Source organism: Novosphingobium sp. MBES04, assembly GCF_000813185.1.
GTDB lineage: Bacteria > Pseudomonadota > Alphaproteobacteria > Sphingomonadales > Sphingomonadaceae > Novosphingobium > Novosphingobium decolorationis.
This window is the reverse complement of the sequence record NZ_DF850488.1, coordinates 947050-1002990: the sequence shown is the minus strand read 5'-3', so window position 1 is coordinate 1002990 and position 55941 is coordinate 947050. Positions and strand designations below refer to the sequence as shown.

The following is a 55941-nucleotide window of genomic DNA, read 5'->3' as shown; positions in this document are numbered from 1 at the left end:
GCCCGCTCTTCAAGAACGCCGACAAGCTGGAAGGCCGCGCGCGCGAGATCGGGATCACCGACTATACCTATGCCGACAATCCGGCGGTGTTCTGGGACATCTATGGCAAGCAGGGGCACCCGATCCGCACCACCATCTCGGAGATGGGACCGCTGCTGCTCTCCCGGCTGATGGACCTCAACGACACGCAGGAGGGCGTCCTCCAGATCGTTTTCCGCTTTGCTGATGAGGAGGGGCTACTGCTGCTCGATCTCCCCGACCTGCAGGCGATGCTGGCCTATACGGCGCAGAACGCATCGGAGTTGTCCGCGCGCTATGGCAACGTCACGAAGGCCAGCGTCGGGGCGATCCAGCGCCAGCTCCTCGCGCTGGAGGCGCAGGGGGCGGGCCAGTTCTTTGGCGAACCTGCGCTGGAGATCGAGGATTTCCTGCGGTGTGACGACAAGGGGCGCGGCTTTGTCAATGTACTTGCCGCCGATCAGCTGATGCGCAGCCCCAAGCTCTACGCGACGTTTCTCCTCTGGCTGCTGTCCGAACTGTTCGAGGCGCTGCCCGAGGTGGGCGACCCTGAGAAACCGCGCCTCGTCTTCTTCTTCGACGAGGCGCATCTCCTTTTCGACGATGCCCCCAAGGCGCTGCTCGATACGGTCGAGACGGTGGTGCGCCTGATCCGCTCCAAAGGCGTGGGCGTGTTCTTCGTGACGCAGAACCCGGTGGACATCCCCGAGGACATTGCAGGCCAGCTGGGCAACCGCGTCCAGCACGCGCTGCGCGCCTTCACGGTGCGCGACAAGCGCGCGATCCGGGCAGCGGCAGAAACTTTCCGCATCAACCCCGACCTCGATGTCGAAGCGGCCATCACCGAGCTCAAGGTGGGCGAGGCGCTGGTCTCGACATTGGACGAGGATGGCGCGCCCGGCGTCGTGCAGCGCACGCTCATCGCGCCGCCCCGCTCAAGGCTGGGCCCACTTGAGGCCCGCGAGCGCGCGATCATCCAGTCGGTCAGCCCCTTTGCCGGCAAGTACGACGAGGCGGTGGACCGCGACAGCGCCGAGGAAGTGCTCGCGGCCAAGGCCGCCGATGCGGCGGTGACGGCGCAGGAAGTTGCCGAGAAGGGCGAAGAAGAAGTGCGACGCCGCGAACGCCGCAGTCCCAGCCTGTGGGAGGGCCTTGGCGGCAAGGCCGCGAAGGCGGCGGCGGGAGCCGCGGCGGCGAGCGCGGGCGCGATCCTGGCCCAGAAGCTGCAGGGCAAGACCAGCCGTGCCAACCCCGGTGCCTCGGCGGCGAGCGCGGCGGCTGGGACCTTCGGATCGGCGGTGGAAAAGGCCATCGGCATCCCGGGCATCGGCCGTTTCGCTCGCAACCTCATTGGCGGGCTGATGCGCTAGGTTTCGTAGTTTCGGGAGAAGGCGATGCGGATGTGGATCAGTCGTGCAGGCACCTTGGCAGGGGGTGCACTCCTGGCGCTCGCGCTTTGTGCGTGCAGTCCCGATGCGCCGGAGCCTGCGCCAACGCCGACCACCTACGCAATCGACAAGGCGGACCTCTCCGCGCCTGAGCCTGCCGATATCTGCCGGACCCGCAACGCCGCCTTCCTGCGCGACGTGCTCTTGCAGATCAGCGCGGTCTTGCCTCCCGGCAGTCGCGGCCTCGATTTCCGGCAGTTCCGGGTCGATGAGGCGGACGACAAGGGGACGTGGACGGCCACGGTCGGATTCCAGGTCGCCTTGCCCGGCGAACCTGCGCAGGCGATGCGCGCCGTGGCTTCGTTCGATCCGGAAGACTGCACGACGGGGGGAATGGTCGGTCTCTGAAGCGGGGGAGGCCTTGAAAAGATGAGCCGAAAGATAGGTCCGAGGGCCATCGCCCTCGGGCTCCCCGAACTGTCGACCTCACCTTTCGCGCGCCGTGGTGGCGGATAAAGGTGAGGTTGCCGAGTCTGGGGTCCAAGGGGTGATGACCCCTTGAAGATACCCTTCCTTCTTTACCCCATCGGGATGGTCAGACGCGCGGTCAGGCCTTCGACGCGGCCTTCAGCACCGTACCGGTTGGCGAGGGTCAGCGATCCGCCGTGCTGGTCTGCAATCGCGCGGGCAAGCGCGAGGCCCAGTCCCGCGCCGCCGGTGGCCGAATTGCGCGAGGGGTCGCCGCGGGTGAAGGGGTTCATCATGCTTTCGATGGAATCGTCCGGGATGCCCGGCCCGTCGTCCTCGATCACGATCACGGCCTGCCCGCCGTCCTTGCCGAGCGAGACACGCGCCGTGTGGCCATAGCGCAGGGCGTTGCCGATGAGGTTGCGCAGCGCGCGCCGCAGCCAGGTAGGGCGCAGTTCGAGCGCCATCCGGCAGGTTTCGCCCAGCTCTACCGGCTCGCCCATGTCCTCGTACTCCTCGACCACCGAGACGACGAGGGCGGAGAGTTCGGTGCGTTCGAGCGGGTCGCTCGGGCGTCCGACGCGGGCGAGCGACAGGATGTCGTCGAGGGTGCGCACGATGTCCTCGATGGTGGTCGCCATGCGCGCACGTTCGATGTCGTCCTCGACGCTCTCGATGCGCACACGCAGGGCGGCTAGCGGGGTCTTGAGGTCGTGGCCGATGGCGCCCAGCATCACGTCCTTTTCATCGAGCAGGTCGACGATGCGGGTTTCCATCGCGTTGTGGGCGAGGATCAGGCGCTGCATGTCCTCGGGGCCCGACACGGGGATCTGTCCATCCAGATCACGGGCCACGGCGAAGTCCTCGACCCGGCGGGTGAGGGCTGCGAGTGGTCGGGTCATGCGCCGCAGGATGAAGGTCACCGCCGCCATCAGCACGGCGTAGATGCCCAGCGTCTGGAAGATCAGGGGGTAGAGCAGCAGGTTCATCGCGCGCGGCGAGAGCACGCGGGTGACGAGCCATTGGTCCTGCCCCTCGAGCTGGACGCCGACGACGATCAGGTGATTGCCCAGGATCTCATTCATCTGCTCGCGCGGCATCTCGTGGTGGCGGGCATGGCGCAGGAAGCGTTCGCTGGCGCGCCTGTCGTCGCCGAGACGGCGGTGGACAATGACGATCCGGGCCACCTTGAGCGATTGCTCGCCCAGGATCTGTCCCAGCTTGGCCTCGGCATGGCCGTCGCGCACTTCCTTGCTCAGGTTCGGTGCCGTGCTCGTGGTTTCGAGCGGGAACCCACGTGGGCGCGGGCCACCGAATGGAGCGCTTTCGGGGCGCTCGGCACCGCGCAGCGCTTCGCGTCCGCGGGTCTCCATGACGATGCGGAAGGCCGCCACGTTGAGCATGCCGGTTTCGTAGCTGTCGCGCTGGGCGCTGTAGACGAGGAAAGCGCTCAAGGATTGGACGAAGAGCAGGGCAACCGCCACGGCGAGCAGCATCTGCCCCATCAGGCTGCGGGGAAGGAGGGCTTTCATTCGTCTTCCAGCGCCACCCGCTTGACGTCGGCGGCGAGCATGTAGCCGCCGCCCCAGACGGTCTGGATCAGCTGCGGATTGCGGCTGTCGACCTCGATCTTGCGGCGCAGGCGGCTGACCTGGTTGTCGACCGCACGGTCGAAGAGGTGGGCCTCGCGGCCCTGCACCATGTCGAGCAGGCGATCACGGTCGAGGACCTGGCGGGGATGCTCCAGGAAGGCCATGAGCAGGCGGAACTCGACAGAGGAAATCGCGACGACCGCCCCGTCCGCGTCGGTCAGACGGCGCTTGAGGGGATCGAGCGTCCAGCCTTCGAAGAGGAAAGCCTCGTTCTCGGGGGCGGCAGGCACGCCGCGGGCCGCGCGGCGCAGGACCGAGCGGATGCGGGCGACCAATTCGCGCGGTTCGAAGGGTTTGACGACATAATCGTCCGCGCCGATCTCGAGCCCGACGATGCGGTCGGTCGCCTCGCCGCGCGCGGTGAGGAAGATCACGGGCAGATCTTGCGCCTCGACGAGGTGGCGGCAGAACGAAAGCCCGTCCTCGCCCGGCATCATGATGTCGAGGAGGACGAGATCCGCCTTGTGGTCGCGCAGGAAAGTGCGCGCCTCGGCGGCGCTGCTGGCCTGGGTGACGGTGAACCCCTGGCGCGAGAGGTACTCACCCAGGGGTTCACGCAGGGCCGCTTCGTCGTCGACGAGAAGCAGGCGGACAGGCGCGGTGTCGTTCATATCCATCCTTCGTTCCGCGCCCGCTCGTTACTTGGCCGAGCCTTCGGCCTTACGGGCCTTGAACTGGGCGCGCATCTTTTCGTGCGCCGCCTTGCGCTCTTCGGGGGTGATCTGTCCATCCTTGTTGGCATCGACCATGTCGAAGTGCGTGAGGGCTGCGGCCACCGCTTCCTCGCGGGTGATCGCGCCGTCCTTGTTGGTGTCGGCCATGCGCATCATCATCATGCCGCCGCCGTGGCGCGGGCCATGGTGACCGCGGCGAATGTGGTGCTTGCCGTGACGACCTTCGCCGTCGGCGCGCGGGCCGCGATCTCCACGATCACCCCGGTGGCCACGTTCGGCGCTCATGAATTCGTCCTTCGAGATCGAACCGTCGCCGTTGGTGTCGAGCTTCTCGAACATGGCGGTGCGGCGTGCAGTCTGGCGCGCCTCACGGTCGGCGGCGTCGATCTTGCCGTCCTTGTTGACGTCCATGCGGGTGAACATCGCCTCGGCCGCGGCCTGCGCCTCGGCGCGGGTGACGATGCCGTCCTTGTCGGCGTCCATCATCGCGTGACGGGGGCCGCGCGGCGCATCGCCCTGCTGCGCGTAGGCTGCGCCGCCAAGGGCGAGGCTCGCGGCGGTCAGGCCAAGGGCGATAGTCTTGAAGCGGGTGGTCTTGAACGTGGGGGTCATGTCCGGTCTCTCTTTCCTTTGGTTTCCCAAATGCGAATGGATCGAAAGTCGCGGCGGGTCTGGAAGGGAGGGGGCAACCGCCCTGCCGCGACTTTCTGATAACCGTTCTAGAGGCCGCTTGTCGCGCAAGTTTGCCAGTCAGCCTGTCTTTTGTCGCCAATTGTCTCGGTCTGACAGACCCGTTCACGCAGGCGCAAGAGAGGGAAGGTTCAGGGACGGGGGCGGTGCTGCGTGCCATGCCCCGTGGTGATGAAAAGGGCGGTGGCGAGGCGTGCGATATCGGCGGTGTGCCAGACCCCGGAGGGGATAATGACATAGTCCCCGGCGCAAAGGTCCTCGCAGATATGGGAGCCTTCGGCGCTCTCCCGGATCAACGTCAGTTCTCCGGCAAGGCAGACCACGACCTCATCGCCGCACGGGTGCATCTCCCAGCTGTCCCAGTCGGCATCGAGACAGTGGAGGGCGACGAGCCGGCCGTCCGGCCCATCGGCCTTGGTGCGCCGTGCATAGGCCGCGTACCAGTCCATGGTGCCTGTATAGGCAGGCAGGGCCTCGGCATGGCCTCCCGGCCCCAGGTGAACGGGCGTGCGGCCAAGTTCACGGACAAGCCGGGTCATGACGAGGTCCCTTTCCCAATGCTCACCTGCCGGGAGGGAGGGGCAGGCCGCTCAGAGCGGCGCGCACTGCTCCTCCAGCCAGGTCTTCGCCGCGCCATCCAGTTGCGGGCCGATCAGCTCATTGACGCGGGCGTGGTAGGCATTCCACCAGGCCTTTTCCTCCTCGGTCAGCAAGGCCGTATCGACCAGGCGTTTCTCGATCGGGGCGAAGGTCAGGGTTTCGAAGCCGTAGAACTCGCCTTCCGCGCCCGGGATCGCGCGCGGGACGACGAGCACCAGGTTCTCGATGCGGATGCCGTATTCGCCTGCCTTGTAGTAGCCCGGCTCGTTGGAGAGGATCATTCCCGGCATCAGCGCCTGCTCGGTGCCCGGTTGGCCGCCGCCCGACTTGGCGATGCGCTGGGGGCCTTCATGGACGCCCAGGAAGCTGCCTACCCCGTGCCCGGTGCCATGGGCATAGTCGAGCCCGGCCTGCCACAGCGCGTGGCGCGCGAGGATATCGAGCTGGCTCCCGGCCGTGCCCTTGGGAAAGAGCACGCGGTCAAGCGCGATATGGCCCTTGAGAACGCGGGTGAAGCGCGCCTTCACCTCCGCGCCCGGTTCGCCCGGACCAATCCACACAGTGCGGGTGATGTCGGTGGTGCCTGCCGGGTACTGCCCACCCGAATCGCACAGGAAGACCGAGTTCGGCTCCAGCGTCAGGTTGCTCTCATCCGTCACGGCATAGTGGGGCAGCGCGGCGTGGGGGCCTGCACCCGAGATCGTGTTGAACGAGGTGTCGCGCAGATCACCGCATTCCTGGCGGAATTCCAGCAGTCTGGCCGCGGCCGACAGTTCGGTGACCTCGCCCTTGGGACCTTCGAGCGAGAGCCAGTGGAGGAAGCGCGAGACCGCGGCACCGTCACGCTCCTGCGCGTCGCGGTGGCCTGCTGCTCGACCGGGTTCTTGATCGCCTTGGGCAGGACGACCGGGTCGCGCGCCTCGATCACCGTGGCGCCTGCGTGGTTCAGGGTATGGGCAATCGCGACCACCGCGTTGTCGGGATCGAGCGCGACGCGCTTGCCGGCAAGGCATTCCAAGCCCGCCACAAAGCCGTCGCGCGGGAGGATCGAGACGGCGTTGCCCAGGTGCTGGCGCAGCTGGGGCGTCACCTTCTCCTCGGCAATGAAGAGGTCGGCCGTGCCATCGGCGTGGGCGATGACGTAGGATAGCGCGACAGGGGTGTGCTCGACGTCCGAGCCGCGGATGTTGAGCAGCCAGGCAATCGAATCGAGCGCGGTGACGACGGTCGCATCGAGCCCGCGCTTTACCAGCCCTTCAGCGAGTGTGGCGCGCTTGGCCTCGCTCGACTGTCCGGCAAATTCCTCGGCGTGGACGAGTGCAGGCGCAGGGGAGGGCACGGGCTGGTCTTCCCACACCGCGTCGATGGGATTGCCCTCGACGGCGACGAGCTTGCCGCCTTTCGCGGCGATGGCCGTATCGACGCTGCGCGTCCAGTGTGCGGTGTGCAGCCAGGCGTCGTAGCCGATCACGGCGCCCTCGGGCATGTGCTCGGCGAGCCACTGCGCGTGGCTGGTCTGGGGCACGCTCTCGTAGGCGTAGAAGCGGGCATCGACCTGTTCACGCACCTGGATGGTGTAGCGCCCATCGGTGAACATGGCGGCCGCAGGCGTGCGGGTGGGATCGGTGAGCACGATGGCCGAGCCCGCCGATCCGGCAAAGCCGGTCAGCCAGGGCAGGCGCTGGGCATAGGCGCCCACGTACTCGCTCATGTGCTCATCGCAGATGGGCACGACAAAGCCGTCGAGGCCGCGGCGCTTCAGTTCCTGGCGCAGCGCGTCGAGGCGCGATTCATGGGTGTTCATCAGCATTGTTTTCAAGTCCGGCTTGCGGGAGTCATGGGGCACACATAGATGCAGGGGATGGCAGATTCCACCCAGGCACCCGTTTCGGCCCCCGTCGCGGCCAAGAAGCCCCACTCCTTCACCCACCACGGCATCACGGTCCAGGACGATTACGCCTGGCTGCGCGATCCCGGTTATCCCGAGGTGACCGACGCCGAAGTGCTCGCCCATCTCGAAGCGGAGAACCGCTGGTTCGAGGCGCGCATGGCCCCGCACCAGGCGCGCATCGACGCGCTGTTCAAGGAGATGCGCGCGCGCATCAAGGAAGCCGACACGTCGGTGCCGCAGAAGGACGGCGACTACCTGTACTGGATCGAGTTCGAGGACGGCGCGGAGTACAAGAAGTGGTGGCGCAAGCCCGTCTCGGGCGGCGCGGACGAACTGATCCTCGACGAAGTGGCACTGGCCGAGGGCAAGGAATACTTCCGCCTCGGCGCGCTTTCGGTGAGCGCCAACGGCAAGCTTCTTGCCTACTCGGTCGATGACAACGGTTCGGAGCGCTTCACCGTGCGCATCAAGGACCTTGCGACTGGCGAACTGCTGGCCGACGAGATCCCGGGTACGCTCTCCGCGCTGGTCTGGGTGGCGAAGGACACCGGCCTTGTCTACTCGCTGGCGAACGAGCAGTGGCGCACCGACAACGCGCGCCTGCACTGGCTGGGCACGCCGCTCTCGGACGATGTCGAGATCTACCACGAGGACGACGAGGGCTTCCGCGTCGGCTCCTCGCTCTCGGCCAACGAGAAGTGGCTCATCATCGGCACCAGCGACCACGAGACGAGCGAGGCGCGGCTGGTGCGCGCCGATGATCCGCTGGGCCCGCAGATCCTCGTCAAGGCGCGCGAGAAGGGCGTGGAGTACGACGTTGACGAGCGCAACGACGTCCTCTTCATCCACACCAACGACACGCACGAGAACTTCCGCCTCGCCACCGCCTCGATCGATGCGCCCTCGGCCTGGAACACGCTCATCGAAGGCTCGGACGACTTCTACCTTACCGGCGTTGACCTGTTCCGTGATTTCTTCGTCGTCGAGGGGCGCGAGCGCGGGCTCGACCGTATCGCGGTCCACTATTACGACGATCCGAACCGGATCGAGGCCATCGACTTCCCCGAGGCGAGCTACTCGGCAGGGCTTGGCACCAATCCCGAATGGCACGTCGAGACGCTGCGCCTCTCCTACGAATCGATGGTGAAGCCCGCCTCGGTAATGGACTACGACGTGAAGGCGAAGACGCTCGAAACGCTCAAGGTCCAGGAGATCCCCTCGGGCTACGACGAGGATCTCTACGCCACCGAGCGCCTCGAGATCGCGGCGCGTGACGGCACCCTGATCCCCGTCTCCATCGTCTACCGCAAGGATCGCGAAGGGGCAGGCCCGCTCCATCTCTATGGCTACGGCGCTTACGGCATCTCGATCGATCCGGGCTTCTCGACCTCGCGCCTCAGCCTTGTCGATCGCGGCTTTGCCTTTGCCATCGCGCACATCCGGGGCGGCGATGACATGGGCCGCGCCTGGTACAAGGCGGGCAAGCTGGAGCGGCGCACCAACACCTTCACCGACTTTGTCGACTGCGCGAAGGGCCTGATCGAACGCGGCTACACGCAGGCGGGCAGGATCAGCATCTCGGGCGGCTCGGCGGGCGGCGAACTGATGGGCGCGGTCATCAACTCCGATCCCGATCTGTGGGGCGCGGTCGTCGCGCACGTTCCCTTCGTCGACGTGCTGGCGACGATGCTGGACGAGACGCTGCCGCTCACTCCGGGCGAGTGGCCCGAATGGGGCAATCCCATCACCGACAAGGCGGCTTTCGAGCATATCGCAAGCTACAGCCCCTACGACCGCGTCGCGGCGCAGGCCTATCCGCCGCTGATGGTGACGGCCGGGCTCAACGACCCGCGCGTGACCTATTGGGAACCGGCCAAGTGGGTGGCGCGCCTGCGCGAACTCAAGACCGACACCAACGAATTGATCCTCAAGACCAACATGGGGGCTGGCCACGGCGGCAAGTCGGGCCGCTTCGAGAGCCTGAAGGAAACCGCCGAGGAGTTCGCCTTCATCCTGTGGCAACTGGGCATCGAGGGCTGAGTACGGTGGCCGAGCCGTTCACGCGCAGCTTCGAGGCCACTTCGGAGCACATCGACCAGCTCGGCCACGTCAACAATGTGGTCTGGGTGCAGTGGATGGAGGAGGTCTCCGTCGCTCACTGGGAGACGGTCGCTCCGCCCGAACACCAGGCGGCCTATGTCTGGGTCGTGACCCGGCACGAGATCGACTACCGCGGCAACATCCGCGAGGGCGAACGCGTGACCGCCACGACCTGGATCCCCGATGCGCCCAAGCGCGCGACCTTCGACCGCTGCGTCGCGTTTCGCCGTGAGGGGGACGAGGAGACGGGAAAGGTTCTCGTGCGCGCCCGCACGACCTGGGCCGTGATCGAAGTCGCTTCGGGGCGGCTGGTGCGCATCCCCGAGGATGTGGCCGCGCCTTTCTGGAACGGCTCGCCAACTAGCTGATCAGCCGACCAGTTCCAGGCGCGTGGTCGGGAGGGGCTCGATGCAGACGTTGCTGCGCACGCAGTCGCGCCCATCCGCCTTGGCCGCGTAGAGCAGCTCGTCACAGGCCGTGTAGGCTTCGGTGAACGAAGGGACGTGCCCGCAGGTCGTGTCCAGGCGATAGACCCCCATGCTGGCGGTGACCAGCTTGCGCAGCCCTGGGTGCTCCTTGGCGACCCGGCTGGGAATGGCCTGGCGCAGGCGTTCGGCGCGTTCCAGCGCGCCCTCGCCGCGCAGGAGGAGCAGGAACTCCTCGCCGCCCAGGCGGACCGTCAGGATGTCCTTGTCGCCTGCCAGTGCCTGCCCCACGGCTCTCAGAACCTCGTCCCCGGCGGCGTGGCCGTGGGTGTCGTTGATCGCCTTGAAGTGGTCGATGTCGAGCGCGGCCATGGTGTGGAAACCGGTGCGCAAGAGCGTGTCGAACTTTTCCTCGATCGCGCGGCGGTTGAAGAGGCCGGTGAGCGGATCGTGCAGCGCAAGGTTGGCCTGGAAGCGCGCTTCGGCCAGGGCATGGTCGCGCTGCAGGCGGATGGTCATGATCCGTTCGGCGACGCCGAGTGTCGTGACCGCGACCTCGAAGGCAATCGCGAAGTGCTGCTCGACCATCATGCCCAGCGGTGCGTCGGTCAGCCCCAGGATCGAGAGATTGCGCGCGATGCCCAGCAGCATGAGCGGGGTCCAGCCCACGATCTGGAACCAGACGAGGCGGCTGCCGCGCAGCGCCGAGAGAACGATCGTGGCCAGCAGGGTGGCGATGATCGGCAGGAACGACATGTAGTAGAGCGGCGCGACCGAGGGCAGCAGCACCCCATCGGCGAGGAAGTAGTACGCGCTCCAGAACAGGAACCACGGGCACAGCAGTTCGACGGCAAGGCGCTGGCGCGCGGTCAGCGTCTCGGGCTCGATCAGGTCGATGAAGAAGCGCAGCGTGGCGATGACCATGAACGCCCAGCTCAAGGTCGAGAGCAGGCACAGTTCCGTGACCGAGAGACGCACGAAGCGGTTGATGAGGCCGCTGCTGACAAGCGTCTGGGTGAGCATCGCCAGGACGGCCGCCGCGTGCCAGAGGATGAAGCGCTGGCGCAGGATCCGGAAGAACACGAAGTTCAGGATCAGCGGCATCAGCATCAAACCGCAGAGCGCGGCCAGGATCAGTTGCCGGTTGCCAACCGCCATGGGCGAGGCGCGCGCGCCGACTTCGGCGTCCGAGAGAAGCCCGATGTGGCGCGGCCCCGTCACCTTGAGAACGTAGGCATCCACCGGACCATCAAGGCGCGGCAGTGCGGTGTACATCCGCCAGCGCGTGGTGGAGAAGCGCAGGTCATCCGACCGGATGTCGCGCGTGACGGATCGACCGTCGGAGCCGATCGCGGTGATCGTCATGCTGCGGTAGCGCGTGAGGCGGGTGGTCAGGACGGCATCTGCTGGCAGGTCGCGCCCCCGTACGTCGATGCGTACGTAGCTTGCCTTGGTTCCGCTGACCTTCCAGTCCGAAGGGCCGCAGGTCCAGGCCTCGCGGGTGCGGGCAAGATTCGCGGAGGACGTTTCGGACGGCGCCAGCGTATGGCACCGTGATCCGACAGGGAAGTCATTGGCAGCCTTGGCGAATCCCGGAATCAGTCCCGCCAGCGCGATCAGAAGACAGAACAGGAAAGGCCGGGCCCACGGAAACATGCGATGTTTCCTGGACCCGGCCTCTTCAAGATAAGGTTAATATGGTTAGAATTGAACGCTAGGCGAGAAGCTCCGAGACGGGCGTGTAATCGTAGCCCAGTTCGGTGGCGACGGCCTTGTAGGTGACCTTGCCGGCATGGACGTTGAGGCCCTCGGCAAGGTGCGGATCGCGGGCCAGCGCGCCCTTCCAGCCCAGGTTCGCGATAGCCAGCGCATGGGGCAGGGTCACGTTGTTGAGCGCGTAGGTGCTGGTGCGCGAGACAGCGCCGGGCATGTTGGCAACGCAGTAGTGGACGATGCCGTCGACCATGTAGGTCGGATCGTCATGCGTGGTCGCGTGGCTGGTCTCGAAGCAGCCGCCCTGGTCGATGGCGACATCGACGAGGACCGCGCCCTTCTTCATCGTGCCCAGCATTTCGCGGGTGACGAGCTTGGGCGCGGCGGCGCCCGGGATCAGCACCGCGCCAATGACGAGGTCGGCATCGGCCACGCTCTCGGCCAGGTTGGCAAGGCTCGAGAAGCGCGTCTTGGCGCGCGCCTCGAAGTAGTTGCCGAGGCGTTCGAGCACTTCGGGGTTGCGGTCGAGGATGGTCACGTCCGCGCCAAGCCCCGCGGCCATCTGCGCGGCGTTGAAGCCGACCACGCCGCCGCCGATGACGGCAACCTTGCCCGGCATCACGCCCGGAACGCCGCCCAGCAGCACGCCGCGGCCACCCTGGGCCTTCTGGAGCGCGGTGGCCCCCGCCTGAATCGACATGCGGCCGGCAACCTGGCTCATCGGCTTCAGGAGCGGCAGCGCGCCGTTCGGGCCGGTGACGGTCTCGTAGGCAATGGCCGTGACGCCCGACTTCAGCAGGTCTTCGGTCTGGGCGGGATCGGGCGCGAGGTGGAGGTAGGTGTAGAGGATCTGGCCCTCACGCAGCATGGCGCGTTCCGGGGCGAGCGGCTCCTTCACCTTCACGATCATGTCGCATCCCGCGAACACCTCTTCGGCGGTCGCGATGACCTTGGCGCCGAGCGCGCTGTACTGCTCGTCGCTCGCGCCGATGCCGAGGCCCGCACCGCTCTGGACCCAGACCTCGTGGCCGTTGGCGACGAGTTCGCTGGCGCTCTCGGGGGTCAGGCCGACCCGGTATTCGTGGTTCTTGATTTCCGTGACGGTACCGACGCGCATGCGCAAACTCCCTGATCCGTGCCTGGAGAAGGTCCAGACGCCTGATGGAATCAGCCTACAGGTGGGCCGCCGCAAAGTTTTACCTCATTTGCCCTTGCGATGGGCTGAAGTTCGAATAATTTCGCTTTCAAATATCAATGTGTGGGAAAAATTTTCATGGATCGAACCGACCGAGCCTTGTTGAAGGCGCTGCAGGCCGATTCCTCGCGTTCGATTGCCCAGCTGGCCGAGGAAGTTCACCTTTCCGCCTCGGCCTGCCACCGCCGCATTCGCGCGCTGGAGGAACAGGGACTGATCGCGGGCTACGTGGCGCGGCTCGATGCGCGCCGGATCGGGCTGCCGGTCGAGGTCTTCGTCGAGATCGCGCTCACCAGCCAGAGCAGCGAGGCGATGGACCGCTTCGAGCGTTCGGTGCGCGATTTTGACGACATCCTCGAATGCCACCTGATGAGCGGGGGCGCGGACTACCAGCTGCGCGTCGCGGCGGCCGATCTCGACCACTACGAGACGATCCACCGCGATTGCCTGTCGCGCCTGCCGGGGGTATCCTCGATGAAGACCAGTTTCTCGCTGCGCCGGGTGAAGCGCTTTGCCGGCTACTCGGTGCCCTGAGGTGCCTCGCCGCCGCGCCCGAGGTGGAGCGGCTCAGTGATGATGCGGTCGTGCGCCACACGCAGGTCACGCGCCTCGTGCTGGAGCGAGAGGCGCTCCTTGTCCATCCTGCGGTAGGTGCCCTCGGCGCGGTCGATGTCGTCGACCGAAAGGCCCAGGCCATCGAGGATCGCGCGCGAAAGCGTGACGGCCGATCCCAGGACCTCGCGCACGATGAAGCGCGCGGGGCTGTCCTTGAGCTTGAGAAGCGAGCGGCGGTCATACACGCGTGCGTAGATCGCGGCTTGCGGGAAGGCGGTCTGGACCGCGCGCAGGAACCCATCGTCGAGCTGCTCGCCGTCGATGCAGAAGGCGATGATCTGGGCGTCCGAACAGCCCGCCTGGCGCAGGAGGTCAAGCCGGCGCCCATCGCCGAAGTAGACCTTGGCGCCGAAGCGCTGGGCGACGTCGATCATATCGATGTCGGTGTCGATGAGGGTGACGGCGATGTCGGCGGCATTCAGGATCTGCGCGACGGTCTGACCAAAGCGCCCGTAGCCCACGATGATTGCGCTTGCCCCGTCCGCGCGCGGGCCTTCGCGCTCTTCTCCAGCGCGCCCTTGCGGGGCCTCGCGGAAGCGGCGGGTGGCCATCATCAGGAACGGGGTGGCGACCATCGAGAGGGTGACAATGGCGCCGAACAGGCTGGCCGCTTGGCCTTCGATCAGCATGGCCTCGCTGGCCTGTGCGAAGAGGACAAAGCCGAATTCGCCGCCCTGGCTGAGCAGGAATCCCAGCGCGAGCGCGCTGCGCCACTTCATCTTGAAGGCAAGGCCAAGGGCAAAGATGATGGCGGCCTTCGCGGCAATGAGGGCCAGCGCCATCGAGACCACGAAGAGCGGACGCTCGGCAATGGCCGAAAGGTCGAGCATCATGCCGACCGCCATGAAGAACAGGCCCAGAAGGAGCGAGCGGAACGGCTCGACGTCGGCTTCGAGTTCGTGGCGGTAGGGCGAGTCGGCGAGCATGACACCCGCGATGAAGGCGCCGAGCGCGGTCGAGAGGCCAAGCGCCTGCATCAGCGCGGCCGAGGCGATGACCGTGAAGAGCGCGGCAAAGACGAACATCTCGCGCTCGCCCAGGTTGCCGATGAGGCGGAACAGGGGACGGATCACGAAGCGCCCGGCGGCAACGAGGCCGACGATGGCCAGGACGGTCATGACCGCAAGCTGCCAACCAGGAGGGCCTTCGGGCAGGTCCGGGTTGCGGTTCATCGCCGCAATGATCGTGATGAGGGGGATGATCGAGAGATCCTGGAAGAGCAGGATCGCGAAGGCACGCTCGCCGAAGGGGCTGTTGAGGCGGCCTGCGCTTTGCAGCATGGGCAGGACCTGCGCGGTCGAGGACAGGCCGAGCGGCAGGCCCAGCGCGAGCGAGGCCTGAACGGTGAACGGCGTGAAGCTGTAGATGATCGCCGAGATGGCAAGCCCGCACAGCGCGACTTGCAGGAAGCCCAGCCCGAAGATCTCGCTGCGCATGCGCCACAGGCGGCGCGGCGCCAGTTCGAGGCCGACGATGAAGAGCAGAAGCGTGATGCCCAGTTCGGCAAAGTCGATCTTGCCTTGCGCGTCCCCGATCAGGCCGAGTGCATAGGGCCCCAGGATTGCACCTGCGAGCAGATAGCCCAGTGTCGCGCCCAGCCCCAGGCGGCGGAACAGCAGCACGAAGACAAGGGCGGTTCCCAGGAGGAAGAACCCTTCCTGGAGCAGGAACGCCTGGCCATGCTCTTCCATTGGATCTTTCCTCGTCGTGTCGGCCAGAGCCGGTCAGGTTGCAGCTTGGCCGAGGCCGGGGGCGCGTAACCTAGGGATTGTCCTTGGCGTAACCAAGGGTTCAGCGCGGAAGAATGCCCCGACACACGTAGCCCAGCACCTTGCCCTGCGCGGTGTCCCATTGCAGCGCACCGCTTTGCGGCGAAGAATTCGTGCCGCTGCTGATCGTGCGGCCATCGGGTGCGACGATCGACCAGCTCACGATACGGTGGCGACCGCCCGCGCAATTGACGGCGCGCCTGTAGTAGAGCGTGGTGCCCTTGGAGTAGGCCCCGCGCCGCGACTGGAGCACGTTCGCCTCGATGTAGGTGCGGGTGTTTCCGGCGATCCGGATCGATGCCGTGTCGACGAGAACCGCGCGGCCCAACGTGCGCTCGACATCGCGGGCGAAGAGGCGCTGCCACTGGCCCGGGGGCAGCAGGGCTGCGGCCAAGTTCGCGGGCAGGGTGAGGGCGGCGAGCGCCAGCGCGAGAGACACAGTCTTCACAGCGGGTTGCCGTTCTCGTCGCGGTAGATGTCGCGGCGGCCGACGTGGTTGGCCGGGCCGACGTAGCCATCGTTCTCCATGCGCTCCACCCACTTGGCCGCGGTGTTGTAGCCGACGCCCATCTGGCGCTGGAGCCAGGAGACCGAGACCTTCTGGTTCTCGAAGACGAGCTGGCAGACCTGGCGGTACTTGCGCTCCTCGGGCTGGTCGGAGGCGGTCGCGTCCAGGTCGTCGAAGCCGAAGCTGCCTTCCTCGGGCTCCTCGGTCACGGCCTCGATGTATTCGGGCTTGCCCTGGCCTCGCCAGTGGTCGGCGACGTGCTCGACTTCCTCGTCCGAGACAAACGGCCCGTGGACGCGCTTGATGGGGTCGGTGCTGGGCTTGTAGAGCATGTCGCCCTTGCCCAGCAGCTGCTCGGCGCCCTGTTCGCCCAGGATCGTGCGGCTGTCGATGCGGCTGGTGACGGCGAACGAGATACGGGTCGGCAGGTTGGCCTTGATGACGCCGGTGATGACGTCGACCGAGGGGCGCTGCGTCGCCATGATGAGATGGATGCCCGCCGCGCGGCTCTTTTGCGAGAGGCGCTGGATGAGCACTTCGATTTCCTTGCCCACGGTCACCATGAGGTCGGCGAGCTCGTCGACGATGAGGACGATCTGGGGCAGGACTTCGTAGTCGAGCTGGTTTTCCTCGTAGAGTGCTTCGCCCGTCTCGGCATCGAAGCCGGTCTGGACCCGGCGGCCGAGCGGCTCGCCCTTGGCCGCGGCCTTGCGCACCTTTTCGTTGAAACCGGCAAGGTTGCGCACCGAGACCTCGCTCATCATGCGGTAGCGCCGTTCCATCTCCTCGACCGCCCACTTGAGCGCGCGCACCGCCTTGGGCGGCTCGGTCACCACCGGCGAGAGCAGGTGGGGGATATCGTCGTAGCTCTTGAGTTCGAGGACCTTGGGGTCGACCAGGATCAGGCGGCACTGCGCGGGCGTCAGACGGTAGAGCAGCGAGAGCAGGATGGCGTTGAGGCCGACCGACTTACCCGAGCCGGTCGTACCTGCGACCAGCAGGTGGGGCATGGTGGCGAGGTCTGCCACGACGGGTTCACCCGCGATGTCCTTGCCCAGGATGATCGGCAGCATGCCCTTGTGGTGGGCGAAGGCCTCCGAGGCGACCATCTCCTTGAAGGAGACCATCTGGCGGTCCGCGTTGGGCAGTTCGATGCCCATGACGGTGCGGCCCGGGATCGAGGAAACGCGCGCCGAGATCGCGGACATGTTGCGCGCGATGTCGTCAGCGAGACCGATGACGCGGCTCGACTTGATGCCGGGCGCGGGTTCCAGTTCGTACATGGTGACGACCGGGCCGGTGCGTACCGCGGTGATCTCGCCCTTGACGTTGAAGTCGTCGAGCACGGTTTCGAGAAGACGCGCGTTGCGCTCGAGGCTGAGCTTGTCGATCACCTTGTCCGAGCCTTCGGGCGGATCGGCAAGGATGTCGAGCGAGGGCAGCTTGTATTCGTCGAACAGGTCGGTCTGGCTCGATCCTACGCCGATCTGTGCAGGCTTGGCCGCGCGCTGGCTGTCGACGATGGCGGGCGAACGGCGCGGCGCGGTGTCGGAAAGGCCCACGGCCGCGCCGCTGCGGGCGTCCTCGCGCGCGGCCTTGGCCGGAGCGTCGGGCTCGAAGGAAAGGGCGTCCTCCTCGTCCTCGCTGGTTGCACGGCCCTTGCGCCGGGCCTTGGGCGCGCGGGGTTCCTTGCCTTCGCGGGAGAAGCGCGAGGGGGAGGGAAGCGCTTGGGGCAGGCGACCGATGCGGCCGGGAAGCGAGAGCAGGCGCGCCCAGTCGAGCGCGAAGACACGGCCCACAAGCGTGAGCCCCACGACGAAGAACACGAGCGCGACGCCGATCTTGATCCAGACCACGGCGGCGGCCGGGGCCAGGCTGGCGAGGGCGTCAATGAGGAAGGCCCCCAGGAGCCCGGACATGCCCCCCATCGAAGCGGGCAACGTGCCGCCGGGCTCCGAGAACCACAAGGAGAGCACCGTCGTGATCAGCATCATCGCGAGCACCAGCATGGCAACCGGCTTCCACCAGCGCTGGTCGGATGGCTCGGCCTCGGCGTCCTCTTCCTCGACCAGCAGCCAGAGCTTGCGGGCAAAGACATAGAGGAGCGGGACGAAGAGCCAGGCGACGGGCCCGAAGTAGAACAGGAACTGGTCGGCCACCCAGGCCCCGACCGGGCCCATCCAGTTCTGCACATCGCCGCCCGCGGCGGTCGAAGCGGACGGGTCGGTCTGGCTGTAGGTGGCAAGCGCCGTGATCAGGAACAGCATGGCGGCAAAGAGCACCACCGCCCCGCCCAGTTCGCCCGCGCGGCGCACCGAGCGGCGAAGCACGGCGCGCCAGTCCGGCTTGCCCGCGCGCTGTCCGGAGCCGATTGCCCGAGATGCCATGATCGAATTCCCGCGTACGTTAAAAGTGGCCGTGAAGGCGCCAATCATGCGCAGGCGCGCCCGTTTACGTCAAGAACAGAGGGGGAATCAGGCTGTGGGCGGATGGCGCGAATCGCGGGAAAGTCCGTCGATTGCGGCCCAGCGTGCGATGCCCCGGGCCCGGGCGCGGTGGGTATTCATTCCCCCAAGGGCGATGACAGGGACCTGCGCGCGCGCCGCGATGGCGCGAAAGCGCACGGGGCCCAGCACCTGCCCGCCCGGGTGCGAGCGCGTGGCGAAGACGGGCGAGAGCAGCACTGCATCGGCGCGCGCGGCGTGGGCGGCGCGCAATTCGGTGAGCGAGTGGACGGTGACGAGCCGCAGGCTCTGCGCCCCCGGTGCCAGCAGGCGCGCGCGGCCATAGGCACCATCCGCGCCCCACTGCCGGGCCTTTGCAACATTTCCGGCAAGGATCACGGTGTGGCCGTGGGCCCGCGCCGTCCGGGCAAGCCGGGTGAAGCGGGCGCGCCGGTCCGCCTCGCCCAAGTGGTAGTGGCGATAGATGAAGCCCGATCCCCGTGGCAGGCGGGCGAGGGCGCGCTCCAGTCCCGCCTCGTTGCGCGCATCGCTGATGAGCCAGAGCCGGGGAAGGGGCCTTGCTTGTGGCTTGCGCGGATTCGATGGGTGGCAGTTCGGCACGGGGACGCTATAGCAGCGCGCCATGAATGAGCCAGTCACTCCCCTTCGCGAGGTGCGCGAAAGCATCGATCACGCGGCCCGTATTGCCCAGCGCGAGACTTCGGGCATCGAACTCATCGCCATTTCCAAGACTCACGACGCGGAGGCGATCCGACCTCTGATCGAGGAAGGTCAGCGCGTGTTTGGCGAGAACCGCGTCCAGGAAGCCCAGGAAAAGTGGCCGGCGCTGCGCGAGGAATACCCCGATCTGGTGCTGCACCTCGTCGGCCAGCTTCAGTCGAACAAGGCCGAGGACGCGGTCGCGCTGTTCGATTGCATCCACTCGCTCGATCGCCCCTCGCTGGTGAGCGCGCTGGGCAAGGCGATGGCCAAGGCCGGGCGCCAGGTGCCCTGCTTCGTGCAGGTCAACATCGGCGACGAGGACCAGAAGGGCGGATGCGCGATTGCCGATGTGCCGGCATTGCTGGAGGCCGCGCGCGAGGCGGACATTCCGGTGATCGGCCTGATGTGCGTGCCGCCGCTCGGCATCGAGGCGGCACCCTTCTTCGCGCTTCTCGCCAAGATTGCGCAGGAGAACGGCCTCGACCAGCTCTCGATGGGGATGAGCGGCGACTTCGAGACGGCGATCATGCTGGGCGCGACCCACGTGCGCGTCGGCTCGGCGCTGTTCGGCGCGCGCGACTGAGCCGGAGCGGGCTCCCTGGCTGCGCGCCGGTTTATCCGCGCGCGGTCAGGAGCGCGATCCCGAAGGCCACGAACAGGCCGCCGGTCAGCTTGTTGAAGAGGTTTTTCACGCTGGGGCGTTCCAGTGCGCGCCCCATCGAACGTCCGCCCAGCGCATAGGTCATGTACCAGAAGCTCTCGATCACGGCGAACGTGGCGAGCAGCACCGCGAACTGCGGGCCGGTGGGCTGGGCAGGGTCGATGAACTGGGGCAGCAGGGCGGCGGCAAAGAGGATCGCCTTGGGGTTGCTCAGCGAAATCGCGAGTCCACCACGGTAGAGTGCCCCTGCACCGAGCCGTGCCGGGGGCAAGTTCTTCTCGGCCACATCCAGCAGGCCCGCCCGGGTGCGCCAGGCCTTGATTCCGAGATATACAAGGTAAGCCGCGCCTGCATAGCGCAGCGCCGTGAACAATCCGGGCACCGCCACCAGCAGGGTCGAGAGACCCGCGACCGACGCGGTCAGCAGGATCATCAGCCCTGAAAGGCAACCCGCCATAGCTGCGAATGTGCGCGCCAGGCCGAAATCGACACTGCGCGTCAGGATATGCAGCATGTTCGGGCCGGGCGTGGCGCTGATCGCAAAGACGGTCAGGGCAAAGAGCCACCAGGTCTGGAGGGTCATGGGGGTGTCCGTGAAAGCGACTAAGCCGCGCGGGAGAGCGAAGCTCCGGCGCGGCGTAGCTGCGTGTGATGGGCGATCAGTTGGGCGTGTCGAGCTCGTTGCCCGTGAGCGTGACGATGTGCAGCAGGTTGGTCGAACCCTTGGTGCCGAAAGGCACGCCCGCCAGCACCACCAGCTTGGTTCCGGCCGCGCCGAAGCCGTGGCGCAGCGCCATGCGCTTGCCCTTGGCGATCATCTCTTCAAAGCTGCCGATGTCGCGCGTCATGACCGTGTGCGCGCCCCACAGAAGTGCGCCGCGCCGGGCGGTCTCCTGGCTGGGGGTGAGCACCAGCATGGGGGCTGCCGGACGTTCGCGCGCCACGCGGCGGGCCGAAATGCCCGAACTGGTGAAGACGATGATGCCCTCGATCGGCAGCGTGTCGGCGATCTGGGTGCACGAACCGGCGAGCGCGTCCGCCGTGGTCGCATCGAGCGGCGCCTTGGCGAGGTGGATACGCTCGCGGTAGGTGACGTCGCTTTCCACCTTCACCGCGATGCGGTCCATGATCGTGACCGCTTCGACCGGCCAGTCGCCCGCCGCCGTTTCGGCCGAGAGCATGACCGCATCGGCACCGTCGTAGACCGCGTTGGCAACGTCAGAGACCTCGGCGCGGGTGGGCGAGGGGCTCTTGATCATCGATTCGAGCATTTGCGTGGCGACCACCACCGGCTTGCCCCAGGCGCGGGTCTTTTCCACGATGTGCTTCTGGATCGGGGGCACTTCCTCGGGGAGGAGTTCGACGCCCAGGTCCCCGCGCGCGACCATGATGCCATCGGAGATCTCGATGATCTCGTCGAGGCTCTCCACGGCGGCGGGCTTCTCGATCTTGGCCATGAGCGAGCCCTTGGGGCCCATCAGGCGGCGCGCCTCGGCCACGTCCTCGGGACGCTGCACGAAGGAGAGGCCGATCCAGTCCGCGCCCTGATCCATCGCGAAGTCGAGGTCCCGGCGGTCCTTTTCGGTAAGCGCGGGGATCGGGACGAGCGCATCGGGCACGTTCACGCCCTTGCGGTCCGAGATCGGCCCGCCGACTTCGGCGCTGCACAGGATCTCGTCCGTTTCGGCGCGGATCACGCGCAGCTGCAGCTTGCCATCGTCGATGAGAAGGCGCTGCCCCTTGGTCAGGATGCCGAAGAGTTCGGGGTGGGGCAGGCACACGCGTTCATCGTTGCCCGGCGCCGGATCACGGTCGAGCGTGAAGTGGGCGCCGTGCTTGATGAAGGCCTTGCCGCCCTCGAAGGTGCCGACGCGCAGCTTGGGCCCTTGCAGATCGCACAGGATCGCGATCGGGCGCATCAGGTCCTTCTCAACCGCACGCACGTTGGCGATGGTCTCGCGGTGGGTGTCATGGTCGCCATGGCTCATGTTGACGCGGAAGGCGTCGGCCCCGCGCTGGATCAGCTTGGCGATGGTCTCCTTGTCGCGGCTGGCCGGGCCCAGCGTAGCCAGAATCTTGACCTTGCGCTGGCGCTTGATGCCACGGTGATGCGGAGAACGGCGGTAGGGGATGCTTGCCAAGTTTTTTCTGCCTCTTTCGAAACCCGCCGCCCATATGGCAAAGGGTGGCTCCTAAACCAAGATCGAACGGCAGGAATATGGACGAGAAAGCAACGATAGACACGCTTGATGATGCAATTGCGGCAGCCGCGTTCCGCCGACTGGTGCATCATCTGCAACAGCGCCACGATGCCCAGAACATCGAGCTGATGGGCCTCGCGGGCTTTTGCCGCAACTGCCTTGCCGACTGGATCCGCGATGCCGGCTTCGAGGGTGACAAGGCCGAGGCGCGCGCGGTGATCCACGGGATGCCGTTTGCCGAATGGAAGGATAAGTACCAGTCCGAGGCCACGCCCGAGCAGCTTGCGCGCATGGAAGAGAGCCTCAAGAAGAACGCACCGGGCCACTGAACCCGCCGCGCGGCCGACCCGGCGCTCAAGCGTCTTCGGGCCCGATCTGCACGTCCTTGCCCCAGCAGCGTCTTCACGTAGATGCGCTGGACAAGGACGAAGGCGGTGATCGTGAGCGGGGAGGCGAGAAGAACGCCGAGGAAGCCGAACAGCATGCCCGCCGCCAGCACCGCGAAGAGCAGGATCGCGGGCGGGATGTTGACCGCCTGCTTCTGGATCATCGGCTGGAGCACGTTGCCCTGCAACTGCTGCACCAGAAGATAGAGCAGGAGCGTCCACAGCGCCGTCATCGGGGAGACGGTGAAGGCGAGCAGGACGGCCGGGAAGCCTGCGATGACGGGGCCGAGCATGGGAATGACGTCGAGCAGGCCCGCCATGACGCCCAGGCCCGCCGCAGACGGGACGCCCAGAAGTTCCAGCCCGATCCAGCTGAGGAGGGCGACGACGATCGAAGAGACGACCTGCCCCTTCATCCAGCCATTGAGGCCCATGCCGACATCGTCCAGCGCCTCTGCGGCCGTGGGTTCCGCGACCTTGGGAATGAGCTTCAGGAACCCGCGCCGGTAGAGGTCGGGGTTGGCGGCCAGGAACACTGCACCCGCCACCACGAGGACGAGATTTGTAAGCGTACTGCCCACGGTGAGCACGTAGCCGCCCGCCTGCGAGAACACGCCGGAAATCTGTTCACGCCCCTGTTCAAGCGCGTTGCGCACCGTCTCGCCCACGCCCAGGCTGTCGAGCAGGTCCTCGACGCGGGCGATGGCGCCCGGAATGCTGTCGCGGATCATGTCGAACTGGGCGGCCAGTTGCGCGCCGAAGAGGTAGAAGGCTCCGGCAAAGACACCCAGCAGAAGCAGCACGGCCAGGGTCAGGCATATGCCCCGGTTCAGCGGGGTGTGGCGGCAGATCACCCGAGTGATCGCATCGAAGACGACGCCCAGGACGATCGCGGCGAAGACCAGCAGGAGGAAGCTGACCATGCGCACCAGCAGCAGTGCAACGCCGATGATGGCCAGCGCGGTGACGATGGCCATGGCAACCCGCGCCGGTGTCCAGTGTGGAGCGCTGTCGTGCGCGGTGGGGCCTTCCATGGCCGCTTCCCTTTCGTATTTCCGTGGAGGTTCGAGGGGCAAACCACGGGGCCTTCGAGATGTTCCGGCCAGTGCGCGTCAGGCAAGCCGCGGACGGGCCTTGGCAAGATGGGCGACGAGGACGGAGCGCGCCGCTTCGAGAGCGACAGCGAGCAGAACCGTCTGGACCAGCAACGAGGCGAGGATGAGGAGCGAGTGGCGTCCAGCGTAGATCCATTCCTGCGCAAGGTAGGTGCACAGGAAAGGGTGGATCAGCCAGAGGGGAAGCGAACGCTGGCCCAGCCATGCAAGGGACGCGCGGGCCGCAGGCGTACGCCCGCACGCGATGAGGGACGGGAGCGCCAAGGGGCAGGCGACGATCAGGAAGGGGGCAAGCACCTTGGGGGCCGTGGTCTCGATCAGAACGAAGCCTGCGCCAAGAGCGAGCGAAGCGCCCCCCGCAAGGCGCGCCGAGCCAAATTCCTCCTGCCAGCGGGGGCGTCTTTCCAGGTGGGCGAAGGCGAGGCCGTAGGTGAACGGCAATTGCCAGATCAGCAGATTCGTGACCGAGAACAGCGCCGGGTTGAGCTGGCGTCCATCAAGCAGTGCGCCGGTGAGGAAAGCCATCAGCCCCAGGCCGATCAGCCATGGCACCCGATTGGCCGACCGCGCCAGAACGGGGAAGAGCAGGATAAGCGCCAGATAGGTCTGGGCAAACCACCATTCGTAGACGAGTGGCTTTCCCAGCGTGAGGAGCCCCTGCACGCCAAGGTTTCGAGCGATGCGGGCAGGGATTTCATCGCTGGGTGAAAGAAGCGACACGGTCAGGACCACGAGGCCCGCTACGGTGAAATAGAAGGCATAGGTGCCGAGAAAACGGCCCGCCTTGTCCAGGTGCCTTCGCCAGATATCGGGCCGGGCCGTCCCTTGCGCGAAGCCATAGCCGGAGAGGAAGAGGAAGATCGCGACGCAGATCTTGCCAAGCCGGCCCAGGTACACCTCCAGCGGCAGGGCCGCGAGGAGAGGCTCGAACGAACTGGGCGGGCGGATCAGCGTGGGCAGGGCGAACAGGTGATGCGTGAACATCAGGAGGATGGCGATCCCCTTGATCGCGTTCGCGTCAGCACGGGAAATGAGGGGCTGGTGCCCTCCGGCCAAGCCCTGGCCCTGCGCTGGCTCCAGCGCGAAGCCGCAAGGATGCGTGCGAGCCCTTGTGTCCGTCATCGCCATCCCCTGAAGCGCGCATGTGATGGGGCAGGGTATGTCGGAAAGGGCGGTGCGCGGTATGCGAACTGCATCCGTTTTCGCGCACGGTGGGTCTCGAACAGGCTTTCCACAGGATCACCTTTTGCGCAAAGGCCCCGCAGCGGCTATCAGCCTGCGCCCGATCGCCTTGGCGACACCCGATTCTCAAAACTTCTTTCGGAGCTGAAATTCCATGGCCGAAACCGCCGACGACCGCCTTCGCCTGCTGATCGAGCGCATCGAGCGTCTCGAAGAGGAAAAGAAGGGCATCTCGGACGACATCCGCGACGTCTACAACGAGGCCAAGGCCGTGGGCTACGACGTCAAGATCATGCGCCAGATCGTGCGCCTGCGTAAGATGAAGCCCGACGACCGTCGCGAGATGGACATGGTGCTCGAGACCTACCGCAGCGCGCTCGGCCTCGACTGATCCATTCGGGAACGCCGGGGCCACAGGTCCCGGCCGTTCCTCACATCCCGGCGAGAAGAGCCAGCGCCATGGTCGCCGCGTTGGCGCCCGCGTGCTGGAGCATCCCTGCGCCCACGCCCAGTCTCTGACGGGTATAGCCCAGCATGATCCCGGCCCACAGCTGGGGCAGCACCAGCAGTGCGGTCAGCGCCGTGGCGTTGCCGTAGTTGAAGATGTGGATCCCTGCAAAGACCAGCGCGGCCAACCAGTAGATCGCCGGGTATGCGCGCTGGAACCAGGTGGGCGCAGGTCGGCGACGCAGCGCGAACCAGCCCAGTCCCGCCACGACACCCAGCGCCAGCAGTAGCCCTGCAATCCACAAGGGGCCAAGCCCATGGGCCTGGCCCGCGATGACGACGGCCCCCAGAAGTCCGCAGCCCAGCAGCCACAGCGCGCGCGGGCGCCCGCTCTGCCACCCGCGAAACAGCATTTCCTCGATGATCGGCGCGGCAATCACCGTGACGGGCAGCAGCCATCCGGCCGGCAACTGGTCGAAAGCGTCGGGCGGCGTCAGCCCAAGCTGGCTCTGCAGGAGCGCGGTCAGCGGCAGGGTGATCAGCAGCAGAACCGCGACGTGGAGTATATAGAGGACGCCCAGCACCTTCCAGCTGGAAAGTCGGCGCAAACCCCCCGGGGAGAGCACGCGCGGGCGGCGCACGAAGCGGGCAAGGTCGGCCAGAATGGCGACGATGCCGGGCGAGGCGGCGGATGCCAGGGGAACCGTTGGGCGTGTCATGGGCTATCTCCTGACCGATAGATTCTTGCCAAAGCGTTGTGTTCCCGCTGCATTTCGGGAATGGCCTGGATCACGCACTTACATGGGAGCCTTGCCGATGATTGTCACCACCACTCCACTGATCGAGGGGCAGCCTGTCCAGAAGTACTTCGGGGTCGTGACCGGGGAGGTCATCGTGGGGGCCAACATCTTCCGCGATCTCTTCGCCTCGATCACCGATATCGTGGGCGGCCGCTCGGGCAAGTACGAGCAGGTGCTCCAGCGCGCCCGCAAGGAGGCGCTCGCCGAAATGGAAGCCGAGGCCGCGCGGCTTGGCGGCAATGCCGTCATCGGGGTCGACATCGATTACGAGACGATGGGCAAGACCGGCTCGATGCTGATGGTCAGCTGTTCGGGGACGGCCGTACGGATCTGATCCGCGCGCGTCCCCGGGCCTCGCTCGGGCGTCAGGCGCTGACCCGGGCCTCCTCCTGGCGCAGGTCGAAGTCCGTACGCGCAGCATCGACTTGCGCCATGTTGTCGATCGTCCAGAGATAGAGCGCCTTGAAGGGCGGCAGGAGCGATTGGCCGAGCGGGGTCAGGCCGTACTCCACCGCGACCGGCGAGGCCGGGATGACCTGGCGCTCGACGAGGCCATTGCGCTCCAGCTTGCGCAGGCATTGCGTCAGGGATTTCTGGGTCACGCCTTCCAGATGCCGCTTGATGGCGTTGAAGCGCACGGGCCCGTGTTCGAGGACGGTGAGGACCATCATCGACCACTTGTCCGCGATCTGTTCAAACAGCTTGCGGCTGGGGCAGTCGACCGAGAAATGCTGGCACAGGGGCATCGTGAAACTCGCAGGAGGGCGGTTGGTCGAGGGGCGGTATCCTTGAGGATACCTGGCGAATTGAAGGTGCGTTCTTGAACCCAGGTATCAGATATATACCTAGGCGGGCATTCAATCAATCTCTCCCCCATTCCTCGTTCCGATGGAGCCCTTCCCATGAGCACATCTGCCACCGACATCCTGTTCCAGCCCTTCCAGCGCGGCGGCCTCGACCTTGCCAACCGCATTGTCATGGCGCCGATGACCCGCTCGTTTGCCGAAAACGGCATCGTCGGCCCCGAGCAGGCCGCCTACTACGCCCGCCGGGCCGAGGGCGGGGTGGGCCTGATCCTCTCGGAAGGCACGGTGATCGACCGACCCAACTCGCGCAACGAGCCGGGCATTCCCTTCTTCCATGGTGAGGAGGCGCTCACGGGCTGGAAGGGCGTGGTCGATGCGGTTCACGCCGCAGGTGGCCGGATGGGCCCGCAGATCTGGCACACCGGCTCCACGCGCGGCATGAGCGGCTGGGAACCCGAGACCCCGGTCGAGAGCCCCTCGGGCCTCGTCGGCCCCGGCGATCCGCGCGGCAAGGCCATGAGCGAGGAGGACATCGCCGACACCGTTGCCGCCTTTGCGCGGGCCGCGGCCGACGCAAAGCGCCTGGGCTTCGACACGGTCGAACTGCACGGCGCGCACGGCTACCTGATCGACCAGTTCTTCTGGGACGGCACCAACCAGCGTGAGGACCGCTACGGCGGGGCGACGATTGCCGAGCGTTCGCGCATGGCCGCCGAAGTGGTCGCGGCCGTGCGCGAAGCGATCGGCCCGGACTTCCCGCTCATCTTGCGTCTCAGCCAGTGGAAGCAGCAGGATTACTCGGTGAAGCTTGCCACCACGCCTGCGGAAATGACGTCCTGGCTGGCCCCGCTCGTCGATGCGGGCGCGAATGTCCTGCACTGCTCGCAGCGCCGCTTCTGGGAGCCCGAGTTCCCCGAGATCGATGGCGAGCAGGGCCTGAACTTCGCCGGCTGGGCCAAGAAACTCACCGGCGCGACCACGATCAGCGTCGGCTCGGTCGGCCTCTCGGGTGAGTTCCTGGCCGCGTTCGGGGGCGAGACGTCCAAGGCAACGGGCCTTGAGCAGCTGACCGCGCGCATGGAGCGCGACGAGTTCGACCTTATCGCCATTGGCCGTGCGCTGATTTCCAACCCCGACTGGGTCGCCAAGGTGCGCGGTGGCGAGGCGGACGGGCTCAAGGGCTTCGATCCGGCCGCGCTTGCCGAACTGGTCTGAGCAGAGAAGACGAGGACTTCTTTCAAGGGGCCATCGCCCCTTGACCCCGGACCAGGCAACCTCACATCCCTCCGCCAGGTCGGGGCAGGGAGGTGAGGCTGACAGTTTGGGGAGCCCGAGGGCGATGGCCCCCGGAAGCATCTTCCTGACCTGGCCTGCCGGTCCCGGCGTTTGCGCGAGCTTCGCCGGGATCGCGTTTCCCCACGCGGGCCGTGTCGCCCTGCGCGAGGCGATGGGGCTCGCGCAGGTGGGCATTTACCGCGAGGTCGGCTGGAAGATGGGCGCCTGGCGCGACGTGGGATGGTGGCAAGTGTTGCTCTAGGTGGCAGGCTTGTTGTAAGGGCGCCCAACTCGAATTTCCAACGGACTCGCCCCGTACCGCCGCGCGCTGGCCTTCTTGGCCTGGCAAGAGCCTCGGTTACATGCGGCGGGCACAAGACAAGAGCGGACCCGATGGCAGGCCATTCCAAATTCAAGAACATCATGCACCGCAAGGGTGCGCAGGATAAGAAGCGCTCGGCGCAGTTCAGCAAGCTGAGCCGCGAAATTACCGTGGCCGCCAAGATGGGCATGCCCGATCCGGACATGAACCCGCGCCTGCGCGCCGCGGTCAACGCCGCCAAGGCGCAGTCGATGCCCAAGGACAACATCCAGCGCGCGATCGACAAGGCCTCCAAGGGTGATGCCGAGAACTACGAGGAAGTGCGCTACGAGGGCTATGGCCCGGGCGGCGTCGCGATCATCGTCGAGGCGCTGACCGACAACCGCAACCGCACCGCGACCAACGTGCGCACCGCCTTTGCCAAGAACGGCGGCAACCTGGGGGCAAGCGGTGCAGTCTCGCACGGCTTCGAACGCCTCGGCCTGATCGAGTACCCGGCAAGCGTCGGCGATGAGGAAAAGGTCCTCGAAGCCGCCATCGAGGCGGGCGCCGACGATGTCGAGAGCGAGATGGGCGATGGCGACGAGAACCCGGGCAGCCACGCGATCTGGTGCGCGCCTGAAGCGCTCCACGAAGTTGCAGGTGAACTCGAGAAGGTGCTGGGCGAAGCTGAAGGCGTGAAGCTGGCCTGGCGTCCCAACCTCAAGGTCGATGCCGACGAGAACACCGCGGGCACGCTTCTCAAGCTGATCGACACGCTCGACGACGACGACGATGTCCAGACCGTCTGGGGGAACTACGAGATCTCCGACGAAGTTATGGAAAAGCTGGGTTAATTCGGCTGATGCCGGGCTGCGAGCGGCCCTGTTCTGCGCGTCCGGTGCTCACGTACCCTAAGGTACGCTGCGCGCCGGTTCTTGAACAGCACCGCTCTCGCTCCGGCCTGAGCCGAACTGGACGTGGTCTGAAATGATCATCATCGGGCTCGATCCCGGGCTTACCTGCACGGGCTGGGGAATTGTCGCCAAGAGCGGCAGCCGTCTCAGCCACGTGGCCAACGGGCAGATCCGTACCAACGCCAAGGCCTCGATGGCCGAGCGTCTGGTCGAGCTCGACAGCGCGCTGCTCGACGTCATCCTCCACCACCGGCCCGATACCGGCGCGGTGGAGGAGGTCTTCGTCAACGTGAACCCGCAATCGACGCTGAAGCTGGGCCAGGCGCGCGGCGTTGCCATGCTCGCCATCGCGCGCGCGGGGCTGCCGGTGGCCGAATATTCGACCAAGATCGTCAAGAAGGCGCTCGTCGGCACCGGCGGGGCGGACAAGAAGCAGATCCAGCATATGCTCAAGGTCCTGCTGCCCGGTGTCCAGCTTGCGGGCGAGGACGCCTCCGACGCGCTTGCCGTCGCAATCACCCACGCCAACATGCTGGGAAGCCATCGCTAGGCACTAGCCGGTTTGGTCTGGTCATGCCGGGGCGTTCCTGCCATAGGAACAAACCATGATCGCGAAGCTGACTGGATTGCTGGATGACACGGGCCCCGACTGGGCCGTGATCGATGTGAACGGCGTGGGCTATCTCGTCCACTGCTCGGCGCGCACGCTCGACCACCTCGGCATCCGGGGCGACAAGGTCGTGGTGCACACCGAGATGCAGGTGTCCGAGACCGACCAGCGCCTGATCGGCTTCACCTCGGCGGCCGAGCGCAACTGGTTCCGCCTCCTCACCGCCGTGCAGGGGGTGGGCTCGAAGGTCGCGCTCGCGATCCTCTCGGTCCTGACCACCGAAGAACTCCAGCGCGCCTGCGCGGGCGGGGACAGCGCCATGGTCGCGCGCGCCAACGGGGTCGGCCCCAAGCTCGCCACGCGCATCGTCAACGAATTGAAGGAGAAGGCGGGCGGCATGCCGGTTGCCCCCGGATCGCCGGGGATTGCGGCCTCGGGCGTTGCGGGCCCGGCGGGCTCGTCCAGCGCGGACGCCGTCTCCGCGCTCCAGAACCTGGGCTTCAAGCCCGCCATCGCCAGCACCGCCGTCGCGCAGGCCGTGGGCGAACTGGGCGAGGATGCCGGGCTCAACGACCTTGTGCGCGTTGCGCTGAAGAAGGCGGCGGGGTGAGGCGCGCGTCGTTTCTCCTGGCGGCTTTGATTGCGCTGCTTCCGGCCGCGGCCATTTCTGCGCCTGACGCCCGCACGGGGCCAGTCTTTACCGAGTACGGGCGGACCTTCTTGGTTGAACCGGACCTGCCGATCCCGGCCGACGCCGAGTTCAAGGTTGCCTTCGATATCTCGGCGGCGGCGACACCGGGTGAGGTGAACCGCCATATCGACAGCGCGGCGCGCTTCATCAACATGCAGGTGGCTGCCGGTGTGCCGCGCGAACGCATTCATGTCGCGCTCGTCGTGCATGGTCCGGCAGGCGCGGACCTGCTTGCGCCAGAGGCGTACGCTGCGCGTAGCGGCGGGGCGCAGAGCGCCAACGCGCCATTGGTCCGCGCGCTCCTCGATCACGGCGTTCGGGTGATCCTGTGCGGGCAGAGCGCGGCGGCCATGGGCCTTGCCAAGGCCGATCTCATTCCGGGTGTGGCGCTGGCGCTTTCGGCCATGACCGCTCACGCCCTCTTGCAACAGGACGGCTACACGCTGAACCCCTTCTGATGACCGACAATCCCATCCTCTCGCCCGCGACGCAGCCCGAAGACGCCGATGCCGCGTTGCGCCCCAAGACGCTGTCCGATTTCGTCGGGCAGGAGGCGGCCAAGGACAACCTCCACGTCTTCATCGAAAGCGCCAAGTCGCGCCGCGAGGCGATGGACCACACGCTCTTTTTCGGCCCGCCGGGGCTGGGCAAGACGACGCTGGCCCAGATCGTCGCGCGCGAGCTGGGCGTGGGTTTCCGCGCCACTTCGGGGCCGGTGATCGCCAAGGCAGGGGACCTTGCCGCGCTGCTCACCAACCTGGAACACGGCGACGTCCTCTTCATCGACGAGATCCACCGTCTCAATCCGGTGGTCGAGGAAGTCCTTTACCCCGCGATGGAGGACCGCGCGCTCGACCTCATCATCGGCGAAGGGCCCTCGGCGCGCTCGGTGCGCATCGACCTGCCGCCCTTCACCCTGATCGGCGCGACGACCCGCCAGGGCCTGCTCCAGACCCCCTTGCGCGACCGTTTCGGCATTCCGGTGCGCCTGCAGTTCTACACCGTGCCTGAGCTTGAGCACGTGGTGACGCGTGGCGCCAATCTGCTGGGCATCGGCATGGACAAGGGCGGCGCGACCGAGATCGCGCGCCGTTCACGCGGGACCCCGCGCGTGGCCGGACGGCTCATGCGCCGTGTGCGTGACTTTGCCCATGTCGCGGGCTCGGACGTCATTACCCAGGCGATTGCCGACGACGCGCTGACCCGCCTTGATGTCGATTCGATCGGTCTCGACATGCAGGATCGGCGCTACCTCATGATGATCGCGGATATCTACAAGGGTGGCCCGGTGGGCGTCGAGACGCTGGCGGCGGGCCTCTCCGAGCCGCGCGACACGATCGAGGAAGTGATCGAGCCCTACCTCATCCAGCTTGGGCTCGTGGCGCGCACCGCGCGCGGGCGCTGCCTCAACGACCGGGGCTGGCAGCACCTGGGCCTGACGCCTCCGGCAGGGCCGCAGGGCGGGCTTTTCGATTCGTCCGCAGGTCCGCAGGCCGACTGAAATCACGCAGGACACCCGGGGGCAGGCGTTTACCCTTGCCCCCGAAACAAGTCCCGTTTCGAAACACATGGTTAGAAACAGCCGCGCAATTGCGCGATAATTGGCTGTAGCTGGACGAAAACAGGGTTAACGCCGTTGCCCTGTTAACGCCTCTCTGCCTTGAGTGTGCTAGCAACCGCATTCGAGCAAAGCATCCGGGAGAGCCGTAGAGGCGCAGTCCGCAAGGGCTGCACGACCTGCGCAGAGAGCAACGTTTATGTCGATCCGTACCGCCATTGCCAAACTGTCCGCCTGCGCTGCGGGCTGCGCCGTGATCGGTGGAGGCGCGGTTCACGTTGCCGAGACCCAGTCGGAGACGACCGAGTACCGCAAGCTCAAGCAGGCGAAGGTCGCACGTCCGGCAAAGCGCCTCATTCCCAAGGAAAGGCCGCGCACCACCCGCCGCGTGCGCGAAATCGTCAAGCCGCCCGAGGACCCGCCGCTGGCGATGGTCCCGGTGCCCCCGCCCTACATTCCGCCCGCCCCGACCCCGATGCCCGCAGGCGGCAGCGGCGGTACCCCGGTGGTGATTGGCGGCGGTCCTGTCGGGGGCTTTGGTGGCGGTTTCTTCGGAGGCTTCTTCGGAGGCGGCGGGTCGAGCGGCGGCAACGTTGTCATCACCTCGACCACGACCGGTGGCTCGACGTCGAGCAGCTCGTCTTCGTCCAGCTCCAGTTCCTCGTCGTCCTCGTCCTCCTCCTCATCATCCTCTTCGGGCGGCGAGGGTTCGACGACGACCAGCACCAGCACTTCGACCAGTTCGGGGGGCGACGATGGCTCGACCACCACGAGCACGTCGACAAGCTCGGGCGGCGACACGAGCACGAGTACGAGCTCCAGCACGTCGAGTTCGACGAGCAGCTCGACCAGCACCTCGACCTCCACCGGCGGCGATACCACCACGACCACTGGCGGATCGACGACCGGCGGGGGCGCGCCGCCAGCACCGCCGCCGCCCACAGATGTGCCTGAACCCCCGATGCTGATCCTCTTCGGGGCTGCGGCCGCCGCGCTCTTCGCCCGCAGCCGCCTGGCGCGCCGGGGCAAGGACACCGTTCGCGCCTGAGGCGCGGTCTGCGGGACTTCCGCGCATTCCAAAAATCAAGGCAGAGGGAAGGAGTGATCCGAGGGCGATTGCCCTCGGGCTCCCCATAATGTCGACCTCAGCTCTCGCGCGCCGCCTTCGCGGCGAAAGGCGAGGGGGCTGATCGTGTCCTGAGCCGGGGCGGCGGGCAATCGGCTTGTCGATCTCTCGTGTGTCGCGGCGAAATCGCGTGCGTGCCTTGCGCTCGACAGTCGTGGGGCCCAAGGGCCAAGGCCCTCGGTATCACTTCTTTCTTCTCCCGTTCCTTTCCTTACCCGTCCCCAAACGCGGAAAACCCCGCCCGGCGTGTGCCGGACGGGGTTTTCGAAAGGCCGGTGAGGGCCTCGGCTGAGCGCCGGATCAGTCGGCTGCGAGCTTGCGCAGCACGTACTGAAGGATGCCGCCGTTCATGTAGTATTCCAGCTCGTTGGCCGTGTCGATGCGGCACAGAGCGGTGAACGTGAAGGTCGAACCGTCCGCACGGGTCACTTCGACTTCGACGTCCTGGCGCGGCTTGAGGTTGGCAACGCCCTTGATAGTGAAGGCATCGTCGCCGGTCAGGCCGAGCGTCTCGCGGGTGTCACCGTCCTTGAACTGGAGCGGAAGCACGCCCATGCCGACCAGGTTCGAGCGGTGGATGCGCTCGAAGCTCTCGACGATGACGGTGCGCACGCCCAGCAGGTTGGTGCCCTTGGCCGCCCAGTCACGCGACGAGCCGGTGCCGTATTCCTTGCCGGCCACGACCACGAGCTGCGTGCCGTCGGCCGCGTGCTTCACCGCGGCGTCGTAGACGGCCATGGTTTCGCCCTTGTACGACGAGTAGCCGCCTTCGGTGCCCGGGACCATCTCGTTCTTGATGCGGATGTTGGCGAAGGTGCCGCGCATCATACTTCGTGGTGGCCACGGCGCGAGCCGTAGGAGTTGAAGTCGGCCTTGGCGACCTGGTGCTCCATGAGCCATTCACCGGCCGGGCTGTCCGCCTTGATCGAACCGGCGGGCGAGATGTGGTCGGTGGTGACCGAGTCGCCCAGGATGAGGAGCGGCTTGGCTTCGATGATGTCCGAAACCGGCGCCGGGGTCATTTCCATGCCCTCGAAGTACGGCGGGTTGGCGACATAGGTCGAAGCCGGCTTCCACGCGTAGGTTTCCGAACCGGTGACGTTGATCGCCTGCCAGTGCTCGTCGCCCTTGTAGACGTCGGCGTAGCGGGCCTGGAACATCTCGCGATCCACGCACGCGTTCATCGTGGTGGTCACTTCCTCGTTGGTCGGCCAGATGTCCTTGAGGAACACGTCCTGGCCGTCCTTGCCGGTGCCGATCGGGGTGGTGGTGAAGTCTTCCACCACGGTGCCCTTCAGAGCGTAGGCGACGACGAGCGGCGGCGAGGCCAGGAAGTTGGCGCGAACGTCCGGCGACACGCGGCCTTCGAAGTTGCGGTTACCCGAGATGACCGCCGAGGCGACCAGGTCGTTCTCGTTGATCGCCTTCGACAGGGGCTCGGCGAGCGGACCCGAGTTGCCGATGCAGGTGGTGCAGCCGTAGCCGACAAGGTTGAAGCCGACGTTGTCGAGGTGCGACTGGAGGCCGGCCTTCTCGAGGTAGTCGGTGACGACCTGCGAGCCGGGAGCCAGCGAGGTCTTGACCCAGGGCTTGGGCTTCAGGCCCAGCTCGTCGGCCTTCTTGGCAACGAGGCCGGCGGCGACCAGAACCGAGGGGTTCGAGGTGTTGGTGCACGAGGTGATCGCGGCGATCATCACGTCGCCGTCGGTCAGCTTGTAGTCCGCGCCATCGACGTCGACCGACTTGCGGTCACGCTTGTAGAGCTCGGCCATGTCCTTGTTGAAGACATCGTCGACCTCGGTGAGGACGACCTTGTCCTGCGGACGCTTCGGGCCGGCGAGCGAGGGCACGACGGTCGAGAGGTCGAGTTCGAGGCTGGAGGAGAAGACCGGCTCGGGGTTCGAGGGATCCATCCAGAAGCCCTGCTCCTTGGCGTAGGCTTCGACCAGTTCGATCTGGCCTTCTTCGCGGCCGGTGAGGCGCAGGTATTCGAGGGTCTTCTCGTCGATGCCGAAGAAGCCGCAGGTCGCGCCGTATTCCGGGGCCATGTTGGCCAGCGTCGCACGGTCGGCGAGGCTGAGCGTGGCAAGGCCTTCGCCGTAGTATTCGACGAACTTGCCGACCACGCCGTGCTTGCGCAGCATGTTGGTGCAGGTCAGCACGAGGTCGGTGGCGGTCACGCCTTCCTTCAGTTCACCCGTGAACTTGAAGCCGACGACTTCGGGGATGAGCATCGAGACGGGCTGGCCAAGCATGGCCGCTTCGGCTTCGATGCCGCCCACGCCCCAGCCAAGGACGCCCAGGCATTGACCATGGTGGTGTGGCTGTCGGTGCCGACGCAGGTGTCGGGGTAAGCGACGATTTCGCCGTTCTGGTCGTTCTCGGTCCACACGCTCTGCGCGATGTTCTCGAGGTTGACCTGGTGGCAGATGCCGGTGCCCGGGGGGACGGCGTAGAAGTTGTCGAGCGACTTGGAACCCCACTTGAGGAAGTCGTAGCGCTCCATGTTGCGCTGGTACTCGATCTCCATGTTCTGTTCGAACGCCTTGGGCGTGCCGAATTCGTCGACCATGACCGAGTGGTCGATCACGAGGTTGACGGGAACCTGGGGGTTGATCTTGCTGGTGTCGCCACCGAGCGCGGCAATGCCATCACGCATCGCGGCAAGGTCGACGACGCAGGGAACGCCGGTGAAGTCCTGGAGAAGGACGCGGGCCGGACGGTACTGGATTTCCGAGCCGGTGACCGGGTTCTTCTGCCAGTCAGCCACAGCCTGGATGTCGTCGGTCGAGACCGTGAAGCCACCGTCCTCGAAGCGCAGCATGTTCTCGAGCAGCACCTTCATCGAGAAGGGCAGGCGCGATACGTCGCCGATCTTTTCGGCGGCTTTCTTGAACGAGTAGTAGGCGACGGTCTTGCCGCCGGCGGTCATGGTGCTCCGGGTACCGAGCGTATCCTGTCCGACCTGGGTCATGTGGGCGTTGTTCCCTTCCTGTGATGTCCGACGCTTGGGTTCACGCCCTTGAACGCATGGTCCTCGGGCGTGTTGCAACGCGACAGACGGGTTCGTCGGCTCGCCGATGCGCGCTGAAAGGCGCAAGGTCAAGAGGCAGGGCCTCCTGCATAGGTCTAGGGGGTAGGTTGTGAAACTTTGTTTCTCGTACCGACCCAGCACCCGACGAGGATCAGAAACGTTCCGGCAACAGTCGCAAGCGCCACGTTTTCGCCAAAGAACAGCCAGCCCAGCAAGGCGGCCCAGACAAAGCCGGTGTACTCGACCGGCACCAGCACTTGCGTTTCGGCGCGCGCGTAGCCCCAAGAAAGCAACAGGTGCGCGAGCGTGGCGAGCAGGGCTCCCGCCGCGATCAGGCCCCAGACCGGGCCTGTGGGCAGGAGGAAGAGCCAGGGGGCGGGCAAGGCCACGAGGAGCGTCGAGAACAGGTTCTGGAACAGCGTGATCTCGCCGGGGCCTGCCAGGAGGGCCTGCTTGCGCTGCAGCACGAGGTTGAAGGCATAGAACACGGCCGAACACAGGACGGCCGCGATCCCCTTCAACGTCTCGGGAGAGGTGTCGAGCGCTCCCAATCGCCCGCCGCCGATCACGATCACCCCGCGATGCCGAGCAGCGAGGCGAGGATCGCCTGGGGGCGGATGACTTCTCCCAGCAGCAGGGCCGCCAGAAACAGCGCGATGATCGGAGAGATGAACGAGATCGCGATTACCTCGGCCATGGGAATGCGCACGAGTCCATAGAAGAAGAGCGCCGCCATGCAGGTGGTCACCCCGGCGCGAAAGGCGTGGAGGCGCAGGCGCGCGAGCGTTGGGCGACGTGAGAAGGGGGTGCTCTCGGGGCGAGGGCCACGCAGGGTCGCGAGCCAGATCGGCAGGGCGAAGAGCGTACCCAGCGCGTTGCGCAGGAGCAGCGCGGTGTAGACGCCCAGCGCGATCGAGGCGCCTTTCATGGCCGCATCCATCGCGCTGAAGGTTCCGATGCCTGCGACCACGGCAAGGACCGGCAGCGCGGCCTGCAGGGCCGATGGGGCCGGTGGGGTGGTATCGGAGGCGGGGGCAGGCTGCGTCATGGCCCGGGTTCTGTGGGTTAAGCGTCGGTTATTCGCAAGCAATTCATCGTAGCGACAGGCGCGATGCGGAACGGACGTGCTATACTGGCGTTCACATCGCCGGATCGGTGGCCGTGATGCGCACGGTCGCTATGCGGCCTACACGTACTATTCGGGCGGATTTCGAAGCAAAATGAGCAGCATCCAGCGCAAGGCCTGTGGCCTTCTTTCGAGTCTTTCGGCGCTCTCCCTCCTGGCCCAGCCGGTGCTGGCGCAGAGTCGTGCGCAGAGCGGCCCCGAAGATATCCTGCCCCGCCCGCATTCGCCCGCCGCGCAGGCCTCTCCCACATCGACGCCGAGCTCCGCGCCTACGCGCGCTCCGAAGAACGCCCCCGCGCCGACCACTGCGACCGTGGTGAGCGAGGGGACGGCCACGCGCACCACGTCCGAGCCGGTGGTGCAGGAACTCTTCCTCTCCGCGCCCGTGCTGCCTTGGAATATCTCGGACGCGCAGGATCTTCTTGCCACGATCCGCGGGATCGGGAGCGAGGGCCTGTTGCCGGCCGATTATCAGCCCGAAGCGCTCCAGGCCGCGATCGCGGCGGGTGAGGGCGATGCGCTCGACGGACTGGCGAGCAAACTCCTGGGCTGGCTGGTTGAGGACCTGCGTGACGGACGCACGCCCATGCCCGCGCGCGTGCAGTGGTTCGCCGTCGATCCCGACCGCGATGAGATGCCCACTGGCAAGGTGATGGCCCAGGCACTGGCCGCGCACGACATTCCCGGCCTCGTTGCCGCGCTGGCGCCGACTGTTCCAGACTACGCTGCGCTCAAGGAAGAACTGGCCGCCACGCCCAAGGCGAAGAAGGACCGGCGTCTCCTTATCATGGCCAACATGGATCGCTGGCGCTGGCTCAAGCGCGATCTGGGTGAAGTCTATCTCCTGACCAACGTGCCCGAGTTCCAGCTGCGCCTCACGGTCAAGAACAAGATCATCCGTACCTACAAGACGGTCGTCGGCAAGCCGGGGCGCACTGCGACGCCGCAGCTGGCCGAAACGGTCACAGCGGTCGTGTTCAACCCGACCTGGACCGTGCCGCAATCGATCGTGAAGGGCGAGGGTCTGGGTCAGAAGGTGCTCAACAACCCGACCTGGGCGCGCAATGCGGGCTACAAGGCCACCAAGGACGCCAACGGCAACGTCTGGGTTGTCCAGCAGCCGGGCCCGAACAATTCGTTGGGCATGATGAAGATCGACATGCCCAACGAGCACGCGATCTTCCTGCACGACACGCCCTCCAAGCAGTATTTCAACCACGAAGTGCGCGCCTACAGCCACGGTTGCATCCGCACCGAACGCGCGGTCGAACTGGGCATGACGATGGCGATCCTGGGGGCTGGCATGTCGGGCAGCGAGGCGGCCGACATCTCGCGCTCGGGCAAGTACACCAAGGTCGAGATGACCCGTACATTCCCGGTATATCTCACCTACTTCACCATCGCGCGCGATATCGAAGGCAACCTCGAAACCTTCGGCGACATCTACGGTCGCGACAAGCCCGTTCTGGAAAGCTTCCAGCAGCCCCGCCAGCTCAAGACCTCCCAGCGCAAGAGCGAGGAAGAAATTATCAAGCTGGATAATCCGCTGTAAGTGAGAAGGATTTGGTTCAAGGGGCCATTGCCCCTTGGACCCCCAAACTGTCTATCTCACCTTCCTCGGCCAAGTTGGCGTGCGCAAGGTAAGGTCGACCGTTAGGAGAGTCCGAGGGCGATGGCCTCTGGAATGTCTGTTCTGCCTCAGAACTGCTGGAGAACGTGGAGGAATTCCTCGCCGTAGGCGTCGAGCTTGCGGCTGCCCACGCCCGTGATCGAACCCAGTTCGGAAAGGCTGGAGGGGCGCATCGAGGCCATCTCGCGCAAGGTCGCGTCGTGGAAGATGACATAGGGCGGAACGCCCTGGTCCTTGGCGAGGTCGCGGCGTAGTTCGCGCAGGGCATCGAAGAGCGGATCGCCGACCGGGTTGGGCGTCTGGTCCGCCCCGCGGCCCCGGCGTCCGCGTTCCTTCTTGGGCGGGCGCACGATCATCACGGCGGCCTCGTTCTTGAGGATCTCGCGGGCATCGCTGCCAAGCGCCAGTCCGCCGTGTTCGGTGGGGATCAAGCTGCCCCGGGCCTGGAGGGCGCGGGCAAGAGCCTTGAGGATCGGCTTTTCCTCCTCGCGCAGGATGCCGAAGACCGACAGCTGGTCGTGCCCGCGCTGGAGCACGCGGTCATCCGTGACGCCCGTCAGCACCTTCTCGAGGTGGCCGAGGCCATAGGTCTGTCCGGTGCGGTAGACCGCCGAAAGCAGCTTCTGCGCCAGCGTCGTCGCGTCGATCACGTCGACGGGTTCCAGGCAGGTGTCGCAGTTGCCGCACTTGGCCGGCGGTTCCTCGCCGAAGTGGCGCAGGAGGACGGCGCGGCGGCAGTCGGCGGTCTCGATCAGCCCGGCGAGCGATTCAAGGCGCTGGCGTTCGCTGTGCTGGCGCGCCTCGTCGACTTCGGCGAGACGCATGCGCGCGCGGGCAAAGTCGTCCGCGCCCCAGAACATGACGGCGACCGAAGGATCGCCGTCGCGCCCGGCGCGGCCCGTTTCCTGGTAATAGCCTTCGATCGACTTGGGGATGCCCGCATGAGCGACGAAGCGCACGTCGGGCTTGTCGATGCCCATGCCGAAGGCGACGGTCGCGACCATCACCATGTCCTCGCTCGCCACGAAGGCCGCCTGGTTCTTCTGGCGGACTTCCGAGGGCAACCCGGCATGGTAGGGCAGGACCGGGCGGCCGGTTGACTTTGCGAGCGTATCGGCAAGTTGTTCCACGCGCGCGCGGGTGGGCGCGTAGATGATGCCGGGCCCCGGGTTCTCGTCGATCACGCCCTTCAACTGGCGTGCCACGCTGTCGCGCGGGCGGATCGCGTAGCGGATGTTGGGGCGGTCGAACCCGGCGACGATGAGGCCGTCCTCGCCGATCCCGAGCTGGGTCAGGATGTCGGCGCGGGTGTGGCGGTCGGCCGTCGCGGTCAATGCGAGGCGGGGGACCTGCGGGAAGGCGTCGAGAAGCGGCTTGAGCAGGCGGTAGTCGGGCCGGAAGTCATGCCCCCATTCCGAAACGCAGTGCGCCTCGTCGATGGCAAAGAGCGAGATGCGGGTGCTTGCCAGCAAGTCACGGAAGGCGGGCTGGCTCGCCCGCTCGGGCGCGATGTAGAGAAGGTCGAGTTGGCCTGCGCGGAACGCGTCGAGCGTCTCGCGCCAGTCGGCATCGACGCTGGTAAGGGTTGCTGCGCGGATGCCGTTGGCCCGCGCGGAGCGCAGCTGGTCGTGCATTAGCGCGATCAGCGGGGAGACGACCACGCAGGTGCCTTCGAGAAGCACGGCGGGCAGCTGGTAGGTGAGGGACTTGCCCGCGCCGGTGGGCATCACCGCCAGCGTGGACTGCCCCTGGAGCACGCGGTCCACCACCTGGTCCTGGACCCCGCGAAAGCCCGAAAAGCCGAAGGTCGCCTGCAGCGCTCGCGCACGCGCTCGGCAGACGGGGGCGCGGCGGGCGTGTTGTCGACGGGCGGGGCAAGGTCGCTCTGCCAGTCATCATCATCGCCGTAGAAGGTCGTCTCGAAGGGCCAGTCGTCGTCGTTCACGGGGGCAGCTTATGGCAGAGCCGGGCCCATCGCGGAACCCGTGCCAGAGGCGCTTTCCTCCGCTTTTCGCCTCTTGGGGCGACTCGCGGGGAGATGGGGGCTTGCGAAGATGGAACGTGCGTTTGCGACGATTGACGGGCACTTTTTCGGCTGCGGCGAGTTTATTTCACGACAACTGGTTCATGGAGATCACATCATGTCGTCTTACGTTTACCATTCCAGTCGCCCGCACGAATCGATCCTGCCGCGGGCGCATCGTGACGCGCATCAGCGCCTCCACACTTATGGTCCGATCCAGCCCATGGACGGTGACCGCGGCCTGTTCGGCCGTCTGCTCGACCGCCTGTTCTGAACCCCACCGTGCCCCTCCCACGCAGACCATGGTGCGTGGGGGCGGGGGATGGCCTGCCAAGGGCACGCCATCGGTGAGGGGCATTTGGCCCTTTCGGTCTCATCCCTTCGGCCAAGACTTGTTTTCCTTCCGCGGCGACCCCGCGAAGATCGGCGCCGAGGCGTGGTAACTTTCTCTTTCAGATGACACGCGGGTAAGCCCGCATGGCCTATTTCAGCGTTTCTTGGATCGCTTGGCGGATACTTGGCATCACTCGATCGACGCGGTGCACTGAAATGTTATGCAATCGATTGAATCGAGGTCGCCACAGGAACCGCAAGGACAATACGGGAAGAGGTACAAGTCATGGGAGCGATGCTGCAGGATGCGCGTGTGCGTTTCGAAGAATGCCACACGGCCTGGTTGAACGAATGTGAATTCGCCGAACTGGCGCGCACACTCAAGGCGCTTGCGCAGGAACAGGGCGTCGCGACCGATCCGATCATCAACGAACTCGTCCACTTCGGGGCTGAAGCCGCGTTTGCGCTGCTCACGGTCGAAATGCGTATCGTGGGCGATGCCCGAGCGGCGAAGCCCACCCCTATTGCCCAGATGAAGCCTGCCGGTCCGCCGCTGGTCCACTGAGTGTGCCGGTGGGGCGGCCGCCGAACACGGCTTTGCCCCGCACAACGGCACAAGACCACGCCGACAGGCTTTCCCGGCGCCGTCCACCTCTTCCCCTGGGTGTGGACGGCGCCTCTTTTCGTGTTCCGATCAGTCGAGGTTGGGGCGCAGCCAGCGTTCGGCCGTGGCGATGTCGATGCCGCGCCGCCCTGCGTAATCCTCCAACTGGTCGCGCCCGATGCGCGCGACGCCGAAGTACTGGCTCTCGGGGTGTGCGAAGTAGAAGCCCGAGACGGCCGAAGTCGGCAACATGGCCTGGCTTTCGGTGAGCGTGATCCCGGCAGTGTCCTGCGCGCGCAGGAGATCGAACAGGATCGGCTTCAGCGAATGGTCCGGGCAGGCCGGGTAGCCGGGGGCCGGGCGGATGCCGCGGTACTGCTCACGGATGAGCGCCTCGTTGGTGAGCTGCTCGTCGGGCGAATAGCCCCAGAGCGTGGTGCGCACGTGCTGGTGCAGACGCTCGGCAAAGGCTTCGGCGAAGCGGTCGGCCAGGGCTTTCAGGAGGATGTCGGAATAATCATCGTGCGCGGCCTTGAAGCGGGCGATGTGTTCATCGATGCCATGGATGCCCACGGCAAAGCCGCCCAGCCAGTCGCCCGCCGGATCGACGAAGTCGGAGAGGCAGAAGTTGGCGCGGTCGCGTGACTTTTCGACCTGCTGGCGGAGCATGGGAAGGCGCGTGCCATCGGCAAGCAGGATGTCGTCGCCGTCCTGGTGACATTCCCAGAACGAACAGACGCCCCGGGCCGTCAGCCACTTCTCCTCGACGATGGTGTCGAGCATCTTCTGCGCATCCTCGAAGAGATTGCGCGCGCTTTCGCCCACCACTTCATCGTTGAGGATGGCTGGGTAGGTGCCCGCCAGTTCCCAGGCGCGGAAGAAGGGCGTCCAGTCGAAGGTTTCGCGAAGGTCTGCAAGGTCCCAGTCCTCGAAGACGTGGAGGCCGGGCTGCATCGGCGCGGGCGCCTTGTCGGCGAAGTCCGGCTTGAAGGCGTTGGCGCGCGCGTCCGCGATGGGCAGGACGTCGCGCTTGCCCTTGCCCGCGCGGGCCTCGCGCACCTTCTCGTAGTCGATGGCGACGGATTCGATGTAGCCCTCGGCCTGTGTGTCGGAGAGGAGCTGCGAGGCGACGCCGACCGCGCGGCTGGCGTCGAGCACGTGGATGACCGCGCCCGTATAGGCCGGGTCGATGCGCAGTGCGGTGTGGACCTTGGAGGTGGTCGCCCCGCCGATGAGGAGCGGGATCTTCATGTCCGCGCGCTGCATCTCCTCGGCGACCGTCACCATCTCGTCCAAGGAAGGCGTGATGAGGCCGGAGAGGCCAATGATGTCGACGTCTTCCTTCTGCGCGGTCTCCAGGATCGTGGACCAGGGGACCATGACGCCCAAGTCAATGACCTCGTAGCCGTTGCACTGGAGCACGACGCCCACGATGTTCTTGCCGATGTCATGGACGTCGCCCTTGACGGTGGCCATGATGATCCGGCCCTTGGCCTTGGAATTGGCGTCCTTTTCCGCCTCGATGAAGGGGATGAGGTGGGCGACCGCCTTCTTCATCACGCGCGCGGACTTCACCACCTGGGGCAGGAACATCTTGCCCGAGCCGAACAGGTCGCCCACGACATTCATGCCGTCCATGAGCGGCCCTTCGATCACCTCGATCGGGCGTCCGCCCGCTGCGAAGATCGCTTGGCGCGCCTCTTCGGTGTCGTCGACGATGTGCGCGTCGATGCCGCGCACGAGCGCGTGCTCGATGCGCTTGACCGGCTCCCAGGTGCGCCACTCCTGCGTGGCCTTTTCCTGCGCCTTGTCCTTGCCCTTGAAGCTTTCGGCCAGTTCGATCAGGCGCTCGGTCGCGGTCTGCTCGCCGCCCGCCTTGGGCGTGCGCATCAGGATCACGTCCTCGCAGGCTTCGCGCAAGGCGGGGTCGATCTGGTCGTAGACGTCAAGCTGGCCTGCGTTCACGATCGACATGTCGAGCCCGGCGGGGATCGCGTAGTAGAGGAAGACCGAGTGCATCGCGCGGCGCACCGTCTCGTTGCCGCGGAAGGAGAACGAGAGGTTGGAAAGCCCGCCCGAGAAGTGGACGTGGGGGCAGGCGGCTTTGATCTCGGCGACGGCCTCGATGAAGTCGAGCGCGTAGCGGTCGTGCTCCTCGATGCCGGTGGCCACGGCAAAGACGTTGGGGTCGAAGATAATGTCTTCGGGCGGAAAACCGATGCCGGTCAGCAGCTTGTAGGCGCGGGTGCAGATTTCCACCTTGCGCGCCTTGGTGTCGGCCTGCCCGGTCTCGTCGAAGGCCATGACGACCACGGCCGCGCCATAGGCCATGCAGGTGCGCGCCTGCTTGAGGAAGAGTTCCTCGCCTTCCTTCATCGAGATCGAATTGACGATGGGCTTGCCCGAGACGCACTTGAGGCCCGCCTCGATCACGTCCCATTTCGACGAATCGATCATGATCGGCACGCGCGCGATGTCCGGCTCGGCCGCGATCAGGTTGAGGAAGGTGGTCATCGCCTCGAGCGCGTCGAGCAGGCCCTCGTCCATGTTGATGTCGATGACCTGCGCGCCGTTCTCGACCTGCTGGCGCGCGACTTCGACCGCGGTCGCATAGTCGCCAGCCATGATCAGCTTCTTGAACTTGGCAGAGCCGGTGACGTTGGTGCGCTCGCCGATGTTGACGAAGCGCGAGCCCGAGGCCGAAGCGGGCGTGGCGGCAGAGGCGGAAGTCTCGGTCATGGTGTCCCCCCGGGATCCGGTCAGGTGGTGGCGAGTGCGGCGAGCGGGCGCGCCAGCACGAAGTCGTCGTAGATCACGCCGCCGACATCGAAGCTGCGTGAGCCGATCGTCTCGAAGTTGTTCTTGGCGTAGAAGCTCAAGGCCCGCTGGTTGTCGTTCTTGACGCCCAGCAGCAGGCGCTTGTGTCCGTCGGCCTGCGCGGCTTCCAGGACATTGCGCATGAGTGCGCTCGCGATCACGGTGCCCTGGAACTTGGCCAGCACGTAGATGCGCTTCAGTTCCACGTCGCCGTCCTTCGCCTGGTCAAGCTCGGGCGTGCAGGTGAGGGCATAGCCTACCGGCGCGTGGCCCGGTTCGACTTCGGCGAGCCAGATCCGCGCGCCGCTCTCCAGATAGCGGCGGTAGGTCTCGGCCGAATGCGAGGTGCGGCAGTGGCCCAGAAGACCCTGGCCGTGGACGACGCCTGCGAAGGCCTCCAGGAACGTGGCCGAGCCAATGAGCGAGAGAGTTTCCGCATCCTCGGGCGTGGCAACCCGGATGCGCCAGATAGGCATGTTCGTCATGTAAGGTGTCTTTGCGTCAGGCGGCCATGGTGAAGGGTTCGAGCCCGGCGAGGCGGGTCACGGGGGCAAGCTCGGGCACGCGGCGGGGCGGCAGGCCCTCCACCGCCTTGGCGATCTCGGCGATGTGCGCGGGCGTCGATCCGCAGCAGCCGCCCAGCACGTTGACCTGGCCCGCGTCGGCCCATTCCCTGACGAAGCCTGCCGTGGTTTCGGGCATTTCGTCATAGGCACCCAGTTCGTTGGGAAGCCCGGCGTTGGGGTAGATCATGATGAGGCTGTCGGCGATCTCGGAGAGAACCTTGACGTGCGGGCGCAGCTGGGTCGCACCGAACGAGCAGTTGAGCCCGATGGTGAGCGGCCTGGCATGGCGCACCGCGTGCCAGAACGCCTCGACCGTGTGGCCCGAGAGGTTGCGGCCCGACAGGTCGGTCAGCGTCATCGAGAGCATGATCGGAACCTCGTGGCCCAGTTCGGCCTCGAGCTGGCGCACGGCCATGATCCCGGCCTTGGCGTTGAGCGTGTCGAACACGGTCTCGATCAGGATGAAGTCGGCGCCGCCTTCGACGAGCGCTGCGGCCTGTTCCTTGTAGACATCGACAAGCGTGTCCCAGTCGATCTCGCGATAGCCCGGGTCGTTGACGTCGGGGCTGAGCGAGAGGGTCTTGTTGGTGGGGCCGATGGCGCCCGCAACGAATCGGGGGCGCCCGTCCTTCGCGGTGAACTCGTCGGCAACCTTGCGCGCAAGCTGGGCGGAGGCGACGTTGATCTCGCGCACGAGCCCCTGTGCGCCGTAATCGGCCTGGCTGATGCGGTTGGCCGAGAAGGTGTTGGTCTCGGCAATGTCCGCGCCAGCCTCGAAGTAGGCGCGGTGGATGGCTTCGGGCACTTCGGGCTTGGTGAGCGCGAGGATGTCGTTGTTGCCCTTCTGGTCGTGGCCCAGATCCAGATCGCCCGCGTAGTCGGCCTCGGAGAGCTTCCAGTTCTGGATCTCGGTGCCAAAGGCCCCGTCGGTAATGAGGATGCGGCGGCGGGCCTGCTCCTCGAAGGCATCACGGGGCGTCATCAGACGGTCTCCTTGGGGCGCAGGCCGAGCAGCTGGCAGATCGCGTAGGTCTGGTCGGCCTTGTTGAGCGTGTAGAAATGGAAGTTGCGCACGCCCCCGTCGTAGAGGCGCTTGCACAGGTCGGCCGCGGCGACGGCGGCGACCAGCGCGCGCGGGCCGGGGCGTTCGTCCAGATCGGCGAAGAGCGATTCGAGCGAGGTGGGGATCTCGGTGTTCGCGGACATGCGGCGGATCGCGGCGAAGTTGGTGACGGGCATGATGCCGGGCACGATCGGCGCGGTGATGCCCGCGGCCAAGGCCTTGTCGAGGAAGCGGAAATAGGCGTCGGCCGAAAAGAAGAACTGCGTGATCGCGCGCGTGGAGCCCGCATCGATCTTGCGCTTGAGGTTGTCGAGGTCGCTCTGCGCGCTCGATGCCTCGGGGTGCATTTCGGGATAGGCGGCGACCGAGATCTCGAAATCGTGGCGCTTCCTCAGCCCTTCGACAAGCGCTGCGGCGCTGGCGTAACCTTCGGGGTGGGCGCGGAAGACGCCGTTGTCCTGGGGCTGGGGATCGCCACGCAGGGCGACAATATGGCGCACGCCCGCGTCCCAGTATTCATCGGCGATCTCGTCGATCTCGCCCTTGCTGGCCGCGACGCAGGTAAGGTGTGCAGCGGGGACCAGATCCGTTTCGCGGCGGATGCGCGCGACCGTCGCGTGGGTGCGCTCGCGCGTCGAGCCGCCCGCGCCATAGGTGACCGAGACAAATTTGGGGGCCAGAGGCGCCAGTTCGGTGATGGCGTCCCACAGCTGGGCCTCCATCTTCTCGGTCTTGGGCGGAAAGAACTCGTAGGAGACCGCAATGTCTCCGGCCATTTCGCCGAACAGCGGCGTATCGCCGCAGGGGGCGGACGTGGCAGCTTCGGCGGGTCGGGTCGTAACAGTCATCGCTTCGCAATCTTTCGCTTGGGCCGCTTGGGGCAAGGGCGCCTCTTCAAGGGCACAGTCGTGGCAAAGGGCAGGTAAACCGGCGTTTCAGGCAGATGCCGGGGCAGGCGTAGGGGCAGGGCAGGGCAGGCGCTCGGCAGTCCAGATCTTCACCGTCAGGGTGTCACCCGGAAGGGCAATGGGCGGGGCGGGCGCGAAACCCGCGTCGGCCATGAGCGAGGCCATCTGAGCATCGGAAAACCCGAGTCGGGCGTGGGCATGGCGCTCGCGAAGTTCCTCGCGCTCGTGCGCGGCCAGATCGACGATGGCGATGCGCCCGCCTGCACGCGTGACGCGCGCGGCTTCGTCGAGGACGGGGCCGGGCGAGGGCGCGAAGTGGAGCACCTGGTGGAACAGCACGGTGTCGAAGCTGCCCGAATCGAAAGGCAGGTCGACGAAATCGCCGCGCACCAGGTCGACCTTGTCGGCGGGCAGCGCCTGGAGCCGGGCCCGTGCGATCTGGAGCATCTCCGGGTTGCGGTCGAGCGCGGTGACGTGGCTTGCGCTTTCGGCCAGAAGTTCGGCCATGCGGCCGGTGCCGGTGCCGATGTCGAGCAGGGCGCCCAGCTTTCCGGTCTGATTGCCCGGCGCGCAGCCGAGTGCGGCGATGAGCGCAGCCTCGACCGGCTCGTCGGCGCCGTGGAGCTGGCGCAGGGTATCCCATTCCGGCGCGTGGCGCGCGAAATAGGCCTGTGCATTGGCCTCGCGCGCTCGCGGATCGAGGCGAGCTGGCGGCGGTCATCGCGGCAGCGATGCGCAAATTCGGGGTCGTCGCGCTCGGCAATGGTGAGCAGGCGCGCGGCGGCCGCCCCCATCTCGGGCTCGGAAGTTTCGCTCACGGCCGTGCGCAGGAAGACCCAGCTGCCTTCCTTGCGGCGTTCGGACAGTCCCGCGTCGCACAGGATTCGCACATGGCGCGAAACACGCGGCTGGCTCTGGCCCAGCACTTGCGCAAGTTCGCCCACGGAAAGCTCCATGTGCGCCAGCAAACGCATGATGCGCAGGCGCGTCGGCTCCGAAAGGGCCCTCAGAAGTGGGTCAATTTGCATGCGGGTGGATATAAAGATATCTTTATATGCGTGCAACCCCAAGGTTTGAGGCCACTTCCGCCCCCCATACTTCCTATTTGCGTTGCACCATCGTCTCGTTTAAAGAGGCCTCCGCAGGCTTGCCTGCAAGCGTTGGCCCGTGGGCCAAACAATGCAAGGGGATTCGCATGAAGAAGATTGCTTTCGCCGCGTTCGCGTCGGCTGCCGCTCTGGCTCTCGCAGCTTGTGGCGAGACTCCGGCTCCGGAAGCCACCGAGTCGGTTGAGACCGTGCCCGGTGACATGATGGCGACGGACGCTCCGACCGAGGTTCCGACCGAGGCGATGTAATCCGTTTGGAGGGCTGGCCGGCGCCTCGTGTTCCGGCGGCCCTCCGCGGCTTTCCACCCGGTTTCGGCCGGGACATCGGAAAGACCCACTTAAGCCAAGTGGACAAAGACCCTCCCCTTTCGGGGAGGGTTTTTCGTTTTCGGCCCATGTTTTTGCAAACGATGCGCGCCGAACTTCGAAGACATTTGCGCGATGCGCTGCAATGCGGCATCACCTGATCCCATGCTCGATGCTTTCCGGATCGCGCTTGGTCAGCTCAACCAGTCGGTCGGCGATATCGGCGCCAATGCGGATTCGATTCTGGCGGCCCGACGTGAGGCGCGCGATGCGGACCTTGTCGTTTTTCCCGAACTCCACCTGATCGGCTACCCGCCCGAGGACCTAGTGCTCAAGCCCGCGCTGGTCGAAAAGGCGGCTGCCCAGCTTGAACGGCTGGCCGAGGCGAGCGGCGATGATGGGCCAGCCATGCTGGTGGGATCGGCCTTCGTGCGGGATGGTGCGCTGCACAATGGGGTGGCGTTGCTCGACCAGGGGCGGATCGCGGCGGTGCGCTTCAAGCACGAGCTCCCCAACTACGGCACGTTCGATGAAATGCGCCTGTTCCAGCCCGGCCCCTTGCCCGAGCCGGTGATCCTGCGCGGCACCATGATCGGGGTGCCGATCTGCGAGGATATCTGGCGCCCGGACGTGTGCCGTCACCTTGCCGACTTCGGCGCCGAGATGTTCATCTGCATCAACGGCAGCCCTTACGAGATCAACAAGGAAGCCCTGCGAATCGAGGGGATAGCCCGGCGCCGGGCGGGCGATACCGGCATCCCGCTGGCCTATCTCAACCGCGTGGGCGGACAGGACGAGCTCGTCTTCGATGGCGGCAGCTTCGTCGTCAATGGCAATGGCCAGCTCGCTGCGCGTGCGCGGGACTGGGAGGAGCAGGTCCTGCAGACCTCGTGGACCCGCACCGCGCGTGGCTGGCGCTGCGACCGGGGCGATCTGGCGCAGGAGACGCCCCAGCCCGAGACGATCTACTGCGCCATGGTTCTGGCGCTGCGCGACTTCGTGGAACGCAGTGCGTGCGAGGGCGTGGTGGTGGGCCTCGATGGCGCGCGCGATTCGGCGTTGGTGGCGGCACTGGCGGTTGATGCGCTTGGGCCTGAATGCGTGACCCTGGCGCTGGTCCCGCCGTTGGCAGGCGGCGCGCAGGCGCTGGACGATGCGCGGGCCTGTGCGGACAGCCTTGGCGCCAGGTGCCGGGAGATCACGCTCGATTCGCGCATCGCAGAGGCCTTGGAGGCCCTGGATGTCTGTTTCGTCGGCCCTGAGCGGGAGGCGGGCGAGCGGCTTGCCGCACGCATGCGCGCGCTGGTGCTTGGGGCGTTTGCCGAGAGCCAGGGCGCGATGCTGCTCTCTTCGGCGACAAAGAGCGATTTCAGCCTTGGCCGCGCGCCCTCCTGCGCAAGCGCCACGGGCGGTTACAGTCCGCTCAAGGATGCCTACGCGACGACGGTCGCCATGCTTGCCACATGGCGAAATGGCGCGATCCCGCACATCGGGCTGGGGCCGGAGGGGACGATCTTTACCGCCTCGATTCTGGCCCGCACGCCGCCGCTTCCCGACGGCGTGGACGACGCGGGGCGCCTGGATGCCATGCTGTTCGGCCTTGTCGAGCACGACAAGAGCATCGACCAGATGGTCGCGGACGGATTTCCCCGCGCGGTCCTGCGCCAGATCGAGGAGCGTCTGCATGCGAGCGAAGCCCTGCGCCGCCAGTCGCCGCCGGGCGTGAAACTGTCCCCAAGAAATTTCGGTCGGGATCGGCGCTATCCGATCACTCATGCGTTTCGCAGCTGAGGGATGAACGACGAGCCGGGCCGCGGCAACGTGAAACCGGCGAATGGAGATGAGTTATGGGAATGCTGGTGGACGGCCAGTGGCACGATGTCTGGTATGATACCGAGGCCAACAAGGGGAAGTTCGAGCGTGAGAAGTCGGCGTTCCGCAACTGGCTGACGGCCGACGGGAGCCCCGGCCCTTCGGGCGAGGGCGGTTTCGCGGCGGAAGCTGGACGCTACCACCTCTACGTCAGCCTGGCCTGTCCCTGGGCGCACCGCACGCTTATCATGCGCGCATTGAAGGGGCTGGAGGGAATGATCTCTGTCTCCATCGTGCACTGGCACATGGCCGAGAACGGCTGGACCTTTGCCGAAGGGCCGGGCGTGGTGCCCGATCCGATCCACCATGCACAGTACATGCACCAGGTCTACACGGCGGCGAAGAGCGACTATTCGGGCCGGGTGACTGTGCCGGTGCTCTGGGATCGCACGAAGGGCACGATCGTCAGCAACGAATCGGCCGAGATCATTCGTATGTTCAACACAGCGTTCGACGATCTGGGCGCGCGTCCGGGCGATTATTATCCCGAGGCGCACCGCGAGGCGATCGATGCCTTCAACGCGCGGATCTACGACACGGTGAACAACGGCGTCTACAAGGCCGGCTTCGCGACCACCCAGGAGGCCTACGAGGAGGCGGTCTATCCCCTCTTCGGCACGCTCGACTGGCTTGAGACGCGCCTCTCGGCGAGCCGCTACCTCATCGGCAACACTCTGACCGAGGCCGATATTCGTCTCTTTACCACGCTGGTGCGTTTCGATCCGGTGTACCGGGGGCATTTCAAGTGCAACCTGCACTCGCTTGCCGACTATCCGAACCTTTCTGGGTATCTGCGTGACATCTACCAGGTACCCGGCGTCGCCGAGACGGTCGATTTCCGGCATATCAAGGGGCACTATTACCAGAGCCACGGCACCATCAACCCGACCGGAATCGTGCCGGCCGGACCGCTCATGGACCTGGCCGCACCGCATGGCCGTGAGGGAATGGGGGGACTTGCCGACTAGGTGGACGCGCCGCCGCGCACGGGCGGGCAATGTGGGCTTTGACCTCGCGCCCGCCTGCGCGTAATCGCGCAGGGCTATGACCACCACGCGCTTTGCCCCTTCGCCCACGGGCCTTCTTCACGTCGGCAACATCCGCACGGCCCTGCACAACTGGCTGCTGGCCAAGCGGTCGGGCGGACGCTTCCTGCTGCGCATCGACGACACCGACGCGGCGCGCTCGCGCGAGGACTATGTGGAGGCGATCCGCGCAGACCTTGCCTGGCTGGGCATCGCGGCCGAGGGCGAGGAACGCCAGTCGCAGCGCTTTACCCTGTACGAAGCCGAATTCGAGCGTCTGAAGGGCGAGGGCCGCATCTATCCGTGCTGGGAAAGCCCGCAGGAACTTGAACTCAAGCGCAAGGTCCTGCTGGGCCGCGGGCTGCCCCCGATCTATGACCGCGGCGCGCTTGCCCTTTCCGAGGAGGAAAAGGCGCAGAAAGTGGCGGCGGGAGACGCTCCGCACTGGCGCTTCCTGCTCGACCGCGACGAGCCGATTGCCTGGGAGGACGGCATTCGCGGCCCCCAGTCCTTCGATGCGGCGATGATGTCGGACCCGGTGATTCGGCGCGCCGATGGTTCCTGGCTCTACATGCTGCCCTCGGTGATCGACGACATCGCCATGGGCGTGACCGACGTTCTGCGCGGTGAGGACCACGTTTCGAACACAGCGGCGCAGGTGCAGATGTTCACGGCGCTGGGCGGCACGGTTCCGCGCTTTGCTCACGAAGCCCTGCTGGTCGGCAGTGAGGGCAAGCTCTCCAAGCGGCTGGGCTCGCTTGGCATGGCGCAGTTGCGCGAGGACGGGATCGAGCCCGAGGCGCTGATTGCCCTGCTGGGGCGCCTGGGGACCTCGGATCCGGTCGATCCGGCGCTGCGTCTTGCGGACTTGGCGGCGAGCTTCGATCTCTCGCGCTTTGGCCGGGCCCCGGCGCGCTTTGACGAAACCGAACTGGCGCGCGTCAACGCCGCAATTGTCCACACGCTGCCCTACGAGGCCGTGGCGGAGCGTCTTCCGGACGGAATGGACGCGGCGGCCTGGGAAGCGGTGCGCCCCAACCTGGCTCACGTCCACGAGGCGGCGGATTGGTGGCAGGTCGTCACCGGCCCCGTCGCCGCGCCGGACCTGGCCGAGGAGGACCGCACCTATCTCGCGACGGCTGGCGAGGTGCTGGAGGGGCTCGACTGGGAGCCGGGCGTCTGGAAGGCGCTGACCGGCGCGCTCAAGGAGGCGACGGGCCGCAAGGGCAAGGCGCTGTTTCTCCCCTTGCGTCTGGCGCTGACGGGGATGGAGCACGGGCCCGACATGGGCGCGATGCTGCCCCTGATTGGCCGCGAAGCCGCGCTGGAGCGCCTGCGCGCCGTTTGACATGCGTCAAGGACGGGGTTTCAGGCCCGTCCTACTTCCCGCCCGTCAGCAGGTCGCAAGGGACTTACGCGATGGGCTTCGTGATGATGATGGCGGTACATTCGCTGGCGACAACGGTCCTCATGGGGATCGGTCTTGTCGCCGTGCTGGGCGCGGGGCTGGTCGACGGCTACGTGTTCCTCGCCGTGATCGCGCTGGCCTTCGTGGCGGCCCTGCCGGTTACCTGGATAGTGCTGCGCATGTTGGGCGGCGCGGTGGCGATCCAGGATGAGGGCGCGGCGCCTTTGCGTCGGCCCTGAGGGGGCTGCGGACGCAGCCAGCGCCTTTCGCGCGGCCGCGTCCGCAGTACTCCATACTTCCTCTTATTCCATCACCCAGCCATGGCTGGCGAGCAGCGACTGGCCGGTCAGTGCGTTGGTCTGGAAGGCGGCGAAGAACAGCGCGACTTCGGCGATGTCCTCGACCGTGGTGAACTCGGTGTCGACGGTCTGGCCGAGCATGACCTTGCTGACCACCTCCTCTTCGGGAATGCCCAGTTCCTTGGACTGTTCAGGGATCTGCTTCTCGACCAGCGGGGTGCGCACGAAGCCCGGGCAGATCACGTTGGTGCGCACGCCCTTGGGGCCCGCTTCCTTGGCGATCACGCGGTTGAGGCCCATCAGGCCGTGCTTGGCGGTGACATAGGCGCTCTTGAGCTTGCTTGCCTCCTTGGAGTGGACCGACCCCATGAAGATGATCGAGCCCGAGCCCTGCTTGTACATGTGCGGGATCACCGCCTTGGAGGTGAGGAACGCACCGTCGAGGTGGATCGCGAGCATCTTCTTCCAGTCGTCGAACTTGAACTGCTCGATCGGGTTGACGATCTGGATGCCGGCGTTGGAGACCAGCACGTCGACCGTGCCCCAGGCCTCGACCACGGCCTGGACCCCGGCTTCGACCTGCTCTTCACTGGTCACGTCCATGGCGACCGCCATGGCATCGGCTCCGTAGGTCTGGGTGATTTCATCGGCAGCCTTCTGCGCGGCCTCCTGGTTGAGGTCGGCGATGGCCACCTTGCCGCCTTCCTCGGCGTACTTGCGGGCAATGGCGAGGCCGATGCCGCTGGCCGCGCCGGTGACGATGCAAACCTTGTCCTTCAGTTTCATGTGCGTGCTCTCTCCAGTTATCTCGTCGGCGTCCGGGCCTGCCCGTCTGTGCGGTGCCTGCTGGGCGCTTGCCGTGCGCGTATTCAGCCGTGTTCGCGTTCGCAGGCAAGATCGAATGTGGCGATCTCGTCCGGTTCGATGGCGCGCTCCAGCCATTCGGGGTGTTCGAGCGAAAAGATCGCGTCGGCCTTGCCCGCCTGCCAGTGCTCGTCGACCGTCATCCGCGAAAACTCGTAATCCTTGGAATTGGTTTCATAGCCGCGCGGACGGTTGATGAGGTGCATGATCGCGACCGGACCTTCCGGGCGGCAGGAGAGCAGCTTGGCGAGGTCGGGATCGTCCTTCAGCTCCTCGGGCAGCTTGTCGGCCAGGCGGTGCGCGGCGGCGCGCAGCGCCTGGAGCTTGCGCGACATGTCGGTGCCTGGCGGGTGCGGCTGGAGAAGCGGATGTCCTTCTCGCGCTGGGCGATGTCGGCCATCGTGCGCGGGACTTCGCCGCGTGCGGCGAAGAGGTCGATCTGGAAGACTTCCATTGCGCAAGCGGGGCGGTTGTCGAGCACGTACTGCAGCGGCGTGTTCGAGACGAGGCCGCCGTCCCAGTACCACTCGCCCTCGATCTGGACCGGCGGAAAGCCCGGCGGCAGCGCGCCGCTTGCCATGATGTGCTCAGGACCGATCGGGCGTTCCAGGTTGTCGAAGTAGACGAAGTTGCCGTTGAGCACGTTGACCGCGCCCACGCTGAGCCGGGTCTCGCCCCTATTGATGCGCTCGAAGTCGACAAGTTCGAGGAGGCTCGCGCGCAGCGGGGTGGTGTCGTAGTAGGAGAGCTCGCCGAACTCGGCGGGCCATTCGGGCAGCGGCACCGGAAAGCGCGGGTTGAAGAAGCCCGGGATGCCGAGCGTCGAGGCGAAGAGCGCGGAGGCCTCGTTGAAGGTGCGCCGGGCAAAGCCGATGGGTTCATCCAGCTTGTAGAGCAGTTCCGAGGAGGCCCGCTCCCAGAAGGTGCGCAGCGCCTTGACGCGTTCGCCCACGGGATTGCCAGCGATCAGCGCGGCGTTGATCGCGCCGATGGAGATGCCCGAGATCCAGTCGGGCCGCATGTCCTCGGCGGCAAGCGCCTCGTAGACTCCGGCCTGGTAGGCACCGAGCGCGCCGCCGCCCTGCAGGACGAGCGCGGTATAGGTGCCCGCCTCGCGTCCGGAACGGCTGGCAACCGGGCCCCAAGGGGCGCGGATCGGCGTATCCTGGTAGTTCATGGCGGCTTCCCCTCGCGATCAGGGCATGGTGCGTTGCAACATATGGGCCTTGATCGGTCCGGTTGCAACGGCGCGAGAGGCGGCGGGCCCCACGCACAGACCCGGGATCGGCGGGGAGAGCCGACCTCGCCTCAGGAGCCTTGCGCTTCCGCCTCGGCATCGGCCACCGCCTCGCTCGCCGCTTCGAGAAGGCGCCGTTCCAGCGCTTTGAGGCGGTTGGCCGAGGTGATCTTCTCGCCCAGGAGGTCGGTCACGTAGAACGTGTCGACCGCGCGCTCGCCATAGGTCGCGATGTGTGCCGAATAGACCATGAGCTTGGCCTCGAAGAGCGCGTGGGCAAGCCGGTTGAGGAGCGCGGGACGGTCGCGCGCGGTGGCTTCGACCACGGTGAAGCGGTTGGACGCGCCGTTGTCGAAGATGACCCTGGGGCGCACGTCGAACGCGTCGGCGCGCGGGCGCACCTCGGGCTTGGCGACCAGCTGGGGCAGGATCTTGATGCGGTTGGCAAGCGCGTTCTCGATCGATTCGCGCAGCCGGTCGAGCTGGGCCTCCTCGCTGAAGGGGCGCCCGAGCGGGTCCTGCACGAGGAAGTTGTCGACCGCGCGGCCCGTGCGCGTGGTGTGGATGCGCGCGTCGATGATGTTGCCGCCAGCCAGGTGGATGCCGCCCGCGATGCGGTAGAACAGGCCCGGGTGGTCCGACGCGATCACGGTCACCAGCGTGGCGGTGCGCGCGGGGTCGTATTCGGTGTGGATCGAGAGCGGATCGTCGTCGGCCGCCAGCAGCTGCGCGAGGTTCTTGGCGATGACGTCCTCGGGCTCGGCGATCC

Annotated in this window: 51 protein-coding genes and 4 pseudogenes (2 of these 55 cut by a window edge); 25 read left to right on the top strand and 30 right to left on the bottom strand. The window is 66.4% G+C overall.

Annotated elements, in window-relative coordinates; translation table 11 throughout:
• Together MBENS4_RS04455 and MBENS4_RS04450 are read left to right on the top strand one after the other, a co-directional pair.
• Positions 1–1388, top strand: partial view of a helicase HerA-like domain-containing protein gene (locus MBENS4_RS04455; RefSeq protein ID WP_039389051.1) — the 3' portion only. 211 nt of this gene lie to the left of the window's left edge; 1388 of the gene's 1599 nt are visible here — the last part of the coding sequence; the start codon falls outside the window, past its left edge; the stop codon is at positions 1386–1388.
• 30 nt (positions 1389–1418) lie between these two features.
• Positions 1419–1814 carry a hypothetical protein gene (locus MBENS4_RS04450; RefSeq protein ID WP_052321991.1) on the top strand — a complete coding sequence of 132 codons (396 nt, stop codon included), beginning with the start codon at positions 1419–1421 and terminating at the stop codon, positions 1812–1814.
• A gap of 170 nt (positions 1815–1984) precedes the next feature.
• On the opposite strand, the gene MBENS4_RS04445 is transcribed toward MBENS4_RS04450, so the two are convergent.
• From MBENS4_RS04445 to MBENS4_RS04425, 5 genes and pseudogenes are all read right to left on the bottom strand, one after another.
• Positions 1985–3406: an ATP-binding protein gene (locus MBENS4_RS04445; RefSeq protein ID WP_039389047.1), complete on the bottom strand. Its 1422-nt coding sequence runs from the start codon at positions 3404–3406 to the stop codon at positions 1985–1987.
• Positions 3403–4137 carry a response regulator gene (locus MBENS4_RS04440; protein WP_039389045.1) on the bottom strand — a complete coding sequence of 245 codons (735 nt, stop codon included), beginning with the start codon at positions 4135–4137 and terminating at the stop codon, positions 3403–3405. Before MBENS4_RS04440 ends, MBENS4_RS04445 begins: the two co-directional genes overlap by 4 nt.
• Before the next feature lie 27 nt (positions 4138–4164).
• Positions 4165–4812: an EF-hand domain-containing protein gene (locus tag MBENS4_RS04435; RefSeq protein ID WP_039389044.1), complete on the bottom strand. Its 648-nt coding sequence runs from the start codon at positions 4810–4812 to the stop codon at positions 4165–4167.
• Between the two features lie 209 nt (positions 4813–5021).
• On the bottom strand, positions 5022–5429 hold the full coding sequence (locus MBENS4_RS04430; RefSeq protein ID WP_039389043.1) for a cupin domain-containing protein: 408 nt from the start codon (positions 5427–5429) through the stop codon (positions 5022–5024).
• A 51-nt stretch (positions 5430–5480) separates the two neighbouring features.
• Positions 5481–7300 (bottom strand): annotated as a pseudogene (locus tag MBENS4_RS04425) (aminopeptidase P family protein).
• A 51-nt stretch (positions 7301–7351) separates the two neighbouring features.
• Here MBENS4_RS04425 and MBENS4_RS04420 point away from each other — a divergent pair.
• Together MBENS4_RS04420 and MBENS4_RS04415 are read left to right on the top strand one after the other, a co-directional pair.
• On the top strand, positions 7352–9421 hold the full coding sequence (locus MBENS4_RS04420; RefSeq protein ID WP_039391729.1) for a S9 family peptidase: 2070 nt from the start codon (positions 7352–7354) through the stop codon (positions 9419–9421).
• Between the two features lie 5 nt (positions 9422–9426).
• Positions 9427–9849 (top strand): acyl-CoA thioesterase, encoded by a 423-nt coding sequence (locus tag MBENS4_RS04415; protein ID WP_039389041.1) that lies wholly within the window; start codon positions 9427–9429, stop codon positions 9847–9849.
• On the opposite strand, the gene MBENS4_RS26395 is transcribed toward MBENS4_RS04415, so the two are convergent.
• Complete coding sequence (locus tag MBENS4_RS26395) at positions 9850–11562, bottom strand: sensor domain-containing diguanylate cyclase (protein ID WP_039389038.1); 1713 nt, start codon at positions 11560–11562, stop codon at positions 9850–9852.
• Between the two features lie 58 nt (positions 11563–11620).
• Entirely contained in the window at positions 11621–12736 is a 1116-nt protein-coding gene (gene ald / locus MBENS4_RS04405) for an alanine dehydrogenase (RefSeq protein ID WP_039389037.1), read from the bottom strand.
• Positions 12737–12892: 156 nt separating this feature from the next.
• On the opposite strand from ald, the gene MBENS4_RS04400 reads away from it, so the two are divergent.
• Positions 12893–13348 (top strand): Lrp/AsnC family transcriptional regulator, encoded by a 456-nt coding sequence (locus MBENS4_RS04400; RefSeq protein WP_039389035.1) that lies wholly within the window; start codon positions 12893–12895, stop codon positions 13346–13348.
• On the opposite strand, the gene MBENS4_RS04395 is transcribed toward MBENS4_RS04400, so the two are convergent.
• The 4 genes from MBENS4_RS04395 to MBENS4_RS04380 all read right to left on the bottom strand — a co-directional run bounded on the left by MBENS4_RS04395 (position 13333) and on the right by MBENS4_RS04380 (position 18795).
• Positions 13333–15120 (bottom strand): cation:proton antiporter domain-containing protein, encoded by a 1788-nt coding sequence (locus MBENS4_RS04395; protein ID WP_039389032.1) that lies wholly within the window; start codon positions 15118–15120, stop codon positions 13333–13335. The two genes, MBENS4_RS04400 and MBENS4_RS04395, sit on opposite strands and share 16 nt — an antisense overlap.
• Before the next feature lie 100 nt (positions 15121–15220).
• Complete coding sequence (locus MBENS4_RS04390) at positions 15221–15646, bottom strand: hypothetical protein (RefSeq protein WP_039389030.1); 426 nt, start codon at positions 15644–15646, stop codon at positions 15221–15223.
• Complete coding sequence (locus tag MBENS4_RS04385; RefSeq protein WP_039391727.1) at positions 15643–18093, bottom strand: DNA translocase FtsK; 2451 nt, start codon at positions 18091–18093, stop codon at positions 15643–15645. The genes MBENS4_RS04390 and MBENS4_RS04385 overlap by 4 nt, the downstream gene beginning before the upstream one ends.
• An 87-nt stretch (positions 18094–18180) precedes the next feature.
• Positions 18181–18795, bottom strand: coding sequence for a thiamine phosphate synthase (locus tag MBENS4_RS04380; protein WP_039389029.1), 615 nt, complete (start codon positions 18793–18795; stop codon positions 18181–18183).
• Here MBENS4_RS04380 and MBENS4_RS04375 point away from each other — a divergent pair.
• A complete protein-coding gene (locus tag MBENS4_RS04375; RefSeq protein WP_039389027.1) occupies positions 18794–19456 on the top strand; it encodes a YggS family pyridoxal phosphate-dependent enzyme in 663 nt (220 codons plus the stop codon). The genes MBENS4_RS04380 and MBENS4_RS04375 overlap by 2 nt on opposite strands.
• 31 nt (positions 19457–19487) lie before the next feature.
• On the opposite strand, the gene MBENS4_RS04370 is transcribed toward MBENS4_RS04375, so the two are convergent.
• The gene (locus MBENS4_RS04370; protein WP_039389025.1) at positions 19488–20117 is read right to left on the bottom strand and encodes a LysE family translocator; all 630 of its coding nucleotides are present in this window, start codon (positions 20115–20117) and stop codon (positions 19488–19490) included.
• Positions 20118–20193: 76 nt separating this feature from the next.
• Positions 20194–21675: a pyruvate kinase gene (pyk, locus tag MBENS4_RS04365; protein ID WP_039389023.1), complete on the bottom strand. Its 1482-nt coding sequence runs from the start codon at positions 21673–21675 to the stop codon at positions 20194–20196.
• A gap of 77 nt (positions 21676–21752) precedes the next feature.
• Between pyk and MBENS4_RS24585 the strand changes: the two genes are divergently transcribed.
• Positions 21753–22064 carry a DUF1244 domain-containing protein gene (locus MBENS4_RS24585; protein ID WP_084591942.1) on the top strand — a complete coding sequence of 104 codons (312 nt, stop codon included), beginning with the start codon at positions 21753–21755 and terminating at the stop codon, positions 22062–22064.
• Between the two features lie 143 nt (positions 22065–22207).
• Here the strand turns inward: MBENS4_RS24585 and MBENS4_RS04360 are convergent.
• Positions 22208–23044, bottom strand: a pseudogene (locus MBENS4_RS04360) (AI-2E family transporter); the annotation flags it as partial.
• A gap of 189 nt (positions 23045–23233) precedes the next feature.
• The gene (locus MBENS4_RS04355) at positions 23234–24358 is read right to left on the bottom strand and encodes an acyltransferase family protein (RefSeq protein ID WP_159108014.1); all 1125 of its coding nucleotides are present in this window, start codon (positions 24356–24358) and stop codon (positions 23234–23236) included.
• A gap of 214 nt (positions 24359–24572) precedes the next feature.
• Between MBENS4_RS04355 and MBENS4_RS04350 the strand changes: the two genes are divergently transcribed.
• Positions 24573–24809 carry a DUF2312 domain-containing protein gene (locus MBENS4_RS04350; protein ID WP_039389019.1) on the top strand — a complete coding sequence of 79 codons (237 nt, stop codon included), beginning with the start codon at positions 24573–24575 and terminating at the stop codon, positions 24807–24809.
• 40 nt (positions 24810–24849) lie between these two features.
• On the opposite strand, the gene MBENS4_RS04345 is transcribed toward MBENS4_RS04350, so the two are convergent.
• A complete protein-coding gene (locus MBENS4_RS04345) occupies positions 24850–25584 on the bottom strand; it encodes a CPBP family glutamic-type intramembrane protease (protein WP_039389017.1) in 735 nt (244 codons plus the stop codon).
• A gap of 97 nt (positions 25585–25681) precedes the next feature.
• Here MBENS4_RS04345 and MBENS4_RS04340 point away from each other — a divergent pair, with 97 nt between their 5' ends.
• Positions 25682–25999, top strand: coding sequence for a heavy metal-binding domain-containing protein (locus tag MBENS4_RS04340; RefSeq protein ID WP_039389016.1), 318 nt, complete (start codon positions 25682–25684; stop codon positions 25997–25999).
• A 31-nt stretch (positions 26000–26030) separates the two neighbouring features.
• On the opposite strand, the gene MBENS4_RS04335 is transcribed toward MBENS4_RS04340, so the two are convergent.
• Positions 26031–26411 (bottom strand): winged helix-turn-helix transcriptional regulator, encoded by a 381-nt coding sequence (locus tag MBENS4_RS04335; protein WP_039389014.1) that lies wholly within the window; start codon positions 26409–26411, stop codon positions 26031–26033.
• Positions 26412–26567: 156 nt separating this feature from the next.
• Between MBENS4_RS04335 and MBENS4_RS04330 the strand changes: the two genes are divergently transcribed.
• The 8 genes from MBENS4_RS04330 (at position 26568) to MBENS4_RS24580 (ending at position 32871) form a co-directional block, all read left to right on the top strand.
• Positions 26568–27686, top strand: a complete 1119-nt coding sequence (locus tag MBENS4_RS04330; RefSeq protein ID WP_039389012.1) for an NADH:flavin oxidoreductase — start codon at positions 26568–26570, stop codon at positions 27684–27686.
• A 124-nt stretch (positions 27687–27810) separates the two neighbouring features.
• Entirely contained in the window at positions 27811–28008 is a 198-nt protein-coding gene (locus MBENS4_RS04325; protein WP_039389010.1) for a hypothetical protein, read from the top strand.
• A gap of 131 nt (positions 28009–28139) precedes the next feature.
• On the top strand, positions 28140–28904 hold the full coding sequence (locus MBENS4_RS04320; protein ID WP_039389008.1) for a YebC/PmpR family DNA-binding transcriptional regulator: 765 nt from the start codon (positions 28140–28142) through the stop codon (positions 28902–28904).
• 133 nt (positions 28905–29037) lie between these two features.
• A complete protein-coding gene (gene ruvC / locus MBENS4_RS04315; RefSeq protein WP_039389006.1) occupies positions 29038–29514 on the top strand; it encodes a crossover junction endodeoxyribonuclease RuvC in 477 nt (158 codons plus the stop codon).
• 55 nt (positions 29515–29569) lie between these two features.
• Positions 29570–30184, top strand: a complete 615-nt coding sequence (gene ruvA / locus MBENS4_RS04310; RefSeq protein ID WP_039389004.1) for a Holliday junction branch migration protein RuvA — start codon at positions 29570–29572, stop codon at positions 30182–30184.
• A 110-nt stretch (positions 30185–30294) separates the two neighbouring features.
• Positions 30295–30723 carry a DsrE family protein gene (locus MBENS4_RS04305; RefSeq protein ID WP_340140791.1) on the top strand — a complete coding sequence of 143 codons (429 nt, stop codon included), beginning with the start codon at positions 30295–30297 and terminating at the stop codon, positions 30721–30723.
• A complete protein-coding gene (gene ruvB, locus MBENS4_RS04300; RefSeq protein WP_039389000.1) occupies positions 30723–31766 on the top strand; it encodes a Holliday junction branch migration DNA helicase RuvB in 1044 nt (347 codons plus the stop codon). Before MBENS4_RS04305 ends, ruvB begins: the two co-directional genes overlap by 1 nt.
• A gap of 256 nt (positions 31767–32022) precedes the next feature.
• Positions 32023–32871 carry a hypothetical protein gene (locus MBENS4_RS24580; protein WP_084591941.1) on the top strand — a complete coding sequence of 283 codons (849 nt, stop codon included), beginning with the start codon at positions 32023–32025 and terminating at the stop codon, positions 32869–32871.
• Positions 32872–33249: 378 nt separating this feature from the next.
• On the opposite strand, the pseudogene acnA reads toward MBENS4_RS24580, so the two are convergent.
• The 3 genes and pseudogenes from acnA to MBENS4_RS27340 all read right to left on the bottom strand — a co-directional run bounded on the left by acnA (position 33250) and on the right by MBENS4_RS27340 (position 37031).
• Positions 33250–35923 (bottom strand): annotated as a pseudogene (gene acnA, locus MBENS4_RS04285) (aconitate hydratase AcnA).
• A gap of 155 nt (positions 35924–36078) precedes the next feature.
• Positions 36079–36558: an EamA family transporter gene (locus MBENS4_RS27345; RefSeq protein WP_340140789.1), complete on the bottom strand. Its 480-nt coding sequence runs from the start codon at positions 36556–36558 to the stop codon at positions 36079–36081.
• The gene (locus MBENS4_RS27340) at positions 36555–37031 is read right to left on the bottom strand and encodes an EamA family transporter (RefSeq protein ID WP_340140788.1); all 477 of its coding nucleotides are present in this window, start codon (positions 37029–37031) and stop codon (positions 36555–36557) included. Before MBENS4_RS27340 ends, MBENS4_RS27345 begins: the two co-directional genes overlap by 4 nt.
• Before the next feature lie 172 nt (positions 37032–37203).
• On the opposite strand from MBENS4_RS27340, the gene MBENS4_RS04275 reads away from it, so the two are divergent.
• The gene (locus MBENS4_RS04275; protein WP_039388998.1) at positions 37204–38661 is read left to right on the top strand and encodes a L,D-transpeptidase family protein; all 1458 of its coding nucleotides are present in this window, start codon (positions 37204–37206) and stop codon (positions 38659–38661) included.
• Positions 38662–38807: 146 nt separating this feature from the next.
• Here the strand turns inward: MBENS4_RS04275 and recQ are convergent, their stop codons facing one another.
• Complete coding sequence (gene recQ, locus MBENS4_RS04270; RefSeq protein WP_242404772.1) at positions 38808–40505, bottom strand: DNA helicase RecQ; 1698 nt, start codon at positions 40503–40505, stop codon at positions 38808–38810.
• 375 nt (positions 40506–40880) lie between these two features.
• On the opposite strand from recQ, the gene MBENS4_RS26070 reads away from it, so the two are divergent.
• Positions 40881–41036: a hypothetical protein gene (locus MBENS4_RS26070; protein ID WP_199904340.1), complete on the top strand. Its 156-nt coding sequence runs from the start codon at positions 40881–40883 to the stop codon at positions 41034–41036.
• 345 nt (positions 41037–41381) lie between these two features.
• Positions 41382–41660 carry a hypothetical protein gene (locus MBENS4_RS04260; RefSeq protein WP_039388994.1) on the top strand — a complete coding sequence of 93 codons (279 nt, stop codon included), beginning with the start codon at positions 41382–41384 and terminating at the stop codon, positions 41658–41660.
• A 129-nt stretch (positions 41661–41789) separates the two neighbouring features.
• Here MBENS4_RS04260 and metH read toward each other — a convergent pair whose 3' ends face one another.
• From metH to MBENS4_RS04235, 5 genes and pseudogenes are all read right to left on the bottom strand, one after another.
• Positions 41790–44438: a methionine synthase gene (metH, locus tag MBENS4_RS04255; protein ID WP_039388992.1), complete on the bottom strand. Its 2649-nt coding sequence runs from the start codon at positions 44436–44438 to the stop codon at positions 41790–41792.
• A gap of 20 nt (positions 44439–44458) precedes the next feature.
• Complete coding sequence (locus MBENS4_RS04250; RefSeq protein ID WP_039388990.1) at positions 44459–45001, bottom strand: GNAT family N-acetyltransferase; 543 nt, start codon at positions 44999–45001, stop codon at positions 44459–44461.
• A 16-nt stretch (positions 45002–45017) separates the two neighbouring features.
• Positions 45018–46064, bottom strand: a complete 1047-nt coding sequence (locus tag MBENS4_RS04245; protein ID WP_039388988.1) for a homocysteine S-methyltransferase family protein — start codon at positions 46062–46064, stop codon at positions 45018–45020.
• On the bottom strand, positions 46064–46993 hold the full coding sequence (gene metF, locus MBENS4_RS04240) for a methylenetetrahydrofolate reductase [NAD(P)H] (protein ID WP_039388986.1): 930 nt from the start codon (positions 46991–46993) through the stop codon (positions 46064–46066). The genes MBENS4_RS04245 and metF overlap by 1 nt, the downstream gene beginning before the upstream one ends.
• 87 nt (positions 46994–47080) lie before the next feature.
• A pseudogene (locus MBENS4_RS04235) lies at positions 47081–48081 on the bottom strand (ArsR/SmtB family transcription factor).
• A 167-nt stretch (positions 48082–48248) separates the two neighbouring features.
• Here MBENS4_RS04235 and MBENS4_RS26065 point away from each other — a divergent pair.
• From MBENS4_RS26065 to MBENS4_RS04215, 5 genes are all read left to right on the top strand, one after another.
• Positions 48249–48410: a hypothetical protein gene (locus MBENS4_RS26065; RefSeq protein ID WP_162853555.1), complete on the top strand. Its 162-nt coding sequence runs from the start codon at positions 48249–48251 to the stop codon at positions 48408–48410.
• Positions 48411–48632: 222 nt separating this feature from the next.
• Positions 48633–50258 carry an NAD+ synthase gene (locus tag MBENS4_RS04230; protein WP_039388985.1) on the top strand — a complete coding sequence of 542 codons (1626 nt, stop codon included), beginning with the start codon at positions 48633–48635 and terminating at the stop codon, positions 50256–50258.
• Positions 50259–50314: 56 nt separating this feature from the next.
• Positions 50315–51307 carry a glutathione S-transferase family protein gene (locus MBENS4_RS04225; protein ID WP_039388983.1) on the top strand — a complete coding sequence of 331 codons (993 nt, stop codon included), beginning with the start codon at positions 50315–50317 and terminating at the stop codon, positions 51305–51307.
• A gap of 76 nt (positions 51308–51383) precedes the next feature.
• Positions 51384–52712, top strand: a complete 1329-nt coding sequence (gltX, locus tag MBENS4_RS04220) for a glutamate--tRNA ligase (RefSeq protein WP_039388981.1) — start codon at positions 51384–51386, stop codon at positions 52710–52712.
• The gene (locus MBENS4_RS04215) at positions 52709–53011 is read left to right on the top strand and encodes a hypothetical protein (RefSeq protein WP_144400843.1); all 303 of its coding nucleotides are present in this window, start codon (positions 52709–52711) and stop codon (positions 53009–53011) included. The genes gltX and MBENS4_RS04215 overlap by 4 nt, the downstream gene beginning before the upstream one ends.
• Positions 53012–53074: 63 nt before the next feature.
• On the opposite strand, the gene MBENS4_RS04210 is transcribed toward MBENS4_RS04215, so the two are convergent.
• The 4 genes from MBENS4_RS04210 to MBENS4_RS04200 all read right to left on the bottom strand — a co-directional run.
• The gene (locus tag MBENS4_RS04210) at positions 53075–53857 is read right to left on the bottom strand and encodes a 3-hydroxybutyrate dehydrogenase (RefSeq protein ID WP_039388977.1); all 783 of its coding nucleotides are present in this window, start codon (positions 53855–53857) and stop codon (positions 53075–53077) included.
• Positions 53858–53940: 83 nt separating this feature from the next.
• Positions 53941–54270 (bottom strand): DUF3734 domain-containing protein, encoded by a 330-nt coding sequence (locus MBENS4_RS26390; RefSeq protein ID WP_242404771.1) that lies wholly within the window; start codon positions 54268–54270, stop codon positions 53941–53943.
• On the bottom strand, positions 54201–55112 hold the full coding sequence (locus MBENS4_RS04205; RefSeq protein WP_242404770.1) for a patatin-like phospholipase family protein: 912 nt from the start codon (positions 55110–55112) through the stop codon (positions 54201–54203). Before MBENS4_RS04205 ends, MBENS4_RS26390 begins: the two co-directional genes overlap by 70 nt.
• A gap of 131 nt (positions 55113–55243) precedes the next feature.
• Positions 55244–55941, bottom strand: the 3' portion of a protein-coding gene (locus tag MBENS4_RS04200) for a [protein-PII] uridylyltransferase (protein WP_039388975.1). Its footprint extends 2065 nt past the window's final position; the window shows 698 of its 2763 coding nt (coding positions 2066–2763); its start codon lies beyond the right edge, outside the window; its stop codon occupies positions 55244–55246.

Coding starts and splice junctions, on each gene's coding strand:
- MBENS4_RS04375 (WP_039389027.1), top strand. CDS start 18,794: ATGAATGAGCCAGTCACTCCCCTTCGCGAGGTGCGCGAAAGCATCGAT.
- MBENS4_RS04260 (WP_039388994.1), top strand. CDS start 41,382: ATGGGAGCGATGCTGCAGGATGCGCGTGTGCGTTTCGAAGAATGCCAC.
- MBENS4_RS04440 (WP_039389045.1), bottom strand. CDS start 4,137: ATGAACGACACCGCGCCTGTCCGCCTGCTTCTCGTCGACGACGAAGCG.
- MBENS4_RS04355 (WP_159108014.1), bottom strand. CDS start 24,358: ATGACGGACACAAGGGCTCGCACGCATCCTTGCGGCTTCGCGCTGGAG.
- MBENS4_RS04245 (WP_039388988.1), bottom strand. CDS start 46,064: ATGACGCCCCGTGATGCCTTCGAGGAGCAGGCCCGCCGCCGCATCCTC.
- metF (WP_039388986.1), bottom strand. CDS start 46,993: ATGACTGTTACGACCCGACCCGCCGAAGCTGCCACGTCCGCCCCCTGC.
- MBENS4_RS04340 (WP_039389016.1), top strand. CDS start 25,682: ATGATTGTCACCACCACTCCACTGATCGAGGGGCAGCCTGTCCAGAAG.
- MBENS4_RS04275 (WP_039388998.1), top strand. CDS start 37,204: ATGAGCAGCATCCAGCGCAAGGCCTGTGGCCTTCTTTCGAGTCTTTCG.
- MBENS4_RS04400 (WP_039389035.1), top strand. CDS start 12,893: ATGGATCGAACCGACCGAGCCTTGTTGAAGGCGCTGCAGGCCGATTCC.
- MBENS4_RS04370 (WP_039389025.1), bottom strand. CDS start 20,117: ATGACCCTCCAGACCTGGTGGCTCTTTGCCCTGACCGTCTTTGCGATC.
- MBENS4_RS04205 (WP_242404770.1), bottom strand. CDS start 55,112: ATGAACTACCAGGATACGCCGATCCGCGCCCCTTGGGGCCCGGTTGCC.
- MBENS4_RS26390 (WP_242404771.1), bottom strand. CDS start 54,270: ATGTCGCGCAAGCTCCAGGCGCTGCGCGCCGCCGCGCACCGCCTGGCC.
- MBENS4_RS04435 (WP_039389044.1), bottom strand. CDS start 4,812: ATGACCCCCACGTTCAAGACCACCCGCTTCAAGACTATCGCCCTTGGC.
- MBENS4_RS04210 (WP_039388977.1), bottom strand. CDS start 53,857: ATGAAACTGAAGGACAAGGTTTGCATCGTCACCGGCGCGGCCAGCGGC.
- MBENS4_RS04450 (WP_052321991.1), top strand. CDS start 1,419: ATGTGGATCAGTCGTGCAGGCACCTTGGCAGGGGGTGCACTCCTGGCG.
- MBENS4_RS04330 (WP_039389012.1), top strand. CDS start 26,568: ATGAGCACATCTGCCACCGACATCCTGTTCCAGCCCTTCCAGCGCGGC.
- MBENS4_RS04225 (WP_039388983.1), top strand. CDS start 50,315: ATGGGAATGCTGGTGGACGGCCAGTGGCACGATGTCTGGTATGATACC.
- gltX (WP_039388981.1), top strand. CDS start 51,384: ATGACCACCACGCGCTTTGCCCCTTCGCCCACGGGCCTTCTTCACGTC.
- MBENS4_RS04350 (WP_039389019.1), top strand. CDS start 24,573: ATGGCCGAAACCGCCGACGACCGCCTTCGCCTGCTGATCGAGCGCATC.
- MBENS4_RS04320 (WP_039389008.1), top strand. CDS start 28,140: ATGGCAGGCCATTCCAAATTCAAGAACATCATGCACCGCAAGGGTGCG.
- MBENS4_RS26070 (WP_199904340.1), top strand. CDS start 40,881: ATGTCGTCTTACGTTTACCATTCCAGTCGCCCGCACGAATCGATCCTG.
- ruvB (WP_039389000.1), top strand. CDS start 30,723: ATGACCGACAATCCCATCCTCTCGCCCGCGACGCAGCCCGAAGACGCC.
- ruvC (WP_039389006.1), top strand. CDS start 29,038: ATGATCATCATCGGGCTCGATCCCGGGCTTACCTGCACGGGCTGGGGA.
- MBENS4_RS24580 (WP_084591941.1), top strand. CDS start 32,023: ATGTCGATCCGTACCGCCATTGCCAAACTGTCCGCCTGCGCTGCGGGC.
- MBENS4_RS04430 (WP_039389043.1), bottom strand. CDS start 5,429: ATGACCCGGCTTGTCCGTGAACTTGGCCGCACGCCCGTTCACCTGGGG.
- MBENS4_RS04385 (WP_039391727.1), bottom strand. CDS start 18,093: ATGGCATCTCGGGCAATCGGCTCCGGACAGCGCGCGGGCAAGCCGGAC.
- metH (WP_039388992.1), bottom strand. CDS start 44,438: ATGACCGAGACTTCCGCCTCTGCCGCCACGCCCGCTTCGGCCTCGGGC.
- MBENS4_RS04345 (WP_039389017.1), bottom strand. CDS start 25,584: ATGACACGCCCAACGGTTCCCCTGGCATCCGCCGCCTCGCCCGGCATC.
- MBENS4_RS24585 (WP_084591942.1), top strand. CDS start 21,753: ATGGACGAGAAAGCAACGATAGACACGCTTGATGATGCAATTGCGGCA.
- ald (WP_039389037.1), bottom strand. CDS start 12,736: ATGCGCGTCGGTACCGTCACGGAAATCAAGAACCACGAATACCGGGTC.
- MBENS4_RS04395 (WP_039389032.1), bottom strand. CDS start 15,120: ATGGAAGAGCATGGCCAGGCGTTCCTGCTCCAGGAAGGGTTCTTCCTC.
- MBENS4_RS04445 (WP_039389047.1), bottom strand. CDS start 3,406: ATGAAAGCCCTCCTTCCCCGCAGCCTGATGGGGCAGATGCTGCTCGCC.
- MBENS4_RS04325 (WP_039389010.1), top strand. CDS start 27,811: ATGGCCCCCGGAAGCATCTTCCTGACCTGGCCTGCCGGTCCCGGCGTT.
- ruvA (WP_039389004.1), top strand. CDS start 29,570: ATGATCGCGAAGCTGACTGGATTGCTGGATGACACGGGCCCCGACTGG.
- MBENS4_RS04420 (WP_039391729.1), top strand. CDS start 7,352: ATGGCAGATTCCACCCAGGCACCCGTTTCGGCCCCCGTCGCGGCCAAG.
- MBENS4_RS26395 (WP_039389038.1), bottom strand. CDS start 11,562: ATGTTTCCGTGGGCCCGGCCTTTCCTGTTCTGTCTTCTGATCGCGCTG.
- MBENS4_RS26065 (WP_162853555.1), top strand. CDS start 48,249: ATGAAGAAGATTGCTTTCGCCGCGTTCGCGTCGGCTGCCGCTCTGGCT.
- MBENS4_RS04335 (WP_039389014.1), bottom strand. CDS start 26,411: ATGCCCCTGTGCCAGCATTTCTCGGTCGACTGCCCCAGCCGCAAGCTG.
- MBENS4_RS04380 (WP_039389029.1), bottom strand. CDS start 18,795: ATGGCGCGCTGCTATAGCGTCCCCGTGCCGAACTGCCACCCATCGAAT.
- MBENS4_RS27340 (WP_340140788.1), bottom strand. CDS start 37,031: ATGACGCAGCCTGCCCCCGCCTCCGATACCACCCCACCGGCCCCATCG.
- MBENS4_RS04250 (WP_039388990.1), bottom strand. CDS start 45,001: ATGACGAACATGCCTATCTGGCGCATCCGGGTTGCCACGCCCGAGGAT.
- MBENS4_RS04230 (WP_039388985.1), top strand. CDS start 48,633: ATGCTCGATGCTTTCCGGATCGCGCTTGGTCAGCTCAACCAGTCGGTC.